This window comes from [Zimmermannella] alba NBRC 15616 (assembly GCF_001570905.1).
GTDB classification, from domain to species: Bacteria; Actinomycetota; Actinomycetes; order Actinomycetales; family Microbacteriaceae; genus Pseudoclavibacter; species Pseudoclavibacter albus.
Map to the genome: position 1 here is coordinate 1 of NZ_BCSO01000002.1, position 57,671 is coordinate 57,671.

General features: G+C 64.9%; 45 protein-coding genes (1 of these 45 running past the window's edge). 29 read left to right on the forward strand and 16 right to left on the reverse strand.

Going from position 1 to position 57,671, the window contains the following annotated elements; translation table 11 throughout:
- From ZAL01S_RS02725 to ZAL01S_RS02750, 6 genes are all read left to right on the forward strand, one after another.
- The coding region (locus ZAL01S_RS02725) for a hypothetical protein (RefSeq protein WP_159421548.1) at positions 1–1,012 on the forward strand (1,012 nt) is incomplete at its 5' end.
- A 115-nt stretch (positions 1,013–1,127) separates the two neighbouring features.
- Positions 1,128–2,885, forward strand: a complete 1,758-nt coding sequence (locus tag ZAL01S_RS02730; protein WP_159421549.1) for a hypothetical protein — start codon at positions 1,128–1,130, stop codon at positions 2,883–2,885.
- A 55-nt stretch (positions 2,886–2,940) separates the two neighbouring features.
- Complete coding sequence (locus tag ZAL01S_RS02735; RefSeq protein WP_159421550.1) at positions 2,941–3,720, forward strand: hypothetical protein; 780 nt, start codon at positions 2,941–2,943, stop codon at positions 3,718–3,720.
- A gap of 79 nt (positions 3,721–3,799) precedes the next feature.
- Positions 3,800–5,686, forward strand: a complete 1,887-nt coding sequence (locus tag ZAL01S_RS02740; protein ID WP_159421551.1) for a WXG100 family type VII secretion target — start codon at positions 3,800–3,802, stop codon at positions 5,684–5,686.
- A 33-nt stretch (positions 5,687–5,719) separates the two neighbouring features.
- A complete protein-coding gene (locus tag ZAL01S_RS02745; RefSeq protein ID WP_066079428.1) occupies positions 5,720–6,610 on the forward strand; it encodes a hypothetical protein in 891 nt (296 codons plus the stop codon).
- A 73-nt stretch (positions 6,611–6,683) separates the two neighbouring features.
- On the forward strand, positions 6,684–7,679 hold the full coding sequence (locus tag ZAL01S_RS02750) for a hypothetical protein (RefSeq protein ID WP_066079431.1): 996 nt from the start codon (positions 6,684–6,686) through the stop codon (positions 7,677–7,679).
- 9 nt (positions 7,680–7,688) lie between these two features.
- Here ZAL01S_RS02750 and ZAL01S_RS10220 read toward each other — a convergent pair whose 3' ends face one another.
- Both ZAL01S_RS10220 and ZAL01S_RS02755 read right to left on the reverse strand, forming a co-directional pair.
- Positions 7,689–7,850: a hypothetical protein gene (locus ZAL01S_RS10220; protein ID WP_159421552.1), complete on the reverse strand. Its 162-nt coding sequence runs from the start codon at positions 7,848–7,850 to the stop codon at positions 7,689–7,691.
- Between the two features lie 29 nt (positions 7,851–7,879).
- Complete coding sequence (locus tag ZAL01S_RS02755) at positions 7,880–9,199, reverse strand: YihY/virulence factor BrkB family protein (protein ID WP_066079434.1); 1,320 nt, start codon at positions 9,197–9,199, stop codon at positions 7,880–7,882.
- 73 nt (positions 9,200–9,272) lie between these two features.
- Between ZAL01S_RS02755 and ZAL01S_RS02760 the strand changes: the two genes are divergently transcribed.
- Entirely contained in the window at positions 9,273–10,910 is a 1,638-nt protein-coding gene (locus tag ZAL01S_RS02760; protein WP_066079437.1) for a putative PEP-binding protein, read from the forward strand.
- A 106-nt stretch (positions 10,911–11,016) separates the two neighbouring features.
- Here ZAL01S_RS02760 and ZAL01S_RS02765 read toward each other — a convergent pair whose 3' ends face one another.
- From ZAL01S_RS02765 to ZAL01S_RS02785, 5 genes are all read right to left on the reverse strand, one after another.
- Positions 11,017–11,760 (reverse strand): succinate dehydrogenase iron-sulfur subunit, encoded by a 744-nt coding sequence (locus tag ZAL01S_RS02765; protein ID WP_174519453.1) that lies wholly within the window; start codon positions 11,758–11,760, stop codon positions 11,017–11,019.
- 21 nt (positions 11,761–11,781) lie between these two features.
- On the reverse strand, positions 11,782–13,590 hold the full coding sequence (gene sdhA / locus ZAL01S_RS02770; protein ID WP_066079444.1) for a succinate dehydrogenase flavoprotein subunit: 1,809 nt from the start codon (positions 13,588–13,590) through the stop codon (positions 11,782–11,784).
- 34 nt (positions 13,591–13,624) lie between these two features.
- Entirely contained in the window at positions 13,625–14,062 is a 438-nt protein-coding gene (gene sdhD / locus ZAL01S_RS02775; protein WP_066079447.1) for a succinate dehydrogenase, hydrophobic membrane anchor protein, read from the reverse strand.
- A gap of 12 nt (positions 14,063–14,074) precedes the next feature.
- Entirely contained in the window at positions 14,075–14,512 is a 438-nt protein-coding gene (sdhC, locus tag ZAL01S_RS02780) for a succinate dehydrogenase, cytochrome b556 subunit (protein ID WP_260103584.1), read from the reverse strand.
- Between the two features lie 120 nt (positions 14,513–14,632).
- Positions 14,633–15,847 (reverse strand): glycosyltransferase family 4 protein, encoded by a 1,215-nt coding sequence (locus ZAL01S_RS02785; RefSeq protein WP_083523002.1) that lies wholly within the window; start codon positions 15,845–15,847, stop codon positions 14,633–14,635.
- A gap of 78 nt (positions 15,848–15,925) precedes the next feature.
- On the opposite strand from ZAL01S_RS02785, the gene ZAL01S_RS02790 reads away from it, so the two are divergent.
- From ZAL01S_RS02790 to ZAL01S_RS02835, 10 genes are all read left to right on the forward strand, one after another.
- Positions 15,926–17,053 carry a mannose-1-phosphate guanylyltransferase gene (locus ZAL01S_RS02790; RefSeq protein ID WP_066079859.1) on the forward strand — a complete coding sequence of 376 codons (1,128 nt, stop codon included), beginning with the start codon at positions 15,926–15,928 and terminating at the stop codon, positions 17,051–17,053.
- Between the two features lie 67 nt (positions 17,054–17,120).
- Positions 17,121–18,200 carry a BMP family lipoprotein gene (locus tag ZAL01S_RS02795; protein WP_066079449.1) on the forward strand — a complete coding sequence of 360 codons (1,080 nt, stop codon included), beginning with the start codon at positions 17,121–17,123 and terminating at the stop codon, positions 18,198–18,200.
- Positions 18,201–18,369: 169 nt separating this feature from the next.
- Positions 18,370–19,452, forward strand: coding sequence for a BMP family lipoprotein (locus ZAL01S_RS02800; protein WP_066079452.1), 1,083 nt, complete (start codon positions 18,370–18,372; stop codon positions 19,450–19,452).
- A gap of 154 nt (positions 19,453–19,606) precedes the next feature.
- The gene (locus tag ZAL01S_RS02805; RefSeq protein ID WP_066079454.1) at positions 19,607–21,103 is read left to right on the forward strand and encodes an ABC transporter ATP-binding protein; all 1,497 of its coding nucleotides are present in this window, start codon (positions 19,607–19,609) and stop codon (positions 21,101–21,103) included.
- A gap of 8 nt (positions 21,104–21,111) precedes the next feature.
- Positions 21,112–22,452, forward strand: a complete 1,341-nt coding sequence (locus ZAL01S_RS02810; RefSeq protein ID WP_110467112.1) for an ABC transporter permease — start codon at positions 21,112–21,114, stop codon at positions 22,450–22,452.
- Complete coding sequence (locus ZAL01S_RS02815; RefSeq protein WP_066079457.1) at positions 22,449–23,732, forward strand: ABC transporter permease; 1,284 nt, start codon at positions 22,449–22,451, stop codon at positions 23,730–23,732. Before ZAL01S_RS02810 ends, ZAL01S_RS02815 begins: the two co-directional genes overlap by 4 nt.
- A gap of 2 nt (positions 23,733–23,734) precedes the next feature.
- Positions 23,735–24,145 carry a cytidine deaminase gene (locus ZAL01S_RS02820; RefSeq protein ID WP_066079460.1) on the forward strand — a complete coding sequence of 137 codons (411 nt, stop codon included), beginning with the start codon at positions 23,735–23,737 and terminating at the stop codon, positions 24,143–24,145.
- A gap of 5 nt (positions 24,146–24,150) precedes the next feature.
- Positions 24,151–25,494, forward strand: coding sequence for a thymidine phosphorylase (locus tag ZAL01S_RS02825; RefSeq protein WP_066079862.1), 1,344 nt, complete (start codon positions 24,151–24,153; stop codon positions 25,492–25,494).
- An 85-nt stretch (positions 25,495–25,579) separates the two neighbouring features.
- On the forward strand, positions 25,580–26,725 hold the full coding sequence (locus ZAL01S_RS02830) for an adenosine deaminase (RefSeq protein ID WP_370664267.1): 1,146 nt from the start codon (positions 25,580–25,582) through the stop codon (positions 26,723–26,725).
- Positions 26,722–27,216, forward strand: coding sequence for a PTS sugar transporter subunit IIA (locus ZAL01S_RS02835; protein WP_066079466.1), 495 nt, complete (start codon positions 26,722–26,724; stop codon positions 27,214–27,216). Before ZAL01S_RS02830 ends, ZAL01S_RS02835 begins: the two co-directional genes overlap by 4 nt.
- A 24-nt stretch (positions 27,217–27,240) precedes the next feature.
- Here the strand turns inward: ZAL01S_RS02835 and ZAL01S_RS02840 are convergent, their stop codons facing one another.
- Together ZAL01S_RS02840 and ZAL01S_RS02845 are read right to left on the reverse strand one after the other, a co-directional pair.
- The gene (locus ZAL01S_RS02840; RefSeq protein ID WP_244875310.1) at positions 27,241–28,977 is read right to left on the reverse strand and encodes a phospho-sugar mutase; all 1,737 of its coding nucleotides are present in this window, start codon (positions 28,975–28,977) and stop codon (positions 27,241–27,243) included.
- Positions 28,974–29,807 (reverse strand): purine-nucleoside phosphorylase, encoded by an 834-nt coding sequence (locus tag ZAL01S_RS02845; protein ID WP_066079865.1) that lies wholly within the window; start codon positions 29,805–29,807, stop codon positions 28,974–28,976. Before ZAL01S_RS02845 ends, ZAL01S_RS02840 begins: the two co-directional genes overlap by 4 nt.
- Positions 29,808–29,913: 106 nt before the next feature.
- Here ZAL01S_RS02845 and ZAL01S_RS02850 point away from each other — a divergent pair, with 106 nt between their 5' ends.
- Positions 29,914–31,347, forward strand: coding sequence for an NAD(P)H-quinone dehydrogenase (locus tag ZAL01S_RS02850; protein ID WP_066079469.1), 1,434 nt, complete (start codon positions 29,914–29,916; stop codon positions 31,345–31,347).
- Positions 31,348–32,424: 1,077 nt separating this feature from the next.
- Here ZAL01S_RS02850 and ZAL01S_RS02855 read toward each other — a convergent pair.
- Positions 32,425–34,206 carry an ATP-binding protein gene (locus tag ZAL01S_RS02855; protein WP_066079472.1) on the reverse strand — a complete coding sequence of 594 codons (1,782 nt, stop codon included), beginning with the start codon at positions 34,204–34,206 and terminating at the stop codon, positions 32,425–32,427.
- Positions 34,207–34,375: 169 nt separating this feature from the next.
- On the opposite strand from ZAL01S_RS02855, the gene ZAL01S_RS02860 reads away from it, so the two are divergent.
- The gene (locus tag ZAL01S_RS02860; protein ID WP_110467113.1) at positions 34,376–37,357 is read left to right on the forward strand and encodes an FAD-binding and (Fe-S)-binding domain-containing protein; all 2,982 of its coding nucleotides are present in this window, start codon (positions 34,376–34,378) and stop codon (positions 37,355–37,357) included.
- The gene (locus ZAL01S_RS09700; protein WP_083523004.1) at positions 37,358–38,329 is read left to right on the forward strand and encodes a ribonuclease H family protein; all 972 of its coding nucleotides are present in this window, start codon (positions 37,358–37,360) and stop codon (positions 38,327–38,329) included. It begins immediately after the preceding gene.
- Positions 38,330–38,365: 36 nt separating this feature from the next.
- On the opposite strand, the gene ZAL01S_RS02870 is transcribed toward ZAL01S_RS09700, so the two are convergent.
- Positions 38,366–39,889: an HNH endonuclease signature motif containing protein gene (locus tag ZAL01S_RS02870; protein ID WP_066079478.1), complete on the reverse strand. Its 1,524-nt coding sequence runs from the start codon at positions 39,887–39,889 to the stop codon at positions 38,366–38,368.
- 160 nt (positions 39,890–40,049) lie between these two features.
- Between ZAL01S_RS02870 and ZAL01S_RS02875 the strand changes: the two genes are divergently transcribed.
- The 3 genes from ZAL01S_RS02875 to ZAL01S_RS02885 all read left to right on the forward strand — a co-directional run bounded on the left by ZAL01S_RS02875 (position 40,050) and on the right by ZAL01S_RS02885 (position 44,637).
- Positions 40,050–40,685 carry a TetR/AcrR family transcriptional regulator gene (locus ZAL01S_RS02875; protein ID WP_066079481.1) on the forward strand — a complete coding sequence of 212 codons (636 nt, stop codon included), beginning with the start codon at positions 40,050–40,052 and terminating at the stop codon, positions 40,683–40,685.
- Positions 40,686–40,822: 137 nt separating this feature from the next.
- Positions 40,823–42,556, forward strand: a complete 1,734-nt coding sequence (locus ZAL01S_RS02880) for an ABC transporter ATP-binding protein (protein ID WP_066079870.1) — start codon at positions 40,823–40,825, stop codon at positions 42,554–42,556.
- Positions 42,553–44,637, forward strand: coding sequence for an ABC transporter ATP-binding protein (locus tag ZAL01S_RS02885; protein WP_066079484.1), 2,085 nt, complete (start codon positions 42,553–42,555; stop codon positions 44,635–44,637). Before ZAL01S_RS02880 ends, ZAL01S_RS02885 begins: the two co-directional genes overlap by 4 nt.
- A gap of 485 nt (positions 44,638–45,122) precedes the next feature.
- On the opposite strand, the gene ZAL01S_RS02890 is transcribed toward ZAL01S_RS02885, so the two are convergent.
- Positions 45,123–45,821, reverse strand: a complete 699-nt coding sequence (locus ZAL01S_RS02890) for a Maf family protein (RefSeq protein WP_066079873.1) — start codon at positions 45,819–45,821, stop codon at positions 45,123–45,125.
- Positions 45,822–45,924: 103 nt separating this feature from the next.
- Between ZAL01S_RS02890 and ZAL01S_RS02895 the strand changes: the two genes are divergently transcribed.
- Entirely contained in the window at positions 45,925–47,235 is a 1,311-nt protein-coding gene (locus tag ZAL01S_RS02895; protein ID WP_066079487.1) for a class I SAM-dependent RNA methyltransferase, read from the forward strand.
- 113 nt (positions 47,236–47,348) lie between these two features.
- Here ZAL01S_RS02895 and ZAL01S_RS02900 read toward each other — a convergent pair whose 3' ends face one another.
- From ZAL01S_RS02900 to ZAL01S_RS02910, 3 genes are all read right to left on the reverse strand, one after another.
- A complete protein-coding gene (locus ZAL01S_RS02900) occupies positions 47,349–49,868 on the reverse strand; it encodes a choice-of-anchor M domain-containing protein (protein WP_159421553.1) in 2,520 nt (839 codons plus the stop codon).
- 160 nt (positions 49,869–50,028) lie between these two features.
- Entirely contained in the window at positions 50,029–50,280 is a 252-nt protein-coding gene (locus tag ZAL01S_RS02905; protein ID WP_066079492.1) for an acyl-CoA carboxylase subunit epsilon, read from the reverse strand.
- Positions 50,280–51,917: an acyl-CoA carboxylase subunit beta gene (locus tag ZAL01S_RS02910; RefSeq protein ID WP_083523006.1), complete on the reverse strand. Its 1,638-nt coding sequence runs from the start codon at positions 51,915–51,917 to the stop codon at positions 50,280–50,282. Before ZAL01S_RS02910 ends, ZAL01S_RS02905 begins: the two co-directional genes overlap by 1 nt.
- 177 nt (positions 51,918–52,094) lie before the next feature.
- Here ZAL01S_RS02910 and ZAL01S_RS02915 point away from each other — a divergent pair, with 177 nt between their 5' ends.
- Positions 52,095–53,006, forward strand: a complete 912-nt coding sequence (locus tag ZAL01S_RS02915; protein WP_066079493.1) for a hypothetical protein — start codon at positions 52,095–52,097, stop codon at positions 53,004–53,006.
- A complete protein-coding gene (locus tag ZAL01S_RS02920) occupies positions 53,006–53,803 on the forward strand; it encodes a biotin--[acetyl-CoA-carboxylase] ligase (RefSeq protein WP_066079495.1) in 798 nt (265 codons plus the stop codon). Before ZAL01S_RS02915 ends, ZAL01S_RS02920 begins: the two co-directional genes overlap by 1 nt.
- On the opposite strand, the gene ZAL01S_RS02925 is transcribed toward ZAL01S_RS02920, so the two are convergent.
- Entirely contained in the window at positions 53,800–54,423 is a 624-nt protein-coding gene (locus ZAL01S_RS02925; protein ID WP_244875311.1) for a GtrA family protein, read from the reverse strand. The genes ZAL01S_RS02920 and ZAL01S_RS02925 overlap by 4 nt on opposite strands.
- Before the next feature lie 143 nt (positions 54,424–54,566).
- On the opposite strand from ZAL01S_RS02925, the gene ZAL01S_RS02930 reads away from it, so the two are divergent.
- The 3 genes in view from ZAL01S_RS02930 to ZAL01S_RS02940 are tightly spaced (at most 58 nt apart) and all read left to right on the forward strand, a layout consistent with a single transcriptional unit that may run on beyond the window.
- Positions 54,567–55,697 (forward strand): 5-(carboxyamino)imidazole ribonucleotide synthase, encoded by a 1,131-nt coding sequence (locus tag ZAL01S_RS02930; protein ID WP_066079499.1) that lies wholly within the window; start codon positions 54,567–54,569, stop codon positions 55,695–55,697.
- A 58-nt stretch (positions 55,698–55,755) separates the two neighbouring features.
- The gene (gene purE / locus ZAL01S_RS02935) at positions 55,756–56,307 is read left to right on the forward strand and encodes a 5-(carboxyamino)imidazole ribonucleotide mutase (RefSeq protein ID WP_066079500.1); all 552 of its coding nucleotides are present in this window, start codon (positions 55,756–55,758) and stop codon (positions 56,305–56,307) included.
- 47 nt (positions 56,308–56,354) lie between these two features.
- Positions 56,355–57,671 carry the 5' portion of an LCP family protein gene (locus ZAL01S_RS02940; RefSeq protein WP_159421554.1) on the forward strand. It continues 60 nt past the right edge of the window, so the window shows 1,317 of its 1,377 coding nt (coding positions 1–1,317); the start codon lies at positions 56,355–56,357; its stop codon lies off the right edge, out of view.

A 57,671-nucleotide genomic window follows, 5' to 3' on the forward strand; every position in this document is an offset into this window, starting at 1 on the left:
CGCGGGTCGCCTTGCTGACACGGCTGGTGACGCTGGCCGGCTTGCTGACGATGCCCCATGGGCGAAGGACACCGTCGGCGCGGGCCGTCACGCTGATGATGCTGCCGACGCTGGTCGCTTGGCTGACGAGAGCGGCGATGCCGCTGCGGATGCGGGCCGTCACGCAGACGTCGACCCGTCGACGCTCGAGCGCGCCAACCGCAACTTCGTGAACCACGGCGACCCGGACTTCGGCCGCATGGAGTGGAACACGAAGGATGGCGTGAGCCCGGATGTCGTCGAGGGGCCCCGACCCGACGGTGGCGACGCGCGCAAGATGGGTTTGCACCAGAGCCACTACGACACAGGCGCGACGATCAACGGTGACGGCAACCTCGTCTCGACCTCGGGCCGCGTCTTCACTGGGGACCAGGTTTCGCACCACTGGACTTCGAGCACGGGCAAGGGGAATGACCTCCTCATGGTCGGCAACGGTCCGGAGGGTGCGCCCTTCAAGCCCGACCACCGCTACGTGCTCGACAGCGGCAAGACGGTCATCGAGACTAATGAGTACGGCGCTCCCGTCTACAACCGCTCGTACGTGGACGAGCTGGCGCCCAAGTCGAAGGCATACCGTGGCCCGGCCACCTACGCTGACAGCTCGGATTGGGGCTCGCTCAACCACGGTCTTGAGACGCCGAACCGCGGGCATGGTTCGGGTGCTGGTTTCCGTGGTCCGTACGAGGACATCAACCAGATCCCGCAGGCCAGCTACACGAATGGAACGCTACAGAACAACATTGAGATGGCAATCCGCGAGGGGATCGGGCGAGGTGATGGCCCGTTGCTGCTCGAGCGGCACACGACCTTCGACACGATGCAACACGCGAGTGACCCGTCTCGCGCGGTGAGTGGCCCGCCGCTCGAGCACCGCTTCACGATCACGCAGGTGGAGACGGGTGAACCCTGGGTCCCGAAGAAGGACGGTCAGCCGCTCCCGCTCACGATCGAGGAGCGCTTCACGAACCGCTAATTCGTTCGTCAAAGACCCTTCGAGAACTCCCCATGGCCGGTCGGCCATGGGGAGTTCTCACCACTGACACCACTGGCCTCGGCCTCTACGGTTGTTACAGACGAAGGGATCCCGCATGGCGACTGGAATGTTTGGTGCAAACCCCGACGAACTACGTGCCGTTGGTGGTGAGTTTGGTGTGGCTGCAGGATTGCTCGAGTCAAGTGGCGCGACGGTGGGCGCCGAGATTGCCGGTGTTCGCTGGCTCGGCGTCGATGCAACGCTCTACCGAGCGAACTGGGGGACGACCATTCCGAGCCATCTGATTGAACTCAGTGGTGTGCTCGAGACGGTCAACACCGACCTCGAGCGTCAGGCGGGCGACCAGGAGGACGCGAGCCAGCCCGGTAACGGCAACGAAGGTTGTGCGAAGTCGGTCGGCGACGGTCTCCGCAGTGCCGGCAATGCGCTCGGTGGATTCCTCAAGGGGGTCTTCGTCGATGGCATCTGGGGCGACCTCAAGGGCCTCGGCGCGCTCATCGGTCTCGATGAGAACGGCTGGTCGTGGGAGACGATGAAGAACACCTGGAAGGGCATGGGTGGTCTCATCGGTTTCGATAAGGACGGCAACTGGTCACTCGACACCCTTGGTAACACGTGGAAGGAAGTCGGCAAGGACTTCCTCGCCTGGGATCAGTGGAAGACCGACCCGGCCGGAGCCCTCGGCAAGGTTGCCTGGAACGTCGGATCGCTGTTCATTGGTGTCGGTGAAGCGAAGATCCTCGCCAAGGCGGGTACGGCGGCGGACGCAGGCAAGGTTGCCGATGCTGCCGCGGACGCAGGACGCGTGGCCGATGCCGCGGGGGATGCCGGTCGGGTCGCGGATGCTGCAGGCGATGCTGGCGACGCAGGTCGTGCTGCCGAGAAGGCCGGTGACGCTGCCGATGCCGGCAAGGCCGCTGATCGTGCCCCCTGGGATGGGGACAACGCGGGTGCCTCGCGATCCGCCGATGAGGCCGGCAAGGTTTCGGATGAAGCCGCCGAGCGCGCATCCAAGTGGAGCAACGAAGACGGTTACAGCCCCGATGTCGCGAACACGGGCGGCCGCGTGGATGGCGCGGATGCCGACAAGATGGCCATGCACAACGGGCCATACGACACGGGTGCGCGCATTAACCCCGAAACTGGCAACATCATCTCGACCTCGGGCCGTGAATTCGCGCCGGAAAACGTGAGCAACCACTACACCACCACCACTGGTAAGGGCGATCCAGACCTCAAGGTCGGCAATGGCCCAGACGGAATGCCGTTCAAGCCGGACCACCGCTACGTCCTGGACGACGGCAAGCACATTGTCGAAACGAACGAACACGGCGTGCCCGTGTACGACCGCCACATCGTTGACAACGTTTCCGGTCAGGACGGTGCTCCATTCAGCAACTCAGAGCCCTTCCGAAAGGGAGGTGGCTCGCCGACTCCGGCAGGCGCTGACCGTTGGGGTGACATGAACGAGGGTCTCGTCGACCCGAGGCGAGGCCACTCTGATGCCGCCTCGCTCCGTGGCGCCAATGAGGACATTGCCGTGCGACCGCAGTCCGATCGGGCGAACAACTACCAGGCCATGATCGAACACGAGCTCCAGCAGGCGCAGAAGGGGAAGTCCGCCGAACTTCCGCGTCAGGACTATTACGTCGTCGAGCGTCACACCACCGTCGGCAATGGCGGTACCGGGCCGGCTACCGAGTACAGCTTCAACATCAAGGGCGCGGACGGCACCCAGTATGACGAGCTCATCGCGACGAAGAACTCCGACAAATTCGGCGTCAAGCCTGGTGACGCCATCGACCTCACCTTCCAGGAGCACTTCCACCCGGGTCAGCAGCCTGCGCCGTAACCGGATACTCGCGGCCGGCGCTTGATAGCGTCCCTGTACGGTCCCCGAGAGGAGCATGATGGACGTCAACGAGGATCCGCACGCCAACGACGCCGTATTCGTTGAGCTCTGGCGTGAAGCGTTGCCCGCCGAGGCGACCTCCGCTCGATGCGTCGTGTCGCTCTGCAACTCGGTGGTGTGGAGCCGCCAATGGTGGACGGGTGCAGACGGTGCCGAACACCAGGAGCGAGTGAAGCCCTCACTCCGGACGGCCGCGAGCAAGGCGCGGTGGCGTGAATCGGGGCCGGGTAAGGGCGCGTGGATTCTGCTGAAGGGCGAATTCGACGGCCACACCATGACCTTCACGCGTGAGCATTCGACGCGCACGTACTGGGGCGATCACCCGGGCGCCCCCTTCGAGCCGCCAGCGCAGGGAGAAGAGATTCGTCCGAGCGACGATACCTGGCGCGATGAGATGACGGGCGGCTGGTATCCGCGCGACGACGAACACTGGCCCGACTGGCTGCCGCGCGAGAGTACGACGGTGCATCCGAAGCTCAATACTGAGGCCCCGCTTACGGGTCGGCTGGCCGAGCTCGCCACGTCGGAGCCGTGGTCGTCGTGGATTCCGGAACTTGATCGACGCCTCGCAGAATGGGTCGCGAAGCGTCCCGAGATCGTCCGGGAACTCATCGAAGAGGGGCCGGACGCCCACGCGCGTCAAGCAATCCTCGAGAACATCCCGATCGAGTTTGCGCACTGGGCACAGCCGGACGGCAACGATGCGCTCGCCGAACAAGCCGATGGCATCCTCAACGAGCTCATCGATCTTCGTCTCACCGGCGTGACGGTCTAGGCCGTCTGCGTCATGGGGAGTTCTCCCCAACGACAGCGCGGGAGCCCGCCTCTACGGTTGTTGCGGAGGAGGGACCCCGATGGCCACTGGAATGTTTGGTGCAAACCCCGACGAGCTACGCGTTGTCGGCGCCGAGTTTGGTACGGCCGCAGGCGTACTCGAAGCGAGCGGTGCCACGGTTGGCTCGGAGATTGCAGGTGTCCGCTGGCTCGGTGTTGACGCGACGCTGTACCGCGCAAATTGGGGCACCGTCATTCCTGCACACCTTGGCGCACTCGGTGGCGTCCTTGAAGGCATCAGCGCTGACCTTGAGCGTCAGGCGGGCGACCAGGAGGATGCGAGCCAGCCCGGCAACGGGCACGAAGGCTGCGCCCAGTCGGTCGGCAACGGTCTGAAGAGTGCCGGCAACGCGATCGGTGGATTCTTCAAGGGCCTTGTCGTGGATGGCATCTGGGGTGACATTAAGGGCCTCGGCGCGCTCATGGGCTTTGACGAAAACGGCTGGTCGTGGGACACGATGAAGAACAGCTGGCGCGGTCTTGGCGCCCTGGCAGGCTTCGACCAGAACGGCAATTGGTCGCTTGGGACGCTCGGCAACACGTGGAAGGAAGTCGGCAAAGACTTCCTCGCCTGGGACACCTGGAAGTCGGACCCGGCAGCCGCGCTCGGCAAGGTCACCTGGAACATCGGCTCGATGTTCATCGGTGTTGGTGAGGCGAAGATGCTCGCCAAGGCTGGTGCCGTCTCGGACGCCGGACACATTGCGAATGTCGCCGCCGACGCTGGCCGTGTGGCGGACGTCGCCGCGGATGCCGGTCGCGTGGCTGATGCCGCTGCTGACGCGGGCCGTGTGGCGGATGCTGCAGGCGATGCGGGCCGCATCGCGGATGCCGCTGGCGACGCCGGCCGTGTTGCCGACGCCGCGGGTGATGCCGGTCATGCTGCGGACGCCGCCACGGATGCCGCGCGTGCCGCCGACAACGCCCCGTGGGCTGCCGACAACGCCGGAGCCGCTGGCCGCGTTGACGATGTCGCCGGTGGCGCCGACGAAGCCGCCGCTGCCAGCCGCATCGACCCCTCGACGCTCGACCGTGCCGACCACGCACCCATCCACAAGGCCGACCCGGACTTTGGCCGCATGGAGTGGAACACGAAGGAGGGCATGAGCCCCGACGTCCTCGACTCGCCCCGCACCCTCGAGCAGGGCGCGGTGGACTGGAAGATGGAGCGCTGGCGCGGCCCCTACGACACAGGTGCCCACATCGACGCCGACGGCAACCTCGTGTCGACCTCCGGCCGCACCTTTACGTCGGACCAGGTCTCGCACCATTGGAGCTCGGCCACCGGCGGCTACAACAAGGACCTCCTTGTTGGTAGTGGTCCCGAGGGTATGCCCTTCAAACCCGACCACCGCTACGTACTGGACGGCGGCAAGACGGTCATCGAGACAAACGAGTTCGGCGTGCCCGACTACAACCGCTTCCACGTCGACACCTTCGCGCCGAGGGAAGGTACTGACGGCATGTTCATGCGCAAGGACTTCGACCACGAGCTTGGCCAGTTTGTGAAGCACACGGATGCTCGCAGCTCCGCGTGGGGTGGCCTCAACCAGGGCGTCGAAGTGCCGAGTGCGGGTCACGCGCACGGCCGCGGCACGATGGGACCCTTCGAGGACGTCAACCAGATTCCGCAGAACCGCTACGCGAACGGTGAACTGCAGCTCGGCATCGAAGAGGCCTTCCGTGCGGAAGCCTCCGTCGACCGCCCCATCATCGTGGAACGCCGCACGGAGTTCAGCCACCTGCAGGCTCCGAACGACCCGAACACGGTCGTGTCGGGCCCGGCCATCCGGCACACCTTTGACGTCACTGACGCGCGCACTGGGGAACCGATCATCCTGCACGGTAGGAACGGTCAGCCGATGGACATGTCCATCCCGGATGGCCCGGGTGTTGTGAAGCCGTAGCATCCACACCCAGTGCAGACAGGAGCCCACACGATGACGGAGATCGAACGCACGCACAACGAAGCAATGGAGGCTGCGTGGCGGGGGGACCTTCCTGCTGAGGCAGTCTGGGCGAGCTTCGAAGCCAGCTTCTGCGGCGCGGAGGGCGACTTCAAGGGTTGGTGGGAAGACGCGAACGGCACCCGCGAGGTGTTCCCGATCCACGCGCCGATCTGGCAGGCCGTCGGTCTCGCGCACGTTCGTGAACGTCGTGCCGAGGAAGGCGTGTGGATCTCGATCCGCGGCGATATCACTCCGGAAGGCTGCACCTTCACCCGCAACTGGGACGAGCGCCGCTACTTCGGCACCCACCAGGGTGCCCCGGTGGTACCGCCGAAGAACCAGAAGAAGATTTACCCGAACGACGAAGCCTGGCTCGAAGAGTTCACGATCGGGCAGCGACGCACGCCGGAGCACCTCCCGTCGTGGATTGCCGGTTCCAAGCTCGAAGACCAGGGTCAGGTGTTTGACCCGAACGGCGCCGTGCCCGAGCAGCTTGCCGCGGTCGCTTCCACGGCTCCCTGGGGCGAGTGGATTCGCGACTTCACGCTCGCGATGGAGCGCTTCGTTGAGGGGCAGCGCGGCATGGTGCGCGGCCTTCGGGAACCCGCTGAGAGCATCGAGTTTGAGTCGATGAGCGAGATCATCGCCGACAACGTCCCCGGCATCTTCTTCGACGAGCTCAAGCAGAAGCCGCTTGCCGAGCTGTTCGCTGCGTGGGCGGCACTGTCCGGCTCAAGCGTGGCATCCTTCGCATCGAGCGGGACGATCGCCGAAGCACTGGACGCACATGACGAGCGTGCCGAGAAAGCCTTCGCCGAGGTCACGAACCACCTCGACGACGCTGTCGAAGCGCTTGTTGAAGCGCGCGTCATCCGTTCATAAACGACATCCCAGGGTTTATCCGGGGGCGGTACCCTGACCCCAACACCGCCACGATCATCATCAGGAGAACAGCATGGCAATGGACACCGAGCGCCTGAACGAGTGCATGAACCGCATCGCGCGAGGTTGGTTCCAAGCCATGCCTGAGGGCCAGTGGACGAGCGCCCAGCTGTTCTGGGCCGAGGCAGGCGGCATCATCTACTCGTCGACGATCGCTGCTGACATTGACGGTCAGCCGCGCACGGTGTCGCAGCCGAAGGACGTCCACGACGCGCTTCGTGAACTCCGCGAGGGGATGGCCGAGCCGGGCCGCGGCACATGGATCTCGGTCTCGATGTCGCTCACCCCGCAGGGTGTGCTCGAGACAAACTACAACTGGGACCGCCGCTTCTACTGGGGCGACCAGGAAGGCTTCCCGTGGGCTCCAGACACGCGCGACGGCGCCGTTGACTCGCCGAGCGACGACCAGTTCCTCGCCGAGCTCGAGCGTTTCCCGCGCGAGCCGATGATGATCCCGGCCTGGTACCCGCGCCGTGGCCTCGCCGAGCAGTCGGCCGGTGCTGCTTCGACGGATGACGCCACGCACGCCGTGAACCCGGACGCCGATGCACGCTTCACCGAGGTGCTTGCTTCGAAGGGTGCACTTCCGGAGGACATCCGCCCGCTCATGGATGCCTGGGGTTGGCCCGGCATTGTGGAATCCGTCCGCAACACGATCGCCCACGCCATCCGCCAGGTGCCGGAGGAGCTCAAGTCGGCGCTCGCCGGTGAGCAGGGCGATGAGGCTCGCGCGAAGGCCCTCGTCGAGTTCCGCGACGGTGTCGCGAAGGGTGCAATGGCGAGCGTCTACCGCTCGGGCTCGATCGTCGCGATCCGCCTCGTGCAGGAGTACCACGCCGTCCACGGCGGCACGCTCCAGGGTGTAGATGCCTTCGCGAACGCTGCCCCGCTGGAGCAGTACCGCGAGGAAGCCGCGATGCGCCCGGTCATCGAGCTCATCTTCAGCCGCATCCTCGCGATCGCCACGACCGACCTCTCGGCTCGCTTCGGCACCGAGATCCCGGCGTAACACAGTGCCCTAATTCATGAGGGTCGCGGCGAGTGTGAGCGCCGCGGTTCCCAGCAGTCCTGCCAAGACGAGCACCTTGACGAGTGTCCGTTTGCGAACGGGCCCGTTTGAAGCAGCATCAGCCACTTTGCGGCTCGCCCCGATAAGCGGTGCCCCGGCGGGATCTTCCATGTAACTCATCACCTTCCGAGCTATCTCAGTTAGCGGTGCTGCGGCTCTTCGCGTCCCTCGGCGGCCGTGGACGGCTCGTTCGGGGCGTCATCGTCGTTGACGCCTTCGGCCTCCGGCTCGCCCGCCGTGTTGAGGCCGAGGCGACGGCGCGTGTCCTCTTCGTGGAGCTTACGCTCCTCTTCGATGACGCGCTCGTATTCGCGGCGAAGCTTGGAGCGGCCAAAGCGCGGCGCGGTCTGGAGCTCTTCGCGCAGGCGGATGCGGTCGGCGGCGAGGCGCTCGCGGCGGGCCTCAATCTCTGCCTCCTCGGCCTCCTGATTCGCCTCTTCCGCGGTGAGCTTGCGGGGTGAGGTGCCGAGGTCATCCATCGTGATCTTGATCCACGAGGAGGTGAGCAGGAGCACCGTGCAAAGCAAGTTGAAGAAGATGAGCACACCGAGGAGCACCGCGAAGGATGCCGCGATCGGGTTGCTCGTTGCACCACCGAGGAGCGCCGAACCGAGCTGCTTGAGGATCTGCACGCCGACCGCGCCAATGAGCGCACCGATCATGAGCGTGCGCTTCGGGATGCGGAGCCCCGTGAGGACGCGCACGAGGAGCGCCATGATGACGGCATCCGCGGCAATGACGATGCAGATCGCGAGCACGCGCAGCACGAAGGTGAGGATGGGGGCGTCTTCGCCGATACCGAGGATGCTCAGCAGCCACTTGAGTGCGGCCGTGCTTGCCACGGTGAGGAAGGTCGAGGCGATCATCATGAGGCCGAAGCCGATGATGACGCCGAGGTCCTTGAGCTTGAGGAGGGCGAAGTTCGTCGGCGGCGAGACTGGCACCTCAAAGATCTTGCGGATCGCGGCGCGGGCACCAGCGAGCCAGCCGAGCGCCGTCCAGAAGGTACCGATGAGGGCGATGATGCCCATGATGCCGAAGGTCTTGCCACCGGCCTGGTCAAGCGTGGACGGCTTGATGACGCCGTCCTCACCGACAAGGCCGGGCACCGCATCGGACATGCCGCCGAGGATCAGATCCTTGAGGCCTTGATCGTCGGCGATGAGGAGCGCCATCGCCGAGAAGATGGCCCAGATGCCGGCGAAAAGGGAGAAGATAGCGCTGTAGGCCATACCGCCCGCGAGCAGCGACCCGTTCTGCTGCCCGAAGTGCTTGAACACGCGCACCGGCCGGGTCGAGGTGACCCATGCGAGGAACAGCTTCAGCTTCTCCATCGCGCTCGCGCCAGCGGGCGCCTCGGGGTATCGCGGGAACATCGTGTGCTTGATCTCGGGCTCTTCGCGCTCGATGAGATCGACATTCGTCGCGCCGCGCGGGGTGCTCTTGCCTCTTTCACTCACGCACCCCACCCTGACATGTAAGTCAGGGATTTCCGTGGGTGAAGCCCGTGCATGCTGCCCGTACAGTGGTCGCGTGGACGAACAGGCACAGTATTTCGGGGCCGGCATCGGCGAGGGCATCGTGACCGGCCCGGCCGTCTGGTTCCGCCGACCGCGCGTGGATGCCCAGACGACGGCAGAGGCGCGAGAGGGTGATGGTCTCGGTGACATCCGCGAGGCGCTCGAGCACGTCTCGACGCAGTTGACGGCCCGGCGCGCAGGAGCCCCGGCCGCGATTGCTGCACTCATCGATGGGCAGCTCGCGCTCGTGAACGACCCGACCTTGCTGGAGGAAGCAGCTGCCCGCATGCGGGAGGGGACGAGCCCAGCGGCGGCCCTCGCAGCAAGCTTCGATGAGTTCATTGACGAATTCGAGGCGCTTGGCGGCATCGTCGCGGAGCGGGCCGTCGAACTTCGCGACCTCAAGCACCGGGCGCTCGCTTCGCTCAACGGCGACCGCGTCATCCCGCTCCCGAACCCAGGCCACCCCCACATTCTGCTCGCACGCGACATTCCGCCGAGTGCTGCGGTGGATCTCGACCCGGAGCAGGTGCTGGGCCTTGTCACGCTCGAAGGCTCGCAAACCTCGCACATTGCGATCATCGCGAACGAACTCGGTATCCCAGCCGTGGTGGGTGCGGCTCGTGCTCGAGAGGTGCGCGATGGTGCGAAGCTGCGCCTGGATGCGAGCGAGGGCGTTGTGGAGCCCGCGCCAGAGGATGCCCGCGTGAGTGCTCCCCGTCCGCGTCCTCGCGAACCAGAACCAGTGGGCGGCCCCACGCCAGCAGTGCTTGCCGACGGCACCGAGATTGAACTGCTCGCGAACGTCGCCTCCATGAGTCACGTCACCCGCGCGCGTGAGCTTGGCGCGCAGGGTATCGGCCTCTTGCGTACGGAGCTCCTCATCCAATCCGAGGGCTTGCTCACGGGGGATGCGGCACCCTCGCGCGAGGTGCAGCGGGTCTGCTACGAGCGCGCCTTCGCCGAGATGCCTGGCGCGAAGTTCCTCGTTCGCCTCTTTGACGCGGGATCCGACAAACCGCTGCCGTTCCTTGGCGTGCGTGGCGAAATGAACCCGGCCCTCGGCGTGCGCGGTGTGCGTGCCCTCCTTGCCCGAGAGCAGATCCTCCGCGACCAGCTCGAAGCGCTCGCGGAAGCCGAACGCAATAGCGGCGCGGAACTGTGGGTGTCCGTGCCCATGCTGAGCACCCCGGTCGAGCTTCACCGGGTGCGAGAGATCGCTGACGAAGCGGGCGTACGACGCCTCGGATCCATGCTCGAAACGCCTGCTGGCGCGCTCACTGCGCAAGATTTCCTCGCCGACTCGGCCTTCATCTCGATCGGCACGAACGACCTCGTGCAGCACACCATCGCCGTCGACCGCACGAACGCCGACCTTCACCCGCTGCAGCTGCACGACCACCCGGCAGTGCTCGCGATGATCCAGCACATCCAGGAAGTCTCGGATGAAGCGGGCGTGCCGGTGAGCGTCTGCGGCGAGAGCGCCCGCAACCCGGAACTTGCGATCCTGCTCGTTGGGCTCGGCATCCGGAGCCTCTCCATGGCACCGAGTGCTCTCGCCAAGGTGCGAGAACAGCTCACGGGCCTTCGCCTTGAGGATGCCGAAGCTGCGGCTCAGCGCGCACTCGGCACCCTCGCCAACTACCCGTAACCGTCAACTACCTCGGGCAGCGAACTGTCTCCAACAGCCAACTACCTCAAACAGCGAAGCGCCGGTCGGGATGAACCCAACCGGCGCTTCGCGTGTGCGGTGTCGCTTAGCGGCGACCGCGAATCATGGCCTGCTTCACTTCGGCAATTGCCTTCGTGACCTCGATGCCACGCGGGCATGCCTCGGTGCAGTTGAAGGTGGTGCGGCAGCGCCACACGCCTTCCTTGTCGTTGAGGATGTCGAGGCGAACCTGCGAGGCCTCGTCGCGCGAGTCGAAGATGAAGCGGTGTGCGTTCACGATCGCGGCCGGGCCGAAGTACTGACCGTCGGTCCAGAACACCGGGCACGAGGTCGTGCACGCGGCGCAGAGGATGCACTTCGTGGTGTCGTCGAAGCGCTCGCGGTCCTTCACCGACTGGAGGCGCTCCTTCTCGGGCTTTGAGGAAGCCTGGAGGAAGGGTTGCACCTCGCGGTACGCGTTGAAGAACGGCTCCATGTCGACGATGAGGTCCTTCTCGAGCGGAAGACCCTTGATCGCCTCCACGTAGATCGGCTTCGTGACGTCGAGGTCCTTCACGAGCGTCTTGCAGGCGAGGCGGTTGCGGCCGTTGATGCGCATGGCATCCGAACCGCAAATACCGTGCGCGCAGGAGCGACGGAAGGCGAGCGAGCCGTCCTGGTCCCATTTGATGCGGTGGAGGGCGTCGAGGACGCGGTCGGTGGAGTACATCTCCACGTCGAAGGACTGCCAGTACGGCTCAGCGTCGAACTCCGGGTTGTACCGGCGGATGTTGAGCGTGACCGTGAAGGGCTTCGGCGCCTCGATGGGCGCAGCGGTGTTGTCTGACATGCTGTGCGGAATCCCTTCGGCCTAGTACTTGCGTTCTTGCGGCTGGTAGCGCGTCATGCGGACGGGCTTCTTGCCGAGCTTGATGTGGTCGGACGGGTTCGGCGAGGTGCGGTCGCCGGTGAGGTACGCCATCGTGTGGTGCATCCAGTTCTCGTCGTCACGCTTCGGGAAGTCGTCACGCATGTGACCACCGCGCGACTCCTCACGGTTGAGGGCGCAGTACACGAGCACCTCGGCGAGGTCGAGGAGGAAGCCCAGCTCGATGCCCTCGAGGAGTTCGGTGTTGAAGCGCTTGCCCTTGTCGTGCACCGAGATGTTGCGGTAGCGCTCGCGGAGCGAGTGGATGACGCGGGTCGCCTCGGTGAGGGTTTCCTTCGTGCGGAACACCTGAGCGTTCGCGTCCATCGTCTCCTGGAGTTCGCGGCGGATGCCGGCGACCGACTCGGTGCCGTTGTTCGCGCGGAGCGCGTTGAGCATGCCCTGGAGGTTCGCAGCCGGGTTCTCGGGGAGCGGAACGAACTCGGCGGTCTTCACGTACTCGACCGCGTTGCGGCCCGAACGCTTACCGAAGACGTTGATGTCGAGGAGCGAGTTCGTGCCGAGACGGTTCGAACCGTGCACCGAGACGCAGGCGCATTCGCCAGCGGCGTAGAGGCCGGGGACGACCGCTTCCTCGTCGTTGCGGAGGACTTCACCGGCGTTGTTCGTCGGGATGCCGCCCATCGCGTAGTGCGCGGTCGGGTAGACCGGAACCGGCTCGACGACCGGGTCGACGCCGAGGTAGGTGCGGGCGAACTCGGTAATGTCCGGGAGCTTCGTCTCGAGGACCTCAGCACCGAGGTGGGTGCAGTCGAGGAGCACGTAGTCCTTGTGCGGGCCAGCACCGCGGCCCTCCTGGACCTCCTGCACCATCGAGCGGGCGACGATGTCACGCGGGGCGAGGTCCTTAATGGTCGGTGCGTAGCGCTCCATGAAGCGCTCACCCGAGGCGTTACGGAGGATGGCACCCTCACCGCGAGCGCCCTCGGTGAGGAGGATGCCGAGGCCTGCGAGACCGGTCGGGTGGAACTGGTAGAACTCCATGTCCTCGAGCGGGAGGCCCTTGCGCCAGATGATGCCCATACCGTCACCGGTGAGGGTGTGCGCGTTCGAGGTGGTCTTGAAGACCTTGCCGAAGCCACCCGTAGCGAAGATGAAGGCCTTGCCCTGGAAGACGTGGATGTCGCCGGTCTTGAGGTCGTAGGCGACAACAGCGGCGGGACGCTCCACACCGTCAACCGTGTTCATGACGAGGTCGAGGGCGTAGTACTCGTTGAAGAACTTGACGTTGTGCTTGACACAGTTCTGGTAGAGCGTCTGGAGAATCATGTGACCGGTGCGGTCAGCGGCGTAGCAGGCGCGGCGGACGGCAGCCTTACCGTGGTCGCGCGTGTGGCCACCGAAGCGGCGCTGGTCGATCTTACCTTCCGGCGTGCGGTTGAAGGGGAGACCCATGTTCTCGAGGTCGATGACGGCTTCGATGGCTTCCTTCGCGAGGATCTCTGCCGAGTCCTGGTCGACGAGGTAGTCGCCACCCTTGATGGTGTCGTAGGTGTGCCACTCCCAGCCGTCTTCTTCAACGTTGGCGAGGGCTGCTGCCATGCCACCCTGCGCGGCACCGGTGTGCGAACGCGTCGGGTAGAGCTTCGTGATGACGGCGGTGTCGGCACCCTGGGCGGCCTCAATTGCCGCGCGCATGCCGGCGCCACCGGCGCCGATGATGATGATTTCGTGCTGGTGGTAGTGCACGCCGTCGATGACCTGCACGTCCTTGATCTGCTGAGCTGCCATGAGAGCTTCTGTTCCTAATTCTTCGTTCGGGCGACTAAGCGGCGCAGAACTTCGGCAGGAGGTCTGCCGGCGAGTTCGCGGGGCACGGGTCGAAGGTGAAGATCACGAGGAGACCGAGCACGATCATGACGATCGTGACGATGCCGAGCGTGAGCTGCAGGCCCTTGTTGAGGCCCTTACCCGAGATGTAGTCGTTGATGATCGTGCGCATGCCGTTCGCGCCGTGAATGAACGCGAGCACGAGCAAGAGCGAGTCCCAGACCTTCCAGAACGGGTCCGACATCTTGCCGCCGACGAAGGCGAAGTCGATCGCCTTGATGCCGTCGCCAACCATGAGGTTCGTGAAGAGGTGGCCGAAGATGAGGATGACCAGCACGACACCGGAGCCGCGCATGAACATCCAGCCGGTCTTCTCCCAGTTTGTCTTCTTCGTCTTGGGAGCGCGCGGGTATTCGATGAAATCGATCGTCATGTGAGTGCCCCCTTAGTGCGAGAAAACGTTGATGAGGTGACGGGGGAGGAAGCCTGCCATCGTGAGAGCCCACAGGCCCATGACGATCCAGAACATGAGGCGCTGGTGACGTGCACCGCCCGGGAGGAAGTCAATGAGGATGACGCGGATACCGTTGATGGCGTGGAAGGCGATCGCGCCGACGAGGACGCACTCACCAAGACCCATGATCGGCGTCTTGTAGGCGGACATGGCCGCGTTGTAGGCCTCCGGACTCACGCGCACGAGTGCCGTGTCAAGCACGTGAACGAGGAGGAAGAAGAAGATCGAGACACCCGTGATGCGGTGCAGCACCCACGACCACATGCCTTCCGTGCCGCGGTAGAGTGTGCCGCCGCGGTGGGTCTTCTTCGTCGAGCTCGGGGCGTTGGCTCCCGAGGAGTTCTTGGCTTCCGTCGTGACTGTGGTCACGCAAATCCCCTCTCAGATGGGTGGGCGACGTCAGGGACGTGGGGGACGCCCCGAACCGAAGCCTGTCGTGGGCGGTAGCGACCGAGGGCGGTGTGACCGACGAACGGCAGGAATCAGCCTCTAGCCTACCCCGTTCTCCAGGACCTGCTCACTTTCGATGAGGGCGTCATCGTCCGCAGTGAGCGAGAGCGCGCGTTCGCGGGCTTCTCCGCCGCGGCGCTTGGTGATGACATCCCCGTAGTGACCGAGCAACTCGTCGCACACGCTCTCCCAGGAGCGGTCGAGGACACGGCGGCGGCCTGCCTCGCCCATGCGGGCGCGGGCGTCGGCGTTCGCGACGAGGTGTTCGACGCAGCGGCGCAGGTGGGCGTCGCATTCGCTGAAGGGGTCAAAGAGGTAGCCGTCTTCGCCGTGGCTGATGAGGTCGATCGGGCCGCCTGCGTAGGGAGCAACAACGGGAAGGCCCGCAGCGTGCGCCTCTTGAATCGTCTGGCCGAAGGTCTCTTCAGTGCCCGTGTGGACGAAGATGTCGAAGCTTGCGTAGGCGTAGGAGAGGTCCTTGCCGGAGAGCTTGCCCGCATAGTGGACGGGCATCCCCTTGAGGGCCTTCTTCACCGAGTCCATCGAGGGGCCGTCGCCGACGATGACGATCTTGATGTTCGGGATGCCGCGGAGGGCGGCGAGGCGCTCGACCTGCTTTTCGGGCGCGACGCGGCCCACGTAGCCGATGACGACCTCATCGGGGGAGTTCGTGATGCGCTGGCGCAGGCGTGCGACCGTGTCGGTCTGGCGGTGGCGCGGGTGGTAGCTCTCGAGGTCGACGCCGCGGCCCCAGAGCTTGAGGTTCCCGACGCGAGCGCGCTGGAGGTCTGCGATCGAGGAGCTCGACGGCGCGAGGTTGAGGTCGGCGCCGTTGTGGATCCAGCGGATGACTTGCCAGGCAACGCCCTCCATGGCGGCGAGGTTGTTGCGGCGCGTGTAGCCCGCGACATCCGTCTGGAAGATGGCGACCGTGCCGATGCCGCGACGCTTCGCGGCGGCGATCGCCTCAGCGCCAAGGAACATGGGGCTGGCGACGTGGACGATGTCAGGGGCGAAGTCGTCGAGAAGCTTCTGTACGCGCGTGTTCGGAACGCCCACCGGGAACTGGCGATAAGTAATGGTCGGCACTTCGTGGACCCGGAACCCCTTGTAGCGCTTCGGTGCGCCAGCGGTCGGACAGATGACGATCGCATCGTGGCCGCGGAGGGCGAGATGGTCGAGGACCTTACACACGGAATTCGTCACACCATTGATCGTCGGCAGGAAGCTCTCGGTGACGATGGCGACGCGCATAGCGTCCAGGGTACGTCTTTCGTCTCAACCCGCGGGTAAACGGCTCTCGAACTCTGGTCCGCACGTACAGTGATGGGCATGAGTCACGCGATGGATCGATTCGTTGCCGTTATCCCGGCCGGTGGTGTCGGCTCGCGGCTGTGGCCTCTTTCTCGTGCCGCATCGCCGAAGTTCCTGCACGACGTCATGGGGAATGGCTCGAGCCTGCTCGCCGACACCTGGGATCGACTCGTCGCGCTGTGCGCACCCGAACGCATCTTGGTCGTCACCGGCGCCGCGCATGGCGAAGCCGTCCGTGAGCAGTTGCCGGAACTCCTCGACAAGAACGTCGTCCTCGAATCCGAGGGCCGCGACTCGACGGCGGCGATCGGTCTTGCCGCAGCGATCCTCGAGCGCCGCATGCCGGGCGCAATTATCGGATCCTTCGCCGCCGACCATCTCATTGGCAACCTCTCCCGCTTCCGATCGGCGGTCCGCGAAGCGGTCCGTGCTGCGGATGCCGGGATGATCGCCACGATCGGCATCCAGCCCATCGAACCCTCGACCGCCTTTGGCTACATCCGTGCCGGTGCCCCGCTCGAAATCAAGGGCGCACCGTCTGCGCGCAGCGTCGAAGCCTTCGTTGAAAAGCCCGCCGCCTCCACCGCCCGCCGCTACCTCGCCTCCGGTGAATACCTCTGGAACGCGGGCATGTTCATCGCCCGCGCGGAGCGCCTGCTCGAAGAGCTCGCCGAGAACCGCCCCGAGCTGGCGGCTGGCATCAACGAGATCGCGGATGCCTGGGACACGGACGCCCGCGAGGAGGTTGTTGCCCGCGTGTGGCCGACCCTCGAAAAGATCGCCATCGATTACACGGTCGCTGAGCCTGCCGCAGCAAAGGGTGCGCTCGCGGTCATTCCGGGCTTCTTCCAGTGGGATGACGTGGGGGACTTCGCCTCCGTGTCGCGTCTTCGTCAGATCGAGCAGGCTGCAGCCGGGGAGAGCCCGCACCTCGTCGTGATGGGTGATGAAGAGCGAGTCATCGGCCACGAGGCCACGGGTCTCGTCCTCTCGAAGACTGACCGCGTCATCGCCGTCGCCGGTATCCAGGACGTCGTCATTGTCGACACGGATGACGCGATCCTTGTGACCACGCGTCAGAAGGCGCAGCAGGTGAAGCAACTCGTCGGCAAGCTGAAGGAGTCCCCACACCCTGAGGTGCTCTAGCGCGGCGTGTTCAGTGGGGAGTCCACAAACGCCTGGGCGAATTCACAGCTTGGAATAGTATCCGGGCATGAACACGCAACGAGTTTTTGCATCTGTCGCGGCTGCGGCGATCGCAGCGCTGACGCTGTCGTCCTGCCAGGCTGCTCCCGCCACTGAAGGCGGTGTGACGGGCGCCAAATCGGACCTCCACGCCTGCATGGTCGCGAACAGCGGCAACATCCAGGACCGTTCCTTCAACCAGGCCGTGCACGAGTCGCTCGAAGCAGCGAAGACCGAGTACGGCATCCAGACGAGCGAGACCGTCTCGCAGTCGCCGGACGATTACACGACGAACCTCGACGCCATGGCGAACGCTGGCTGTGACTACATTGTCACGGTCGGTTGGGAGCTCGCGGATGCCACGAAGGCTGCCGCCGCGGCACACCCCGAGATTGCGTACTCAATCGTTGACGAGATCGTCGAGGGTGACAATGTCCGCTCGATCGTCCACGACACCGCTCAGGCGGCCTTCCTCGCCGGATACCTCTCGGCTGGCCTCACGAAAACCGGCACGATCGGCACCTTCGGTGGCGGCAACCAGCCCCCGGTGACGGTGTTCATGGATGGCTACCAGGCCGGCATGGAGTACTACAACAAGGCCAAGGGCAAGGACATCAAGCTCGTCGGCTGGGACGCGAAGACCCAGAAGGGCTCATTCACCGACGACTTCACAAACTCGAGCACCGCGCGCACGGTCGCCGCTGGTCTCATCTCGCAGGGCGCCGACATCATCATGCCGGTGGCGGCACAGGCTGGCGAGGGTGCTGTCATGGCGGCCAAGGAACATGGCGACGACATTGGCATCGTGTGGGTGGACGCCGACGGCTACAACCTCCTTGCTGATGACATGAAGCCGTACCTCGTGACGACGGTGGAAAAGCATATGAAGCCCGCCATCCTCGAGGTCATGAAGTCGAAGATCGACGGCAACTTCACCGGTGGCAACACGGTCGGCACGCTCGAGAACGAGGGTGTCGGCTTGGCTCCGTACCACGACTGGGACAGCAAGGTTCCGGCGGAACTCAGGGCCGAGATTGACGACCTCAAGGCGAAGATCGCCTCGGGTGAGATCAAGGTCGAGTCGCAGTCCTCGCCGAAGATCGCTTAGTTCACGTCCTGTTCATCTTCTACAAGATCTGCGTAACTTCTACAACACTTCTATCGCGATCCATCGAACGCGCTTCCTGAGTGTGAGCTGAACGATTTACGCTGAAACAAACTCGTGCGCAAACGCGTACCCCGGCACGGCCCAGCCGTGACTCAGAGAGGATTTGCCCGTGGCATTCACGAACTCCAAGCGCATCGGTGCAGTGGCCACCGTTGCCCTCGCTTCCCTCGCGCTCTCGGCCTGTGGTCAGGCACCCGAGGCCACACAGCCCGGTGCCGCCGGTGCGAGCGACTTCACCGCCTGCATGGTCTCGGACCAGGGTGGGTTCGACGACAAGTCGTTCAACCAGCTCTCGCACGACGGTCTCCTCCAGGCGCAGGAGCAGCTCGGCATCAAGACCCTCGAGGCAGAGTCGAAGTCGCCCGACGACTTCGAGCCGAACATGACCGCCATGGTTCAGCAGGGCTGCAACGTCATCATCCCGGTCGGCTTCATGCTCGCTGACTCCACCGAGGCTGCGGCTGCCGCGAACCCGAACATTGACTTCGCCATCGTCGACTACGACGCCATCAAGGCAGACAACGTCCTCGGCCTCAACTACGACGCTGCTCAGGCTGCGTTCCTTGCTGGCTACGCAGCTGCTGGTGCTTCGAAGACCGGTGTTGTTGCCACCTACGGCGGCATGGCGATCCCGACCGTCACGATCTTCATGGACGGCTTCGCCAAGGGTGTTGAGCACTACAACAAGGAAAAGGGCAAGGACGTCAAGGTCCTCGGCTGGGACGTCAAGGCGCAGACCGGCCAGTTCGTTGGTGACTTCGAGAACCAGACGGTTGCTCAGCAGATCACCGAGGGCTTCCTCTCGCAGAAGGCCGACATCATCCTCCCCGTCGGTGGCCCGCTCTACCAGGGTGGTGCTGAGGCGATCAAGGCGTCGGGCCAGGAGGCCTACATCATCGGTGTCGACTCGGACCTCGCTGCTCGCGAGACCCAGTACAAGGACATCATTATGACCTCCATCACGAAGTCGATGGACAAGTCGGTGCTCGAAGCCATCAAGATGTCGGTTGACGGCAGCTTCAAGGGCGGTACCTACACGGGCACGCTCGAGAACGAGGGTGTTGGCCTCGCCAGCTTCGGTGCCTTCGAGTCGAAGCTTCCGGCAGGTATGACCGATGAGCTCGCACAGCTCAAGGCCGACATTATCTCCGGCAAGATCAAGGACATTTCGCCCTCCTCGCCGAAGGCATAAGGACGCGAATCTGAACGGGGAGTCGCACATCGCGGCTCCCTGTTCTCGTGCCGAAATGTTACTTGGACATTAGGCTTTCCCAGGGGCTGTGGGCCCTCATCCCTGCGAACCCCTACGCAAGCAATTCACGGACGTATTGAGTAAGGCGAGTGCAATGAAACTCGAACTCCGCGGCATCACGAAGCGCTTTGGCGCCTTCACCGCGAATGACCACATCGACCTCGTCGTGGAACCGGGCGAAGTGCACGCGCTGCTCGGTGAAAACGGCGCCGGCAAGTCCACGCTCATGAACGTGCTCTACGGCCTCTATCAGGCCGACGAGGGCGAGATCCTGCTCGATGACGAGCCGCAGCACTTCTCCGGCCCCGGCGACGCAATGGCCGCTGGCATCGGCATGGTGCACCAGCACTTCATGCTCGTCCCCGTCTTCACGGTCGCCGAAAACCTCATGCTCGGCCACGAGCCCGCCAAGTTTGGCATCCTCAACCTCGATGCCGCCCGCGCAAAGGTGCGTGAAATCTCCGACCGCTTCGGGTTCGACATTGACCCGGACGCTCTCGTGGAAGACCTCCCCGTGGGTGCACAGCAGCGCGTCGAGATCATCAAGGCGCTCTCGCGGAACGCCGAGATCCTCGTCCTCGACGAGCCGACCGCTGTGCTCACGCCGCAAGAGACCGACGAGCTCATGGCAATCATGGACGAGCTTCGCAAGGCTGGCACCTCGATCGTGTTCATCACCCACAAGCTGCGTGAGGTTCGCGAGGTGGCCGACCGCATTACCGTCATCCGTCGCGGCAAGGTCGTCGGTACGGCGCTCCCGACGGAATCGAACGAAGAGCTCGCCGCCAAGATGGTCGGCCGCGCCGTTGACCTCAGCGTCGACAAGGCTGCACCGAAGATCGGTGAAACGACCTTCGAAGTCGAGCACCTTACGGTCTTTGACGCACAGGGCGCGAAGCAGGTGGATGACCTCTCCTTCACTGTTCGCGAGGGCGAAATCCTCGTCATCGCCGGTGTTCAGGGCAACGGCCAGACCGAGCTCACCGAGGCGATCCTTGGCCTTCAGCCGCGCACGCACGGCTCCATCAAGCTCGACGGCAAGGAACTCATCGGTCGCAGCGTCAAGCAGGTGCTCGACACGGGTGTCGGCTTCGTGCCTGAAGACCGCACCGTGGACGGCATTGTCGGCGAGTTCACGATCGCCGAGAACATGGTCCTCGACCGCGCCGACCGCAAGCCCTTCTCGAAGGGCCTCGCGCTCAACTTCAGCGAGATCACCGAGTTCGCGAACCGTTCGGTGGAAGCCTTCGACGTGCGCACGCCGACGATCGAAACCCCGGCTGGTCGCCTCTCGGGCGGTAACCAGCAGAAGATCGTGCTCGCGCGTGAGCTTGGCCGCGAACTGCGCATGTTCATCGCCTCGCAGCCGACGCGCGGTCTCGACGTCGGCTCGATCGAGTTCGTGCACGAGCAGATCGTGAAGGTCCGCGACTCGGGCATCCCCGTCATCATCGTCTCCACGGAGCTTGATGAGGTGGTTGACCTTGCCGACCGAATCATGGTCATGGTGAAGGGAAAGAGCATGGGCATCGTGGAACCCACGACCTCCCGCGAAAAACTCGGTCAGATGATGGCGGGTATCACGGAATGAGCACGCAAATGACTTCGACAAACAAGGACCTTCCCACCACAGAACAGTCCCCGTGGGCAGGCGTGTGGCGTGACGTGCTGGGCGGCGGCGTCGTCCGCTCGATCCTCGCGATCCTCCTCGCGCTCCTCATCGGCTCGCTCCTCGTGGTGGTCGTGAATGAGGACGTCCAGAAGGCCGCTGGCTACTTCTTCGCACGCCCCAGCGACACCTTCACCGAGGCCTTCAACGTCATCGCCGGTGCCTTCCGCGCCTTGTGGGAGGGCGCGATTTTCTCGCCGCGCACCGGCTTTCAGCCGCTCACCCAGACCCTCATGTGGGCGACGCCGCTCATCTCGGCCGGTCTCGGTATCGCGATCGGCTTCCGCGCGGGCCTGTTCAACATTGGTGGTCGCGGTCAGATGATCCTCGCCGCGCTCTTCACGGGCTTCATCGCCGCGAGTGTGCCGCTGCCGCCGGTCATCCACCTCATCGTCGCCGTCCTCGCCGGTCTCATCGGTGGCGCGATCTGGGCGGGCATCGTCGGCTACCTCAAGGCCAAGACCGGCGCCCACGAGGTCATCGTCACGATCATGCTCAACTATGTGGCGTTCTGGGGCATCACCTTCCTCCTCAAGACCCCGCTCTTCCAGGCGGAGGGCGCTGGCGGTAACCCGAAGGCGAAGCCGGTGCTCGACAGCGCCGAGCTGCCCAAGCTCATTGGCAACCTCGACCTCGGCTTCGTGCTCTCGATCCTCGCCGTGATCGCCTACTGGTGGATCATGGACCGCTCGACGACTGGTTTCCGCATCCGTGCCGTCGGCTTCAACCCGCACGCGGCCCGTACCGCAGGTATCGACGTTGAGCGCACAACGGTCATCACGCTCGCCCTCTCGGGCGCCTTCCTCGGTCTTGCTGGCGCCACGCAGGTGCTCGGCCGCGCAACCGCCGGTTACACGCCGGATGTGGATGCCGGGATCGGTTTCGACGCGATCACGGTGGCGCTCCTGGGCGCGAACCACCCGGTCGGCATCGTCCTCGCGGGTCTCCTCTTCGGTGCGCTCAAGGCGGGCTCGTTCCCGATGCAGGTCGCCGAGAACATTCCGATCGACATCGTCGCGGTCATCCAGGGCCTCATCGTGCTCTTCATTGCGGCACCCCCGCTCATCCGCGCGATCTTCCACCTGCCAGCGCCCTCCGGTGTCTCGCTCCTCGACCGCGTGCGCGTTTCGCGCGGCAAGGCTGACGCCACCGAGGTTGCGGCCGCTGCAGGCATTGACGCTGCTGTTGAAGCGGATAGCACGGCCACGGCCGTCGAAGCCGACAGTGCAGACACCACCACGAACGACATCAACTCGGAGGCCAAGGCATGAGCACGGCAACCACGGTGACCCCGGACGCCACCGAGACCAGCGTCAGCTCGAAGCGCAACTGGAAGGCGCCTATCGCCTTCGCCCTGTTCGCGCTCGTCGCACTCATTGCCTTCGGGCTCATGGTGGATGGCGGCGCCACGAGCCGCATCGACCTCAACTCGCCGAGCGTGCCGATCGAGCTTGCCCCGATCCTCGCCCCGACGATGCTCACGAACGTCATCATTGGCGTCATCCTGCTCGGTATCGCCACCTACTCGGCCATGCGCATTCGTGACCGTAAGGGCACGCCGCTCTGGCTGACGACGGTCTTCGGCATCCTCTGGATCACGGCGCTCATCCTCTTCGTCGGTGCTAACCAGAACGTGCCGCTGACGTGGCTGCTCACCGGTACCCTCGCGCTCTCGACGCCGCTCATCTTCGGTTCGATGGCGGGCCTTGTCTCGGAGCGCGTCGGCGTCGTGAACATCGCGATTGAAGGTCAGCTCCTTGCGGGTGCCTTCACCTCGGCGCTCATCGCCTCGATGACCGGCTCGAGCTTCCTCGGCCTTCTCGGTGCGATCGTTGCGGGTGTGCTCGTCTCGGTCATCCTCGCGGTCTTCTCGATCACGTACATCGTCGAGCAGGTCGTCGTTGGTGTCGTCGTGAACATGCTCGTCTCGGGCCTCACCTCGTTCCTCCACTCGAGTGTCATGGTCCGCAACCCCGAGTTCACGAACTCGCCGCCGAAGTACCCGGTGTGGGAGATCCCGTTCCTCTCGGACATCCCGATCATCGGCCCGCTCCTGTTCGCGAACACGCCGATCATCTACCTCATGCTCGTGCTCGTGCCGCTGCTCACCTTCGCGGTGTTCCGCACCCGCTGGGGTCTGCGCATGCGCGCGGTCGGTGAGCACCCGAAGGCTGCTGACACGGTCGGCATCAACGTGAACCGGACGCGGTTCTGGAACGTGCTCCTCTCGGGTGCGATCGCCGGTGCCGGTGGTTCGTTCTTCACCCTCGGTTCGGTCGGTTCCTTCGGTGCGGACATGTCCGCCGGTCAGGGTTATATCGCCCTTGCCGCGCTCATCTTCGGCCGCTGGCACCCGGTCTACGCGACGCTCGCTGCGCTCCTCTTCGGCTTCGCGACGAACCTCAAGACCCTCGCGAGCCAGGTCGGGTCGCAGATCCCCTCGGAACTCATGGCAATGGTCCCGTACATCGTGACGATCCTTGCCGTGGCAGGCTTCGTGGGCCAGTCGCGCGGCCCCGCCGCAGCTGGCAAGCCCTACCTCAAGGCCTAGCCGTGACTGGCACGCCAGCCATCGACTGGGAGCTCCTGCGCGCCGAGGCACGCGAGGCCATGACGCGCGCCTACGCGCCCTACTCGAAGTACCCGGTGGGTGCGGCTGCCCTCGTGGATGACGGCCGTATCATCTCCGGCTGCAACGTCGAGAACGCGTCCTACGGCCTCACGCTGTGCGCGGAGTGCGCGCTCGTGAGCGCCCTCCACATGAGCGGTGGCGGCAAGCTCGTCGCCTTCGCCTGTGTGAACGGTGATGGGGACCGCCTTATGCCGTGTGGACGTTGCCGTCAGTTGCTTTACGAGCACTCGACCGAGGGGATGCTGCTCGATACGGTGTCTGGCATCAAGACGATTGACGAGGTGCTCCCGGATGCATTCGGGCCGCGCCAACTGGAGGAATACGCACAGTGAGTGAGATGAGTGAGATCGTGATGAACCAGCCCGAGCCCTTCGACGTCGTTGACCTGATCCGCACGAAGCGTGACCGAGGCGAACTCACCACGGATGAGATCCAGTGGCTTGCCTCCCGCTACGCGAGCGGTGTTGTCGCCGACGAGCAGATGTCGGCCATGGCCATGGCGATCTTCCTCAATGGCATGAGCCGCCGTGAGATTAGGGACCTCACCCTCGCCATGATCGAGACGGGCGAGCGGATGGACTTCTCCTCGCTCTTGGCCCCGACCGCTGACAAGCACTCGACCGGTGGCGTCGGCGACAAGATCACGCTCCCGCTCATGCCGCTTGTCGCCTCCTTCGGTGTGGCTGTGCCGCAGCTTTCGGGCCGTGGCCTTGGTCACACAGGTGGGACGCTCGACAAGCTCGAGTCGATCCCCGGCTGGCGCGCAGACCTCTCGAACGAGGAACTCCTGCGCATCATGGATGAGGTTGGTGGCGTTGTGTGCGCCGCCGGTTCGGGCCTTGCTCCCGCTGACAAGAGGCTCTACGCGCTCCGCGACGTGACGGGCACCGTCGAGTGCATCCCGCTCATCGCATCCAGCATCATGTCGAAGAAGATCGCCGAGGGTACGGATGCGCTCGTGCTCGACGTGAAGTTCGGCTCCGGCTCCTTCATGGGCGACATCTCGCGCGCCCGCGAGCTCGCCGAAGTCATGGTGCAGCTCGGTGAAGACGCGGGCGTGAAGACCTCCGCGCTCCTCACGAACATGCACGTGCCGCTCGGTCGTGCGATCGGTAACGCGAACGAGGTGCGCGAATCCGTCGAGGTGCTCGCCGGTGGCGGGCCCGCGGATGTCGTGGAGCTCACCGTCGAGATCGCCCGTGAGATGCTCCGCCTCGCTGGCCAGCCGGATGCTGACGTTGAGTCGCACCTGCAGAACGGCAAGGCCATGGATGTGTGGCGCCGCTGGGTCGCCGCGCAGGACGGTGACCCGGATGGTGCCCTCCCGGAGCCGAAGGAATCGCTCGAGGTGAAGGCCGACCGGGATGGCGTACTCGTTGAGCAGCTCGCGCTGCCCTTCGGTATTGCCGCCTGGCGTCTTGGCGCGGGCCGTGCTCGCAAGGAGGACCCGGTCATCCACGCCGCCGGTATCGACCTCGCGAAGAAGCCCGGTGACGAGGTCAAGGCGGGCGAGGTGCTCTTCACCCTGCACGCTGACGATTCGGCTCGCTTCGACCGTGCACTCGAGGCACTCGAGGGCGCATACCGGATCGGCGACGCGGGTGAGGAGATCAACAATGGCGGCCCACTCATCGCGGACCGCATTGGAGGTCACAGCAGCGTTCACACGGCGAGCAACTAAGGCGCTACAGTAATTGCGGCCTTATGAGGGCCGATAATTATTCAGTGTCCAATGAGCCTAGGTATTCAAGGGAGAAGCCGTGACAGTGGGTGGCGATGGCGCCGAATTCACGCTCCCAGATGGGACGTCGATTCGCGCACTCCCTAAGGTGTCGCTCCACGATCATCTTGATGGCGGCCTCCGACCCGACACGATCCTCGAGCTCGCTGATGCGATTGGCCTTGAGTTGCCCGCAGACAACGCGCCCGCGCTGGCGTCGTGGTTTGCTGGGCAGTCCGACTCGGGCTCGCTCGTCGAATACTTGAAGACGTTTCAGGTGACCACGGCCGTCATGCAGACTCGCAAGGGTCTCACGCGTGCCGCCCGCGACTTCGTACTCGATCTCGCTGACGACGGCGTGCTCTACGGCGAGGTGCGCTGGGCGCCGGAGCAGCACCTCACGCGCGGCCTCACGCTCGATGAGACGGTCGAAGCGGTGCAGGATGGCCTTGAAGCTGGCGTCGATGAGGTGCGTGCGAGCGGCCGCATCATCCGCGTCGGGCAGCTGCTCGCTGCGATGCGTCACGCGGGCGATGGCCGCGAGATCGCCGAGCTTGCCATCCGCCACCGTGGTCGTGGCGTTGTCGGATTCGACATCGCCGGCCCGGAGGACGGCTTCCCGCCGTCGCTGCAGCAGCCGGCCTTTGATCTCCTCCGCGACGCGCTCATGCCGTGCACCGTCCACGCGGGCGAAGCAGCTGGCCTTGACTCCATCCGTGGCGCCCTGGTCGACGCTCGTGCCCTCCGGCTCGGGCACGGTGTTCGCATCGCCGAAGACCTCGAGGTGGAGGCGCTCCCGGACGGTGAACCGGGGGGCTTTGTGACGCTCGGCCCGCTCGCCCAGTGGGTAAAGGACCGCCGCATCCCGCTCGAGCTCTCGCCGTCCTCGAACCTGCAGACGGGCGCGATTGCCCAGTGGGGTGAGACGCTCGACGCGCACCCCTTCGACATCCTGTACCAGCTCGGTTTCACCGTCACGGTGAACACCGACAACCGGCTCCAGTCGAACACCTCGCTGACGCGCGAGCTGTCGCTGCTTGCGGACACCTTCGACTACACGATCGAAGACCTGCAGGACTTCCAGCAGAACGCTGCTGAAGCTGCCTTCCTCCCGGTCGAAGATCGCGAAGAACTCGCGGATCTCATCACGGAGGGCTTTGCCGAGGCCATTGCGCAGGGGGCTGCACGATGAGGCCCGAAACTGCGCCGGTCCCGCTGCATTTTGACGCCTCGTGCGTTGCACTGGGGGTCAAGCTCGAGAGCTGGAAGGACGCCGTCCGCTACGTCGGTGACATGCTCAGCGAGCGTGGCTTTGCGACGCCCGCCTACTCGGACCACATGATCCAGGTCATCGAGCAGTTCGGGCCGTACATCGTCATCGCGCCCGGCATTGCGCTCGTGCACGCGCGCCCGGGCCGCGACACGCTCCAGAACGGCATGGCCGCGATCGTCATCCCTGAGGGTGTTGACTTTGGCCACTCGCGCTTCGACCCGGTGCGCCTCGTGCTTGGTGTGGCCCTCACGCGCTCGGAGGACCACCTCACGGTCGTCGCCTCGATCGCGAATGCGGTCGACCAGGGTGGTGTGCTTGAGCGGGCGCTCGCGACGACCGATCCACAGGAGTTTGTGGACCGGTTCGTCGCTCGTCACCCCACGCTTGACGTGGCGTCTGCCTCGAACTGAGCGTCCGCTACGTGAGCGCGCCCGCTAGCTGAGCTCGGTGAGCAGCTCCGCCATCGCGTTCGCGGCGCGACTTGAGGCAGCACGTGCCGTCGCCGAACGCTCGGCCGCCGTACCTTCGGTGCCGACAGCATCCACGTAGCACTTGATCTTCGGCTCGGTGCCCGAGGGGCGCACCATGACGCGCGTGCCGTCCGCGAGACGGAGGCGGATGATGTCTTTGCCGATCTCTTCCGCGCTGGTCACCGTGATGCCTTCGAGCATGGTCGGGAGCGCGCCGCGCAGCTTCGTCATAACGGCCGGGATGTCGCTCACGCGCTCGAAGCGGACCGACTTCTGTACCGACACGAAGGAGCCAAAACGCTCAGCGAATTCGGCATCAAGGTCGCGAATCGTGCGGCCTTCGGCGGCGAGCTGCATCGCCATTTCGAGGATCGCGACGGAGGCGGAAATACCGTCCTTGTCACGGACCGACTCCGGGTTCACGAGGTAGCCGAGTGCTTCCTCGTAGCCGTAGACGATGCCCTCAGCGCGCGAAATCCACTTGAAACCGGTGAGCGTCTCCGCGTAGCCGAGGCCGTAGGCGGCTGCCACCTCCGAGAGGGCGGGGGAGGAGACGAGCGAGGTCGCGAGCGTTGCACCAGCGGTCTCGCCACGTGCTTCAAGCTGCTTTGCGGCACGCCAGCCGAGGAGCTTGCCGATGTCGTTGCCACCGAGGCGCTCCCAGGCGCCGTCGGAGTTGCGCAGCGCCACTGCGAGGCGGTCGGCATCCGGGTCGTGCGCGATGATGATGTCGGCGCTCGTGCGCTCTGCCGCCGCGAAGGCGAGGTCGAGGGCGCCCGGCTCTTCCGGGTTCGGGAAGTCAACCGTCGGGAAGGAGCCATCAGGCTGAATCTGCTCGTCCACGACGACCGGGTCCGGGATGCCGAGCGTCGCGAGCACCTTCTGGAAGGTCTCCCACCCGACGCCGTGCATGGGCGTGTAGACGACTTTGAGGGGCTGCACCTCGCCCTGGAAGACGCGGGCGGTTGCCGCCACGTAGGCGTCGATGAGCGACTCGGGTGCGATCTGGTAGTCGTTCGAGCGGGGCAGCTCGTTCACGAGCTCCTCGTTCGCGACGCGGTCGATGCACGCGGCAATCTCAGCATCCGCAGGCGAGACAATCTGCGAACCGTCGTCGGTACCGCCGAGGTACACCTTGTAGCCGTTGTCCCACTTCGGGTTGTGGGATGCGGTGACCATGACCCCGGCCGAGGCGCCGAGCTCGCGCACGGCGAAGGCGAGCACCGGGGTTGGGAGCAGGCGCGGCAGGAGCGTCGCTTGGACGCCGGCAGCCTGCATGAGTTCGGCGGTGTCGCGGGCGTACCGCTCCGAGTTGATGCGGGCGTCGTAGCCGATGACGATGCTCGGCCGGCCCGTGCCGTCGCGTTCAGCTCGCGCGAGGAGGTACTCGGCGAAGCCGCGCGCAGCCTGGGCGACAAGCACACGGTTCATGCGGTTCGTGCCAGCACCCTGGCGGCCGCGGAGGCCTGCGGTACCGAATGCGAGGCGCGTGCCGAAGCGGTCTTCGAGGTCGCGCCATGCGGCTGCGGCCTCGCCGGGGGTTTCCGGCGTGATGTCATCCTGCACGCTCGTCGGATCACCCGCGGCAGCAAGGATGGCGGAGAGTTCGACGCGCGTGACCTCGTCGGGGTCCTGCGCGAGCCAGCGCTCAGCGGCGTGCCGAAGCGCGACCTGGCGCTGACGGTTGATCGCGGCGATCACGAGATCTTCACCACCACGTCGGCAATGAAGCGCGCGAGTTCACCCTCCGCCTTCTTGCCCTCTTCGATGACTTCTTCGTGGCTGAGCGGCTGACCGGTGACGCCAGCGGCCGAGTTTGTGATGAGCGAGCAGCCGAGGACTTCCATCCCAGCCCGGCGGGCAGCGATCGCTTCGAGCGCGGTCGACATGCCGACGATGTCGCCGCCCATCGCGCGAGCCATGCGCACCTCAGCGGGCGTCTCGTAGTGGGGGCCACGGAACTGGACGTAGACGCCCTCATCCATGCCGGGACGAACCTCGCGTGCGATCTCGCGGAGGCGCTCCGAGTAGAGGTCGGTGAGGTCGATGAAGGTTGCGCCCTCGAGCGGTGAGTCGGCCGTGAGGTTGATGTGGTCGGAGATGAGGACGGGCGTGCCGGGGCCCCACTCGGGACGGACACCGCCTGCACCGTTCGTGAGGACCATGACCTTGGCGCCCGCGGCTGCTGCTGTGCGGACCGAGTGGACGACGCGGCGGACGCCGTGGCCTTCGTAGTAGTGGGTGCGGGCACCGATCACGAGTGCGTGCTTGCCGTTGGGGAGGCGGATGGAGCGGATCGTGCCGACGTGCCCCTCAAGTGCGGGCTTCGAGAAGCCAGGGACCTCGGTGGCGGGGATGACGGCGACCTCGTCGCCCATGAGCTCAGCGGCCTTGCTCCAGCCGGAACCAAGCGTGAGGGCAATGTCGTGCTGCGCGACTCCGGTGCGGTCTGCGATGACGTCGGCTGCCTGGCGAGCGATCTCGAAGGGATCTGCCTTCGGGTCCTCGAGGGGGTGTGCATACTCGGACATGGTCATCAGCGTAGTAGGCCGTGCTGAGGATGCCCCTTCCAGTTTGAGGTTGGTTCCCGCTGTCCTGAGTTGGCGGCGTTCAGACTGGCCCGGCATGATGGAAGCCATGGCTGAGAAGACTCCCCGTAAGCATCGCATTGCCGTTATTGGTGGCGGCCCCGGTGGCTATGAGGCGGCCCTGCGCGGTGCCGAACTCGGAGCCGAGGTCACCCTCGTCGAACATCACGGAGTTGGTGGCAACGCCGTGCTCACGGATGTCGTCCCCTCGAAGACGCTTATTTCGGCGGCTGAGGTCGCCTCGCACATGGCAACGGCCGGGGAGCTTGGCGTCCAGTTCTTTGCCCGCGACGACAAGGACCGTCCGCTGCGTCCGGACATTGCGGTGAACTTCACGAAGCTCAACCAGCGCATCCGCCGTCTCGCGCAGAAGCAGTCGGATGACATGCTCGCCTCGCTCAAGCGTCACGGTGTCACGGTTGTGCAGGGCCGCGGCCGCCTCGACGGCCCCAACACGGTCATCGTCGACTCGGGCCCGAAGAGCAAGGAATTTGACCACATTGAGGCTGACACGATGATCGTGTCGGTGGGTGCGAGCCCGCGTGAGCTTCCCTCGGCGAAGCCCGACGGTGAGCGCATCCTCACCTGGAAGCAACTCTACAGCCTCACCGAGATGCCGGAGCACCTCATCGTGGTCGGCTCGGGTGTGACCGGTGCCGAGTTTGCTTCTGCCTACCGCCTCCTCGGCAGCGAGGTCACGCTCATCTCGAGCCGCGACCGCGTGCTCCCGGGTGAAGACGCGGACGCTGCGGATGTCATTGAAGAGGTCTTCAAGCGCAACGGCATGAACGTCGTCTCCGGTCAGCGTGCTGAGAAGGTCGTGCGCGACGGCGATGAGGTCGTGGCGACGCTCTCGGACGGCCGTGAGATCCGCGGTTCGCACTGCCTCATGGCGGTCGGTTCCATCCCGAACACGAAGGACATCGGGCTGGAATCGGCGGGCGTTGAACTCACCGAGTCGGGCCACATTGTCGTGAACCGTGTGGCGCGCACCTCGGTGCCGAACATTTACGCTGCCGGTGACTGCACGAGCTTCTTCCCGCTCGCATCGGTCGCATCGGCGCAGGGCCGCGCCGCGGTGTTCCACGCGCTCGGTGACGAGGTCCGTCCGATCAACCTTCGCAATGTTGCCTCGAACGTGTTCACCTACCCGGAGATCGCGACGGTCGGCTGGCAGCAGTCGGCGGTTGAGGATGGCACGCGTCAGGGTCGCGTCGCGAAGTTCTCGCTCGAGCAGAACCCGCGCGCGAAGATGCAGGAGTTCAAGGACGGCTTCGTGAAGATCATCGCCGGCAATGACCTCGGCACGATTATCGGTGCGGTCGTCGTGGCGCCGCGTGCGTCGGAACTCATCCTCCCGCTGTCGCTCGCGATCGAGCAGCGTCTCACGGTGGACCAGTTCGCTCGTGCCTGGGCTGCCTACCCGTCGCTTTCGGGCTCGATCGTGGACCTCGCTCGCTCCATGCACATGCCGCAGGAGTAGACGCTGGGTGTGTCTCCCAGAGTCGGCTTGATACGGTCAATTCAATCTTTCAACGATTCTGTGAGAGAGATTGGAGTTAATCCAGTATGGGCGTGACTTGGGTTATACGAGGATTTCTTGCTGGAGTTCTTATTGCGTTGGCGAGCGTTTCAATGCAAAGGACAGAATGGCCGTGGAACTTTGTGCTTGTAATCGGCTTGATTGCCGTCACGGCTGTTGTGTGGGCCCTCGGTCGGCGCATTTCAGCTGGCGATCGTCAGAGTAAATAAAGCCTCTGCGTGTCAAGGTCTCGCGTGAGGACGCGGTCTCTTCCCAGGGGGATCCGGTGGTGATTCTCAGTTCTGTTCTCGAGTCTGAGGTCGTTCGCTGTTCAATCCCATTGGTGGGGAAGGAATTGAGGTACATGCGTCTCAGAAATCTTGTTGCTCTTGTGGCTGCTTCAATCATCGGCCTCATTGGGCTGACGTGCGGGGGGAGGACAAGCTCAGGCTGATCCGATGCCGTCTCAAAGTCAAAGTCACACTCAAGAAGAAAACAGTCATGGTTTGACCGTCTTGGCGGCAAGTGCAACTGGGGAATTTGCAACGCTCTCAGTTGTGGACGGGGAAGTCTCACGAAGCGGTGAGAGCGTGCGTATCCTTAGGGGCGGTGTAGAACAAAGTTGCCGGATGTTATCACTGTTGATGGCATCCAATATGACGTCACATATGACATCCTTGATGCTCATACCTTCACCCTCTCCGCAGCTGCTGCTGAGCAAGCGACCGTAACGAACGATCTCTCTTTGCGGAGCAATTGGGACGGCAGTTGGGATCAGTGCGTCAGTGGTGCTGCCGTCAAGGGAGGCCTCACAAGCGGTATTGTGACGTTTTTGCTCAGCGGGCCAGCCGCTGCAGTCACAGCGGCGGCTGCGGGCATGATCGGCTCAGGAGTTGTGTCTATGCTCTCCGAGTGTTGGGGCAAGCCGTTCACACAGCCTTAGGGAGGTCGCTCTCCCCGCGCCTTAGGTCGTAGTTGTGCCCCTAGGTATCGCCACCTAGGGGCACAACTGCGACCTAAGCTGATTGGGGCGGCGGGCTACTCCGCGTACTCGATGAGGACGGTGCCGGAGGGGATGGTCTGGCCGGGCTCGCCCGAGATGGCCTTGATGACGCCGTCGCGCTGTGCCTGAATGGGCTGTTCCATCTTCATCGCCTCGAGGACGACGAGGAGGTCGCCCTTGACGACGGACTGGCCTGCTTCGACGGCGAACTTCACGATGGTGGCCTGCATGGGTGCCTTGACCGCCGTGCCGGTTTCGCTCGGCCCGGAGGACTTCTTCTGGCGGCGCTTCGGGGCGTGGCCCTGCATGGTGCGGCCGACTCCGCCGTGGCCAGCGTCGGTGTTCGAGATGATGCGGGCGGGGAGGGAGACTTCGAGACGCTTGTCGTTCACTTCGACGACGACGCTGCGGCGCTCGTCCGGTTCGCTGAGTTCCCCAGCTTCGCCGTCCCACGGCTCACACGGGTTCTCGTAGTCAGTTTCGATCCAGCGCGTGAAGACATCGAAGGAACCGTGTTCGGCGGTGAAGGCGGGCTGGTTCACGACATCCCGGTGGAAGGGGACGACGGTCGGCATGCCCGAGATCTCGAGGTCGTCGAGTGCGCGACGCGAGCGGGCGAGGGCCTCTTCGCGCGTGCGGCCGGTGACGATGAGTTTCAGGAGGAGAGAGTCGAAGGCGCCCGAGACTTCGTCGCCTTCGCGAACGCCCGAGTCAATGCGCACGCCCGGGCCGGTCGGCAGGCGCAGCGCGTGGATCGTGCCGGGGGCGGGGAAGAAGTTGCGGCCGGGGTCTTCACCGTTGATGCGGAACTCGAAGGAGTGACCGTGCGAGGTCGGATCGTCGTAGCCGAGCTCTTCGCCTTCGGCGAGGCGGAACTGCTCGCGCACGAGGTCGATGCCGGTGACTTCTTCGGAGACAGGGTGCTCGACTTGGAGGCGCGTGTTCACTTCGAGGAAGGCGACGGTTCCGTCGGCGGCGAGGAGGAACTCGCAGGTGCCGGCGCCCTGGTAGCCGACCTCCTTGAGGATGGCCTTGGATGCGGTCACCATGGCCTCGTGCTGCTCGGGCGTGATGAAGGGTGCCGGGGCTTCTTCAACGAGCTTCTGGTGGCGGCGCTGGAGCGAGCAGTCGCGGGTCGAGATGACGACGACGTTGCCGTGCGCGTCGGCGAGGCACTGAGTTTCGACGTGGCGTGGGCGGTCGAGGTACTTCTCGACGAAGCATTCGCCTCGCCCGAAGGCGGCGATGGCTTCACGCGTGGCGGATTCGAAGAGCTGGGGGATTTCTTCGCGCTCGCGGGCGACCTTGAGGCCGCGGCCGCCACCACCGTAGGCGGCCTTGATCGCAACGGGGAGGCCGTGCTCGTCGGCGAAGGCGAGCACCTCATCCGGACCAGCGACGGGTTCGAGTGTGCCGGGCGCGAGGGGCGCGCCGACCTTTTCGGCGACGTGGCGGGCAGTCACCTTGTCGCCGAGTGCTTCGATGGCTTCGGGGGAGGGGCCAATCCAGATGAGGTCTGCGTCGATGACGCGGCGCGCAAACTCGGCGTTTTCGGCGAGGAAGCCGTAGCCGGGGTGGATGGCGTCGGCACCGGAGCGGCGGGCGGCGGAGAGGATCTTGTCGATGACGAGGTAGGTCTCGGCGCTCGTCGTGCCGCGAAGGGCATAGGCTTCGTCGGCAAGGCGCGCGTGTGGTGCGTCTCGGTCCTGATCGGCGTAGACGGCGACTGATGCAATACCGGCGTCCCGCGCGGCGCGGATGACTCGGACAGCGATTTCGCCTCGGTTTGCGACGAGGACCTTGGAGATGCGGCGCATAAGCAGTCACTCTACTGCGTCAAAGCGTCTTCTTTTTGGCGCGCTTCAACAAAGTCATGCCGACATCCATTGTGAAAACCTCAAAAGGAGATGTGGTTCCATCTCTGGCACGATGCGGCGGTGCTCGCGCATGGCAGGCGAGGTGGAGGCGACGAATTACCCTTGTTTTATGGGAGCCAGGATCACTGAGGGCCGAGCTGTGCGGGAGATTGACGCGGCAGCGCTGGAGGCGCTGCGTGAGGAGCTCGCTTCGCATGGGCTCAGGCTCGAATCGGATGCTCGCCGTCGTGCTGAGTACGCCTACGACGCGTCGATCTATCGGGTGCCTCCGGTGGGTGTTGTGTTCCCGAAGACAGCTGCCGATCTTGTGGTGATTGCCCGCGCCTGCTCGACCCACGGCGTCCCTATGGCTCCGCGTGGTGGTGGTACCTCGCTTGCCGGTAACTCGATTGGCCCGGGCCTTGTCGTGGACGTCTCGCGCTACATGCGAGGGATTGCGGAGCCGGATGTCGAGGCGCGCACGATTCGTGCGGAGGGTGGCGTCATCCTGTCGGTGCTCCGAAGCAATGTGGAGACGGCCACGGACGGCGCGCTCACCTTCGCGCCGGACCCGTCGAGCCACACGCGTGTGTGCGTGGCTGGCGCGATCGGGAATGATGCCTGCGGTAACCACTCGGTGAAGTACGGCCGCATGTCGGACTCGATCGTCTCGCTTGAGGTGGTGACCGCCGACGGTGCGCATCTGCTCGCGACCGAGGGCGGTATTCGCGCCGTTGATGGCGCGGACTCGCATTCGGTGACGCGCGCGGTGGAGATTGAGCGGGAGCTGCGCGCGCTCGTGGACGAGAACATGGCTCGCTTCCGGACGGGGCTTGAGACGATGCCCCGCCAGGTGTCGGGCTACCACCTCGCGAAGCTGCTCCCGGAGCGCGGTTTCCACGTGGCCCGTGCGCTCGCGGGCTCGGAGGGAAGCTGCGCGATCATCGTGGCGGCGACGATGCAGCTCGTGCCGAAGGCGCCCGTGCGCTCGCTCGCGGTGCTCGGTTATCCGGACCCGGTGACTATGGCCCGCGATGTGCCGGCGATCCTCCGTCTGAGCCCGTCTGCGATTGAGGGCATTGATCTTTCGATTGTGAATGTGATGAAGTCGCGTCGCGGTGGGGCGAGCGTCTCGGAGCTGCCTGAGGGTGACGCGTTCCTTTTCGTTGAGTTTGAAGTGGACGACGAGGCTGCTGCAGCGGATCGTTCGCGTGAACTCATCGACGTGCTCTCGCAGCCGGGGGAGGATGGCACGCCACCGCGCCTGCTGGAGGGGCGCGCGGTGACGGGCCCGAAGGACAAGCAGATCCTGTGGCGCATCCGTGAGGATGGTGCTGGCCTTGTCTCGCGTCCGCTTGGCGAACCGGCTGGTTTTGCGGGCTGGGAGGACTCGGCCGTCCACCCGGACCGTCTCGCGGATTATCTGCACGAGCTGCGTGAACTCATGGCATCCCACGGATATCGCGGCTCGATGTATGGGCACTTCGGTGCTGGCTGCATGCACATCCGCATTGACTTTGATCTGCGCACCGAGGCTGGCCGAGCCCGCTTTCGCGCGTTCATGGAGGATGCTGCGCGCCTGGTGGTGAAGCACGGCGGCTCCCTCTCGGGAGAGCATGGCGATGGGCGTGCGCGTGGTGAGCTGCTTCCGATCATGTATGACGAGGGGATGCTCGCTGCGTTCCGTCGTTTCAAGGAGATCTGGGACCCGAAGGGCATCCTCAACCCGAACATCGGCGTTGAATGGGACCCGATTGACGCAAACCTTGCGCTCGCGGGTGTGCCGGACCGTGAGTGGCGTACGGCGCTTGATGTTCGCCAGCACGGCGGCTCGCTGAAGCCTGAGGGGCTCGATGATTTCGTTCACACTGCGCAGGCGTGTGTGGGGGTCGGCCGTTGCCGCACGGTGGCGGGTACCTTCATGTGTCCGAGCTACCGCGCCACGAATGACGAGAAGGATTCGACGCGTGGCCGTTCGCGTGTGCTGCAGGACATGCTCCGTGGCGCTCGGACGGTGAAGGAGGGGTGGAAGTCGAAGGAAGTCCGCGAGGCCCTGGACCTCTGCCTCTCGTGTAAGGCGTGCGCGAGTGACTGCCCGACCGGTGTCGACATGGCGTCGATGAAGTCGGTCTTCTATAACGAGTACTACAAGGGCCGCGTGCGCCCCCGCTCCCACTACACGGTCGGGAAGCTGCCGATGTTCTTGCCGCTTGCGCAGGCGCTCGCGCCGATCGCGAACCTGGCGATGAAGTCGCCGCTCAAGTACCTCGTGTTTGCGATGTCTGGTGTGACTTCGAAGCGTCCCTTCCCGGTGTTTGCCCGCCGCTCGGCGACTCGCGCAGCGATCCGGGCGGCACGCTTCACGAAGCACGGCACGGCTGCTGGTGCCTCGCAGGACGCGGTGTTCTTCCTGGACTCGTTCACGAAGGCGTTCCGCCCGGAGCTCATCGAGTCGACTTCTCGTGTGCTCTCGGATGCTGGCGTGACGGCGTCCTGCTCGGCCGATGAGTGCTGTGGCCTCACCTGGATTTCGACGGGACAGTTGGACGGTGCGAAGCGTCGCATGCGTTCGCTCGTGGATACGCTGGATGACGGCACGGATCGTCCGATTGTCGTGCTTGAGCCGAGCTGTGCGTCGGCGATCAAGCACGATGCTCCGAAGCTGCTCATGGATGATCCAGCTGCGGCTCGTGTTTCGGCGCGTGTGCGGTCCTTCGCTGATTTCGCGCGCGAACGGATGCTTGCTGGCTGGAAGCCGAGCGCAACCCCGCCGAAGGAACTGGCCCTGCAGCCGCACTGCCACGAGTACTCGGCGTTTGGCCACGCGGTGCAGAAGCAGGTGTACGAACAGTGGGGTGTGTCGAAGATCACGCAATCGACGTCGTGCTGTGGCCTTGCCGGCAACTTCGGCATTGAAGCGGAGCACTACGAAACCTCGATGAAGGTTGCCGAGCACTCGATGGGCAAGATGCTGCACGACGCGTCGCCGTGTGCGTCGGTGGCGACGGATGGTTTCTCGTGTGTGACGCAGCTCGCGCACCTTGAACCGGGACGTAAGGGCTCGCACCTCGTGGAGCTCCTGGACCCGGCACGTGACGGGAAGGACGCCTAGATGACACTGACCGCGGCCGCGGACGGCTCTTCGCTCGGTAACCCCGGCCCCATGGGCTGGTGCTGGTATGTGGACGAGGAGTGTTGGGGCGCTGGCGGTGCCCGAAGTGGCACGAACAACATCGGTGAGCTGCTTGCTGTGGCTGAACTTCTGGATGCCACTGCTCAAAGTGGCCACGCTGGCGAACCGCTGCGGGTGCTGTGTGACTCCCAGTACGTGATCAATTCGGTCACGAAGTGGATGCACGGCTGGAAGCGCAAGGGCTGGAAGAAGGCCGATGGAAAGCCTGTTCTGAACCGTGACATCCTCGAACGCATCGACGCCTCGCTCGAGGGCCGCGAGGTGACCTTTGAGTGGGTGAAGGGCCACGCCGGACACCCGGAGAATGAGGCCGCCGATGAGCGTGCCCGTGCCGCAGCGGAGGCCTACCAGGCCGGCAAGCAGCCGAACACTGGCCCCGGATTCCGCGGTGCGCCCGACACAACCGAGCCTCCACGTAACGATGCGAATGCGTCGGATGTCGAAGAGGCTGAGGTTGTTGCCCGCGAACTGCACGACCCGCACCTTGCGCCTGAGTCGCCTCAGCGCCTGCTCTGCGACCTTGAGGCTGCCCTGTGGGGTCAGGGGCCGACGCCCGCTGTGACTGCGAGCCGCCGTGAGGAACTGCTGCACGACGAAGCCAGCGGTGTGGATGTGCATGGTTCCCTCCTTGCTCGTCACGAACTGATTGAGCACTTTGCTTCGGTGGTCGGCCGGGATGACCTGCTGGCTGGTGTTGCGTCGATGGACGCGGTTCAGGTTGCGGCCATTGCTGCGAACACCTGCCTCGTGACCGGCCGGATTGAGCTCGTCGATGGCACAGTGCAGCGCACGAGTTCTCTGTGGGTTTACGAGCGTCTCGTGCAGAACGAGCGCACCTGGCAACTGCGCCACCACCACGCAACCCTCGTCTCGGATGGGTCGTTCGCGTAAGCAGGAGGCGGCTCTGTCCTCGGCGGCCGCGCCGGTCTAGAACGGCGCTGGTGTCAGATCCCAAGAGACTCTCCTCCTCTCGCGAATTGGGGTTGCTTCGGCATCCCGTTTCGGGGAAAACTGGGGAACCTGCGTGCCTGGAGACGGCCGTGCCGATCGCCGTATTGGCCTGGTGCGGGCGCTGGTGGAGCCTGTGTCCTGACTCGCAGCACCAGCGGCCTCATCCGGGGCGCCACCAATGTGAGGTCGGGCGCCGATGGACTGGCAGGCCTCGCGTGCGGACTGGATTCTCGCGTGGGCATTTGGTGGTCTTGTCGTCTTCTCGATGCCATTTGGTGAGATCCAGTGGAGAGCACCCGCGTTGTTTTGGCTGACCTCCCACCCGTGCCAGTGCTTGAGCGTGTGATGCCACCGGCACAAGTGGGCGAGATTGTGGATCGCCGTTTCGCCACCCTTGGCAGCATCGTGCGTGTGATCGAGATCACAGCGCTCTGCCCGACGACTGCATCCGGGGAAGCGGCAGCATTCGTCGCGGACTGCGAGCATGCGACGCATTGCCTCGCTCGGCCGGTAACGATCGACTGCGAGCGGCTGGCTGGTGATCGGGTCGGTCAGGATCCGTTCGAAGCTTGGCCGCTCGGCCGCAAGCTGCTTCGCGAGTGAGAGAGGGATCGGGCCGACGCCCGAGAGGACGGCAGCTTCCCGTGAGTGGCCGAGCAAGGAGAGAGCTGGAACGGTGACGGACACCCGTGCGTCGTAGCGCAGTGCACCCCCATCCGGGCGAAGCACGTTCGCCGTAGGATCGCTCTGCAGGAGCAGCTCTGCAACCACATCAGCGCGCACCTGATCAAGGGTTCGCGTCGCGCCGCTGTCGCCTCGGCCTGAAACTATGGCTGTGCGTCCTTGCGCCTCCGCACGGAGGTTGTCCTTGGCGATTTCGGTCACCCGTTCGAAGATCGCGTGCGCTTGCCACTCCTGCATCACGATCGAAAGCGCTGCGAGCCCGTCCTTGAGGGGCTCAACAGCAACGGTGCGGAGTGCCTGCGCTTCTTCGAAACGTTCGTCAAGATGCTGTTCTCTGGCCTGCTCTGACAGTCGGCGAACGATTCGCTCGAGCTCACCTGGCGTGCACTCGATGGCCGCTTCGAGTGCGGCACGTTCGTACTGCTGCCGGAGCTCGGTCCGTTCTATCGCCTTGCCGTGCCGTTCGATGAGTTCAGCCCGCACGCCGTCGATCTCGCCCGCCTCCCAACAGCGCTGTGTCGCAGGGAATGACTCGAGGAGGGAGGTGGCACGTTCCATGCGTGCCGTCATGGTGCGGCACGGGCGGTCGACAACGAGGCCGCACTCGGCTGCCAGTGAGCGGAGCGCCAACTCGCGATGCTTGGCATGTGCCGTGGCAGTGGCCGAGATGACGGCGAGGTATGCCTCAGCAAGCACGCGCGACTGCTGCGCTGCGAGTATCCGCTGTTGGCGCTCGAGCTGCCCCAATTGAACAAGCGATGCGTGTGTTTGCGCGTCGTGCTCAGTGAGCGCTCGGTGCGACTGCGTTGATGTCATGACCCCTCCCTTTGCCATCAAGAGTAGAACGGATGTTCGATCTAAGCTGAGAGGTGGCTGGTAGTGGTGAGATCTTGTCGAGTAATATACGAACAGATGTTCGAGTTGCCCATTGGGGGAGGTGTTGTGAGGTGAGTACTCACTCATTTAGGATCGTGTCATGACCCGGTGCCGCTTGTCCGCTGACGATCGGCGAGAGCAGATCCTCTCGTCGATCGGCCCTGTCGTGCTTGAGCACGGGGTCATGGTCACCTCGCGCCAACTTGCTGACGCGGCGGGAGTCGCGGAGGGCACGCTGTTTCGCGCTTTCGGTGACAAGGACTCCCTTCTCGTTGCTTTTGCCGAGCGGGAAGGATGCCGTGCCTTTGACCTGTCATCCGTCGAGCTGCGTCGCAACGAATTCTTGACGGTGAGCGAACTGGTTCGAGCGATGATTGAGGCCATCGTCGACCAGCTTGGTCATTACATGGAGTTGACGATGGCGCTGGGTCCGCTCATCCACGCCGCTCAACGCGGTTGCGGGGAGAAGAACGCGGTTGAGGTTCACAACCAACGATTCGGGGACTTCAACCAGCGCATTGCATCCCTGCTTGAGCCCTTTGCCCATGAGATGAGCGTGTCCACGACAGCGGCTGCTGCGGCCATCGCCACCGTTGCGGTCACCGCGAGTTCGTCTTGGGGTCAAGTCGCTCGGCCGCTCTCACTTGATGACACGCACCGCATCCTTGTGCACGGCCTTATGGCCGAGCAGTCGGGGTCTTCCCCGGCGCCCTCTCCCAAGCTTGACCACCCGTAACAGTCTGGTCAGCCCACCCCACAGCCCCCTCAGATTCGCACCTCGAGCTGACGCTCCCCAAACGCCATCTTGATGCGACACAACCTGACTATCCAATTGATTCACGGGCAGTGCCCGTCACGTCGGAAGAACTACACGTGCTTTCTCAAATCCTTTGGCGATACCTGGCCCCAAAGTGGCCGCTTGTCGTCGGTGTGCTGGTGTTCCAGCTGCTGCAAGCGCTTGCGTCGCTGTACCTGCCCAGCTTGAACGCAGACATCATCAACAACGGCGTCGCGAAGGGTGACACCGGCTACATCTGGGCAACCGGGTCCTGGATGCTCCTCGTGGGCTTTGGGCAGATCCTGACTGCGATCATCGCAACATGGTGTGCTGGTAAGGCCGCCATGGGTGCTGGCCGCGACCTCCGCCGCGACATCTTTGACCGCGTTGCGGCGTTTTCGGAACGCGAGATCTCGCACTTCGGGCCCGGTTCGCTCATCACTCGCACGACGAACGACGTGCAGCAGGTGCAGATGCTCGCCATGATGGGCGCCACGATGCTCGTGTCCGCACCGATGCTCGCGATCGGCGGCATCATCATGGCGCTGCGTCAGGACATTGGGCTCAGCTGGATCATCGCCGTGTCCGTGCCGGTGCTCCTGGCCGCGATGCTTGCGATTGTGTCCCGGATGGTGCCCCTGTTCCGCAGCTACCAGGACAAGGTCGACGCCGTGAACCGGGTGCTGCGTGAGCAGCTCACCGGCATTCGCGTTGTTCGTGCCTTCGTGCGTGAAGACATCGAAACCAAGCGCTTCAAGGAAGCAAACGAAGACATTACCCAGGTCGGCAAGCGCGTCGGAGACCTCTTCGTGCTCCTGTTCCCGCTCGCGATGCTCATCCTCCAGATCACGACCATCGCGGTGATCTGGTTCGGCGGCATCGAAGTGGACCGTGGACAGGTGCAGGTCGGCACGATCTTCGCCTACATGATGTACGTCATGCAGATCCTTATGGGGGTCGTCATGGCGAGCTTCATGGTCGTCATGATCCCGCGCGCAGCGGTCTGTGCTGAGCGAATCGGTGAAGTGCTCGATACCGACACGAGCCTCGTGTGGCCGGAGACCCCGACGCGTGGTCAGCCCACGCCCGGCAGCATTGAGCTCGAACACGTCAGCTTCACCTACCCCGGTGCGGAAGAAGCTGTGCTTGAAGATGTCACCTTCCGCGTGAACCCGGGCGAAACAGTCGCCGTCATTGGCTCAACAGGTGCAGGCAAGTCCACGCTCATCTCGCTTGTGCCGCGCCTCGTGGATGCGACCAGTGGCACGGTCCGCGTCGGTGGCATCGACGTTCGCGACGCTGACTCGGCAGAGCTGTGGAGCGGTATCGGTCTCGTGCCGCAAAAGCCGTTCCTCTTTGCCGGCACCATCGCGTCCAACCTCCGCTTTGGCAAGCCCGACGCGAGCGACGAAGAACTCTGGGCTGCACTCGAAATTGCTCAGGCTGCCGATTTCGTTCGTGAGAAGCCGAAGCAGCTTGACGAACCCATCGCACAGGGCGGCACCAACGTGTCCGGCGGTCAGCGTCAGCGTCTCGCGATCGCTCGCGCCATCGTGCACGACCCGAAGCTGCTCATCTTTGATGACTCCTTCTCAGCCCTCGACCTCACGACCGATGCCCGACTCCGCCAGGCGCTCTGGCAGCAAATGCCGGATGTGACCAAGCTCGTCGTGGCGCAGCGCGTGTCGACGATTACTGACGCCGACCGCATCGTGGTGCTTGAGCGTGGTCGCGTCGTCGGCCTCGGAACCCACGAGGAACTCCTCGAATCGTCCGAGACGTACCGCGAAATCGTTGAATCCCAGCTCGGAGCGGAGGCCCAGGCATGAGCAAGGCAGCAAAGGGAACATCCCGTCGCTCCACGTCCCCGGTTCGAGGCAGCGAACGCGAACTTCACGACGAGATCGAGCGCGAGCTCGAGACCGGTGTCGAAGACGAAGCCACCGCGAAGGCTCGCATCGCCGCTGGCGGTCAAGCGGGCGGCAAGGCCAAGAACTTCTGGCCGTCCTTTAAACGACTGCTCGGATTGCTTGCTCCCTATAAGTGGAGCTTCGCCTTTGTCTCGCTGCTCGGCGCGATCTCCGTGGTTCTCACCGTCATCGCTCCCAAGGTGCTCGGCGAGGCAACGAACATCCTTTTCGAAGGACTGATCTCCAAGCAGCTTCCGGCTGGCATGACCAAGGAAATGCTCGTTGAGCATCTCCGGGCGCAAGGCCAAGACGACTTCGCCAACATGCTCGGCGCGATGAACCTTCGCCCGGGAGAGGGCGTTGACTTTGGGCGCCTCGGCCAGGTCCTCCTCATCGTGCTCGCGCTCTACGTGATCGGTGGCGTGCTTGGCTGGATCCAGGGCTACGTCGTCAACATCATCATGGTGAAGGCGATGTACCGCCTGCGTGAATCGGTCGAGCAAAAGATCCACCGCCTGCCGCTGTCCTACTTCGACAAGATGCAGCGAGGCGACCTCCTGTCACGCGTGACGAACGACATCGACAACATCACGAACACGCTCCAGCAGTCGCTCTCAGGGGCGTTGACCGCACTCCTCACCGTCATCGGTGTCCTCATCATGATGTTCTCGATCTCGTGGGAGCTGGCGCTTGTGGCGCTCATCGCGATCCCGCTCACGGGCGTCGTCATGGGCATCATTGGGCCGAAGTCGCAGAAGCAGTTCCAGATTCAGTGGAAGAAGACCGGACGGCTCAACGCCCGCGTAGAAGAGTCCTTCTCCGGCCACTCGCTCGTCCATGTCTTCGGTCGCGACGAGGCATCCCGCCAGGCCTTTGCAGAGGAGAACGAAGCCGTCTACGAGGCGAGCTTCCGAGCCCAGTTCCTCTCCGGCATCATGATGCCCGCGATGATGTTCATCGGGAACCTCTCCTACGTGGCCATCGCCGTCGTGGGTGGCCTCAAGGTGGCGTCCGGCAGCATCTCACTGGGCGAGGTCCAGGCGTTCATCCAGTACTCGCGTCAGTTCTCACAGCCGCTCGCCCAGCTCGGTGGTATGGCTGCGACAGTCCAGTCCGGAACGGCCTCGGCCGAGCGCGTGTTCGACGTGCTTGACGTTGAGGAAGAGCGCGCCGAAGACGGCAACACGGCCAAGCCCGTGGGCGGTCGCGGCACGATCGAGTTCGAGCACGTGCGCTTCTCCTACCACCCGGAGAAGCCGCTCATCCGTGACCTCTCGTTCCGAGTCGACCCCGGACAGACCGTCGCCATCGTCGGCCCCACAGGCGCCGGCAAGACAACACTCGTCAACCTGCTCATGCGCTTCTATGAGCTCGATGGCGGTCGCATCCTCATCGACGGGCAAGACATCTCCGAGCTCACGCGCCACGACGTCCGAGCCCGAACCGGCATGGTGCTGCAGGACCCGTGGCTGTTCCAAGGCTCAATCCTCGAAAACATCCGATACGGACGCCAAAGCGCCACCGATGAAGAAGTGCTTGCCGCGGCGAGCGCCTGCTACGTCGACCGCTTCGCGCACTCCCTTCCGGACGGCTACGACACCATCCTCGATGAAGACGCGAGCAATGTCTCGGCAGGTGAACGCCAGCTCGTCACCATCGCGCGCGCCTTCGTCGCGAACCCCGCAGTGCTCATCCTTGACGAAGCCACAAGCTCCGTCGACACCCGCACCGAACTGCTGCTCCAGCACGCGATGGCGACGCTTCGCGAAGGTCGCACGAGCTTCGTGATCGCCCACCGACTCTCGACCATTCGTGACGCGGACCTCATCCTCGTCATGGAACACGGCGACATCGTCGAACAGGGCAACCACGAGGAACTCATCGCCAAGAACGGTGCCTACGCGAAGCTTTACGCCTCGCAGTTCGAAGGCGCCCACGAGGTTGAAGAGATCGACATCCCGCACCAGGAAGCGCCAAGCGTCGGACCGATGGGGATGTAGCAAACACCGCGCCCGAGGGGGTGCTTCTCACGGGGCACGGGACTCCGGGCAGGTTGCAACACGAAAGGTGTGGCTGTCGACGCAAACGCGTCGGCAGCCACACTGCGTTCGCGGTGAGGTTCGGCGCCTCAGCCCGGCACGGCGCAGCCTGGCGAACCCCAGCGTGAGATGAACGTCAACGGACGCGGCCCGAAGCGCGACGCGAAGCTCCGGTCGAGCAGACCCGCGAAGCCCAGAACCCCGACGCGCAGTGCTCAGGCCAACTTCGAGGTCGTGCCGCTGCCAGCGGCCTGCCAGAACCCCGACACGCAGTGCTCAGGCCGGAGGCCGCCGGCACGTAACGCCGCGGCGAAGCCTGCTCCCCACTACGCGCGGTGCTCAATCGGTGAGATGATCTGGGTTGGTGGCGACACCGCTGCTCCCCACTACGCGCGGCGCTCAAGCCTCGACTGTCGTCCACACGGACTCCACACGGACCTGAGCCACTACCCGCGATGCTCCCGCGCACGGTTCCAGAGCTCGTGCCACTCGATGCCGAGCTCACGGACCATGCGCCGGAGGGTCGGCAGCGACATGCCGACAACCGTCGAGGGATCGCCATCCACTCGCTCAATGAATGGCGCCGCGAGCGAATCAATCGTGAACGCGCCCGCCACCTGGAGCGGCTCACCCGATGCGATGTACGCCTCCAGCTCGGCCTCACTCAGGTCATCCACAAACGTCACCTGCGCGCTCGCCACACGACCAACAGCAGGCACCACATCGGCCACCTCTGCCACGTCCGAACGGCGCCGACAATCCACCACCCAATGCCCTGACCACAGCGTCCCCGTCTTCCCGAGCTGCGCCAGCCAACGCTCGCGCGCAACCTGAGGGACGTACGGCTTCCCCAGCACACGCCCGTCAATCTCAAACATCGAGTCGCCACCGATGACAAGACCATCCAAATCGCCACCGCTCACCGGATCCACCGCAGAGCCAGCCACCGCTTCCGCCTTCGCGCGAGCGAGCTCGAGGACCACCGTCTCCGGGGAGAGGTCCGCCACCCGTACACCACGATCAGCAGCCACGCGTTCGAGTGCCGCATCCTCGTCTACCTGAGACGGAATCGCGATCGGTTCAATCCCTGAGCTCCGCAGGAGCATGAGGCGGGCAGGCGACGTAGAAGCCAAGTAGACGCGCATGACCACCAGGCTACAGACGCCCACCTCACCCCGCCCGGCCCACTCCAGTCCGGCCGAGCCCAACCCGGCCCACCCCCGCGACCACACCGCCTAGGCTGGCACCATGAGTGACGACCAGCACGCACCGCACGCCACCGACACCAGCCCGCGCCCGCATGCAGGCGAGCTCGCCACCGGTCAGCTCATCGAACTTACCGTCGACAATGTCGCGCACGGCGGCATCTGCGTTGCCCGTCACGACGGTCGCGCCGTGTTCGTCCCCGACACGGCGCCCGGAGAACGCATCCTCGCGCGCGTCACCGAAGTCAAGAAGCGCTTCGCACGCGCCGAAACGCTCCGCGTCATCGAAACCCACGAGGAACGCCGCGACCACATTTGGCCGGAAGCCGCCATCGACCGGGACCCGGCGGACCGTGCAGGCGGTGCCGAATTCGGCCACCTCACGCTCAGCTACCAGCGCGAACTCAAGCGCCGCGTCCTCGCCGACTCCTTTGCCCGCTTCGCCAAACTCGACATCGCCGACGACCTCACCGCCGTCGAAGCCTGCCCTGGCGACGACGACCTCGGCGGCACCCGCTGGCGCACCCGCGTTACCCTCCACGTCGACGAACACGGCAACGTTGGCCCCTACGCCGCACGCTCACGCCGCGTCATCCCCGTCGCCAGCTTGCCCCTCGCAGTGCCCGACATCGAAGAACTTGCCCCGCTCGACGGCGTCGCCCCCGGCGAATCGGGCTGCTACGAACTCGTCCAGCCGAGCGAACTCGACGCACGCATCCGCTTTGTCCCGGCCACCCGTCGAGGCGCGAACCCCGTCCGAAGCGAACGCGTCATCATCGAAACCGTCAACGACCGCAGCTTCCACCTCGCCGAAGACGGCTTCTGGCAGGTCCACCGTCAGGCCGCCACGACCCTCTTCAATGCCGTCCAGGATGCCGCGCGTGACCACTTCGACCCGGAGGCGCAGCACCTCGACCTCTACGGCGGTGTCGGCCTCCTCGCCGCAGCACTCGGCGAACTCGGCGGCAAGCGCAGCCGTGTCGAAAGCGTCGAGGCAGTTGAATCGGCCACCGAACACGCCCAGGAAAACCTCGCCGAGTGGGTCGGTGCTCGCGCCATCACAGCCCGCGTCGATCACTACCTGAACCGACTCCTCAACGACCGCGGCGCACGCGCCCTGCGGTGTGGCACGGTCGTCCTCGACCCTCCGCGCGCCGGCGCCGGACTCGAGGTCATCGAATCCCTCGACGCACTCGACCCGCGCCAACTCATCTACGTCGCCTGCGACCCGGTTGCTCTCGCGCGCGACACGGCCTACCTCGCAGAACGCGGATGGAAGCTCACGAGCCTGCGTGCCTTCGACCTCTTCCCGTCCACGCACCACGTGGAGACGCTCGCCCGTTTCGATCGCTGACCCCCAGCCCGAGCACTGCCCGTGTCTCGAAGGCCGATGCCGTCACCTCGGTGATTCGCGACCGCATGCGAGTGCGGGACGCGACTGAAACAGCCGCGTCCCGCACTCGTACGTCATGCCTCGTCGCGCCGACCTCGGTGCAGCGCCGCACACGTCAAGGCAAGTGCCAGGACGGCAAGCATGCCTGCGATTGGAAGCGTGGCGAACACGTCGACACCGGTGCTGGCGAGCGTGCCATGCCCACGGGCATCTGCCGATTGAACGTTTGCATGTGGCGACGCCGACGTTGAGCCCGCATGTGGCGACGCCGACGCTGCCGCTTGAGCGGAATCCGGTGTCGCTTCGGCAGGCTGAGGTGCACCAGCCGGGGTCTCGTCGGTCGGTGTCGGTGACGTGGTGGCCGTTGCGGCAGGGCTCTCGGGTGTCGCCGTCGCCTCAGATGCGCAGAGCTCTGACTTGCCAGCGCTGCCGACGGCAAAGCGGATGGTCTTCACGCCGCTGTCGAGCGCCGTCCCATCCTTGAGCTTGCCCGTGTACTTCAGATCAAGCTCGTATACACCGGACTTCGTGAACGACCACGCTGCGTGCGCGTGCGTTGACGAGTCGATTGAGATTGTGGTCGGCGCGCCATCTCGTGAGCCAAGAATCTCCTTGGGGCTGCCGCCGAAGGTGTCGGCCTGGAACATGGCGAAGTCGCCGGGTCCACGGACGTTCGTGAGCGAGAGTGTGAGCGGTCCGTTAAGCCGCGAGTGGTCGACGCGTTCTGTCGAGTAGCCCGGCCAAGGTAGATCGTTCACTTGCGTCATGGGCAACAGGTAGTTCTCCTGGCCGATCGGGGCGAGTACGCGGTCCCAGGCGGCTCCTGACTGGCGCGCGTCGCGAGTGAATTTGCTGGCATCACTGGCCACGATGGCGACGTCCGACGCATCCCGGTCGACGCTGCCGCTTGCCGCGATTCGAGTGTCGTCCTTCACGAACATCTTGAGTGTTGAACCGTCAAGGACAGCTGAGGCCATGTCGATGTGGCCGTGATCCAGGAGCACTCGATCGGAACACTGATCCTGGCTTGGTGGTGTTGGTGTGGGCGTCGCGGTGGGGGCCGGACTCGAGCCGTCAGCGCGTGGCTTGATTGTCGCGGTTGTCGTCGTGGTCTCGCCCACCTTGTAAGCGTTGCTCAAGACGGTTTCGGTGACCTCGGTGCCAATGAGTGGATGTGGTCGGAAACGGGCAACGATCTTCCCGCCGGCCATGTATGAGGCGAACTCCACCCGGGCATCCACGTTCGCGCCGCCCGGAATCCAGTACGTGTACGTCGATGAGGGCCGGTCATTACCGGGCTCGTAGTGGATGACGTCGAGGAATCCGAACACCTTGGGATCGTCGATCGCAACGTTGACGCTGAAGGTGTCAGTCCCAACACCTGGCTTGAGGCCCGCGTTCATGGTTGCCGGACGCACAGGCGTGTAGCTGACCGTCGGGAAGTCACCTTCCGTCGTTGCGTCGATCGGGGTCATCAGCTCGGCATCCGACGTGCCAGTGGTCGTCACCTCGGGGCGTCCGGACGCGCAGTCGATCGGGGACGAGGTCCAGGACGGGGCTGCAGAACCGGAGGACGGCGTGAAGCGCAGCTGGAACTTCGCCGCGTCGTCGCCCAGGAAATCAACGAACTCCGCGTGTCCATTGGTGACGGCGAGATCCGTGAAGTGGTGGCCGTCGATGAATACTTCGGCGGTGCCGTTCACTGCCGCGCCAAGCTCGAGGGTTCCCAGGCTGAGCTTCGCCGTGTTCGCGGCATCTCGGGCATCGACCTTGTCAGCAGGTGCGGGGGCGATGGTGAAGCGGTAGTTGGATGCGCTACTTGGAGCCTCCGTGCTCGCAGCGGGTGCTGTGAGCGAGCCGGGGCGTGCTCCACCCACCTGCCATGCGAGCGAGGTGTCCTCTGAGGCAATGATCGTGCCGTCCTTCGCTCGCGCGGTCGCACGGTACGTGATGTTGTAGCGACCGGGCTTCTCGAAGAGCGTGAAGTTGTGGGTGTGGGTTCCCGGCTGCAGCGACTGGCTCTGCGCCTCGGCCCCGCTCGTGCTGAAGAATCGTTCGGGGACGCGCGTCGCGGACGGGGAGGACCCTGGCCAGGCAAACCACTCGACCTGGCCCGGGCCCTCCGCCTCGACAATGTCGAGCGTGAAGAGCGCATCTCGGAATTGGTCGGCGGGCACACCGGCATCTGCCCCGAAGCCCGACCAGATCGGCTGGTTGCCCCAGCCCGGCATCTGGGGTGCCTGGAACCAGGTGCTTCCGGGCTCGCCGAGGAAGTCGAGTGCGGGTTCGTTCTCGGGCACCGTGAACAACCACTTTTGCTCGTCGGCGTTGTACCCCTTGCCGAGGTAGTTCACGGTGTCCTCGAGTGGACGGGGTTGTCCGTGCTCGCTCTTGAGCTCAAAGGTGGTGCCGTTCCAGAACACCTTGGGTGAGTCGACGTGCCCTTCGGTGGCCACGTACTTGCTGTCATCAGGGCCTGCGAAGGCAGGGCTTGCTGCGAGATGCACGGGAGCTGCGATGAGCGTCGCGAGCGCGAAACCGAGCGCGAACACTCGCGCGCGGCCCCGTGTCCCTCGTTGGGAGATGGTTGGCACAGAGCACCTTTCAAATCGATGAAGTCCGAGCGAAAGCTCTGAGCATCCCGAATGGATGCTGAAAGTAATGATAGGCGTTTGCAATTGGGGCGTGGGTGGGGACGAAGCAGAACGCCCGCACAAAGAATGTGGCGGGCGTTCGGTCATAGTGGGTGTGTGGCTAGGCGTACCGGCTGCCGAAGGGGTCGGGCGCGAAGGGATCCTGATTCACGCTGCGCATCGCGCGCTGCGACTTGACCCAACGGCTCTGCTCCGTCGGCAGATCGCGAGGTGTGTCCTGTGCTGCCAGTTCATCGGCGAGCGCGTCAAAGACGGCTGCAATTGCCGCGAACTCCTCCTCGCTCGGATTGCCGTGGATGCTGCCAGTGGGCATCGCGAGGGGTGCGCCCTCATTCTTCGTTGGCTCAACCATTACAGCGGGATGTTTCCGTGCTTCTTTGGCGGCAGCGATGCGCGCTTCGTGCGTAGGGCACGCAGCGCCTTCGTGATGACGAGACGCGTCTGAGCGGGTTCGATGACGGAATCGAGCTCGCCGCGCTCAGCCGCGAGGAACGGCGAGGCCACGTTGTAGGTGTACTCGTCCGCGAGGCGGGTGCGCAGCTCCGCGACATCCTCGCCTGCCTCCTCGGCCTTCTTGATGTCGTTGCGGTAGAGGATGTTCACCGCACCTTGGCCACCCATGACCGCGATCTCGGCGGTCGGCCACGCAAAGTTGAGGTCGGCCCCGAGCTGCTTCGAACCCATGACGATGTACGCGCCACCGTAGGCCTTGCGGAGAATGCAGGTAACGAGCGGCACCGTCGCCTCGGCGTAGGCGTACAGCAGCTTCGCGCCGCGGCGGATGACACCCGACCATTCCTGATCGGTGCCGGGCAGGTAGCCGGGCACATCCACGAGCGTGACGATCGGAATCGAGAACGCATCACAGAAGCGCACGAATCGTGCCGCCTTCTCACCCGCGTTGATGTTGAGCGTGCCGGCCATCTGGCTCGGCTGGTTTGCGATGATGCCGACGGGGCTGCCGTCGACACGGGCAAAGCCGACGACGATGTTCGGTGCGTAGAGCGGCTGCACCTCGAGGAACTCGCCGTCGTCCGCGATCGCCTCGATGACCGCCTGCATGTCGTACGGCTGGTTCGGGGAGTCCGGGATGATCTTGTTGAGCTGGCGGTCCTCGTCGGTCACCTCGAGCTCGACCGTCGCCTCATAAAGCGGCTGCTCGGCGAGGTTGTTGTCCGGGATGTAAGAGAGCAGCGCGCGAGTGTAGTCGAGCGCATCCTCTTCGTCTTCGGCGAGGTAGTGCGAGACGCCTGAGGTCTTGTTGTGGGCGAGCGCACCGCCGAGCTCTTCAAAGCCGACCTCTTCACCGGTGACGGTCTTGATGACGTCCGGGCCGGTGACGAACATGTGGCTCGTCTTGTCGACCATGATGACGAAGTCGGTGAGGGCGGGGGAATAAACCGCGCCACCCGCGGCAGGGCCCATGACGATCGAGATCTGCGGGATGACACCAGACGCTGCAGTGTTCCGACGGAAGATCTCGCCGTACTTACCAAGGGCCACGACGCCCTCCTGGATGCGGGCGCCACCCGAATCGAGGATGCCGATGATGGGGCATCCCACCTTGAGAGCGTGATCCATGATCTTCACGATCTTCTCGCCGGCCACTTCTCCGAGCGAGCCGCCGAAGGTCGTGAAGTCCTGCGAGTAGACGGCGACCTGGCGGCCGTGGATCGTGCCGATGCCGGTGACGACCGCGTCGCCGTACGGACGGCGCTTCTCCATGCCGAAGGCGGTCGTGCGGTGGCGAACGTACTCGTCGAGCTCGACGAAGCTGCCTGGGTCGACGAGCCCCTCGATGCGCTCGCGGGCCGTCATCTTGCCCTTCTTGTGCTGCTTCTCGGCCGAAATGGTCTCGGCGTCGGTCACCGCTTCGCGGTGGCGATCGCGCAGCTGTTCGAGGCGGGCTGCCGTGGTGGTCAGCTCGATCCGCGCGGCGGCGTCGCTGGCGGCGGCTTCGTTGGAGCTGGGGCTGGTCGAGGCGTTCATCGTCGCCATGCTACAAGGAGTCCCGTGCCGAGTGTTTGCGGTGGTCTACAACTGCATGCCGATATTCGCTGCGGGAACCTACAACCTCAAGCTCTGCGCACTACGCTCGCTGCAGAGCCTCTTCACCGCACCGAGCGAAGCTCGACCGCGCGCACCCGCCGACTGATTCGGAGCACCATGAGCGATCACCGCGAGGACGGATTCCGTTCCTGCCCGGCATCGCCCTTCGGAGAACTTCCAATCGAAGACGCGCCGGCCGCAAAGCGTGCCGCGGCGCGTGCCGAGGCCGAGGCATCCCGCACCGCCGACACCGTCGCGGTCCCCGTCATTGGCCGTGGCGACACGGACGCGGACCACGACACGAATCCGCTTGCCCTGCGCGCGATCTTCCGGAGCTCCGCTCCAGGCACGTCTCGTGACAATGCGCCCCAGGATGAGTCGGACGCTGGCCCCTTTGACCGTTTGAACCCCGAAGATGTCCCGGCAACGCGTCGCGCCGAGCGGAAGGCGGCCCGCTGCGCCGAGGCGCTGGCTGAGCGTGGGGCTGAGCGCGCGCAGGCAGCCAACACCACCACGACGGATGCTGCCGAAGCAGGCCACGTCGACGCGTCGAACGAGACCGCCGAAGCAGCACAGCCGGAGACCCCCAAGCGTGGCCGCGTGCGTGGACCCCGACTCCCAGAACTTATGGACGACGGCGACGGCTACACGCTGCCCGGCCTGGCCCGCCACTTCGACGGTGACGGCGCCTTCCGCGAGAGCGCAGCGCCGAGCGAAGTCGGCCTTCGCTTCCACAACGCCGCCTATGCCCGCAGCGAAGACGAGCTTCCGCAGGCACCGCACACGCCTCGGGCGGTGCTGCTCGCCGTCCTCGCCGTCTTCATGATCGGCTTTGGCGCCGTTGCGCCGAGCGTGGCCTTCGTGCAGCTCGTGTGGGCGATGCCCGTGTTCGTCCTCGCCGCGGTCTTCGGACTCATCGGCTTCATCACCGGCGACCAGCCGCGCTGGTTCTCCGGCCTGCTTACCGTCGCTTGCCTTGCCGCGGCGAGCCTGTGCTTCTTTGCCCCGAGCTGGATCCTGAACTCCTAATGCCTGAATTCATTCAACTTCCCGAAACCCCCTCGACCCATGACGAGCTGCGCGCGCGCTGGCGCGATGCGGGCGGCGCGCTCCCGAGCGGCACGGCCATTGTGACCGACACCCAGACGAAGGGGCGTGGACGTCACGGTCGCAGTTGGATTGCGCCCGCAGGCAAGACGATCGCCCTCTCCGTGCTCGTGGCAGCGCCCGACACGGACGCGGCGCGCGAGCGCTTCCCGTGGCTCGCGCTCGCGGCAGGTCTCGCGCTGCGCGAGGTTGTGCGCCCCCTCGTGCCCGAGGATCACTCGGTGACGATCAAGTGGCCGAATGACCTCCTCATCGACGGGCGGAAGTCGGCCGGTATCCTCGCGGAGCTCCTCGACCCGATGCCCGGCAAGCTCGCGGCATCCGTCGGGATCGGCCTCAACGTGCTGCTGGCCGAGGATGAACTTCCCGTGCCCCACGCAACCTCCTTGGCGCTCGCCGGGGCAGAGCTCAGCGACGCGATCATTGAGGAACTCCCCACGCTGATCACCGACGCCCTCATGAACCGCGTCGATCGACTCGTGAACGCGGCCTGGTCGCCGAAGATCGCAGGCCTCCTCGCGGAACTGCAGGAGCACTGCGATACGGTGTCGCAGCAGGTGCGCGCCAGCCTCCCGGGTGGCGAGGTCATCACGGGTGAAGCGATCGCCGTGCTCGAAGACGGACGACTCGAGTTGCGACTCGAGGACGGTTCACGCCGCGCCCTCTCAGCCGCCGATGTCGAGCGCGTTCGCCCGAACCTCGACCCGTCTGCGTCCTAGTTTGCGACGTCGCTCTGCCGGTGACGGTGGGGTGAAAACACCCACCAGCGGTAGCAGACGAAGCGGAAGATCGAGCCGAGTCCGAGACCGACGATATTCGCCAGGTTGAGCGCGATCGGGCCGGTGAGGCCGAGCAGCTGACCGGTCACCCAAATCGGGATGAGACCGACGACAAGGCCGATGAGGCTCACGCCAAAGAACTCGAGCCCCTCGCGGCCGCGGTCACTCCGGCGATCGTGACGGAAGGTCCAGAGCCGGTTGCCGATCCAGTTCGTGACGATCGCGATGAGCGTGGCGATAACCTTGGCCCACAACTCGCCACCCGGCACGACCGTCGGTGCGAGGACCGTGAAGAGCAGTGCGTTGAACACGGCGGTTTCCACAATGAAACCGATGCCGCCAACGAGGCCGAATCGCACAAGCTGCGCCGCGAGTGCCTTCAAGCGATCCATGCGCGAGATGGGGGAGTGCTGCTCGTCGGCCTGCGCTTCTTCGGCTGCGACCAGGCTGACGAAATCCGACACCGGGGCTTCATCGCCGAGGGTGTGCGGCGTGGCATCCGCAGCGTTTCTCTGAGGGATGTCGTGCTCGGCATCCTGGGGGCGGAGAGAAGAAGGCACCGGATCGCTTTCGGTTCTGGGCAAGGCAGAGACACAGTCTAGGTCGGAGCGTCTGCGACAATCGAGGGGCACCCCGGCACGGGGCACACGTCGACGAGGCTGCTGGCGGATGGGCGCGTCCGCGAGCGGGAAAAGGAGCGGACATGGCGCAGACCATCGGAGTCATCGGCGGAGGCCAGCTGGCGCGCATGATGGTGCCACCCGCCATCGAACTCGGCCTCGAGATCAAGGTGCTCGGCGAGGCGGAAGGCTCGAGCGCGCGCCCGGCCGTCACCCAGGTCGGCGACTACCGAGACCGCGAGGCTGTCCTCGAATTCGCGAAGACAGTGGACGTCATCACCTTCGACCACGAGCACGTGCCCCCCGATATCCTCAACAAGCTCATCGCTGCCGGTCACACCGTCCACCCCGGCCCTGGCGCCCTCCGCTTCGCGCAGGACAAGCTCGACATGCGACGCCGCCTCACCGAACTCGGCGCACCCATCCCTGAGTGGACGAGCGCAGCAAGCGTCGAAGACGTCGACGCCTTCATCCGCGAGCACGGCGGTGAAGCCGTGGTGAAGACACCGCGCGGTGGTTACGACGGCAAGGGTGTGCGCGTCGTGCGCGAAGGTGCCGAGGCGGCCGACTGGTTCACCGACTTCCCTGAGCTGCTCGTTGAAGAGAAGGTGCCGTTCACGCGCGAACTTGCCCAGCTCATCGCACGCCGTCCCTCCGGCGCATCCGCTCAGTGGACGCTTGCCGAGACCGTCCAGGTGCGCGGCGTATGCGCCGAGGTCATTGCGCCGGCTCCGGGCGCCAGCGCCGAGACGATTGACCGTGCCGCCGAGATTGCGCGCCTCATCGCTGAGGGACTCGAGGTGACGGGTGTCCTCGCGGTGGAGATGTTCGAGACGGCCGATGGCCGCCTCCTCGTGAATGAGCTCGCCATGCGCCCCCACAACTCCGGTCACTGGACGCAGGAGGGTGCGCTCACGAGCCAGTTCGAGCAGCACCTGCGTGCCGTCCTCGACCTCCCGCTTGGCGACCCGAGCATGGTCGCACCGCACGCCGTCATGGTGAACATCCTCGGTGGTCCGCAGGGGGAAGACGTCACGACGCGTTTCCCGGAAGCGATGCGCGAGCAGCCCGCTGTGAAGATCCACACCTACGGCAAGAGCGCACGCCCGGGTCGGAAGGTGGGCCACGTGAACGCGATCGGCCAGGAGCTCGAGAGCACCGTCGTTGCGGCGCGGGCTGCTGCCGCCATCTTCGAGTCGGAAGCGCTCGCGTAGCATCCTGCCCCGGCAAGTCCCCTTCGTCACGAAGTGTCGTCGCCGTACCCTGTACGGCATGAGCGACACTGCATCGAACATCGTCGACTGCGAATCCGGTGAGGGCCAGGCGCCCCTGGTCGGGATCATCATGGGGTCCGACTCCGACTGGAACGTCATGCAGGCGGCGCACGAGGTGCTCGTTCAGCTTGGCATCCCCTGCGAGGTGGAAGTCGTGTCCGCGCACCGCACGCCGGACAAGATGGTCCGCTACGGCCGCGCAGCCGCCGAGCGTGGCCTCAAAGTCATCATCGCCGGTGCGGGCGGGGCAGCCCACCTCCCGGGCATGACTGCCTCGCTCACCACGCTCCCGGTCATTGGTGTGCCGGTGCCGCTCAAGACCCTCGACGGTATGGACTCGCTCCTCTCGATCGTGCAAATGCCGGGCGGCATCCCGGTCGCGACGGTGTCGATCGGCGGCGCGAAGAACGCGGGCCTTCTTGCCGCACGCATCGTGGGTGCCTTCGACGCGGACGTGCAGGCGCGCCTCGCCAACTACGCGCGCGAGCTCGAAGCACTCGTCGAGACGAAAAACACTGCCCTGAAGGCTCGAGTGTCGGGAGCCGAATGAACCAGGAGCGGCCCCTCCGCTATCCGGACACCAGCTCGCGGGAGTTCATGACCCGACGGGCCTGGTGGCTCCTCGGCGCGAACTTCCTCATCCCCGGCGCCGGATCAACCCTCGCCGGCAACACGCGCTTTGGTCGATTCATGCTGCGCTTCTGGCTCTTCAATCTGAGCCTCGTCATTATCGCGGCGATCATGTGGTTCGTCCTTCGCGGGCCGCTCATGTTCGCCTTCTCGACCGGGCTTGGGCTCACGCTCCTCGCCATCTACCTCTTCATCGTCGGTGGGTTCTGGGCCCTCTCGACCCTCGACACGCTACGGCTCACCCGTCTCATCAAGGTCGACCCCTACGCGCGCGGGCTCGTGGCCATGCTCGCGATCGTGTGCATGATGGTGCCGTTCTTTGCCGCAGCCTGGGCCTCCGCGCTCACGAACCAGGCGAAGGGCCTCGTAACGAGCCTCTTTGGCGGCCCTTCCGCAAGCATCACGATGCCGGCAGACGGGCGCTTCAACATCCTGCTGCTCGGCGGTGACTCGGGCGCCGACCGTGAGGGACGACGCCCTGACTCGATCTCGGTGATGAGCTTCGACGCGTTCACGGGAAGCCTCGTGACGATCGGCGTGCCGCGAAACCTCGAACGCTTCAGCTTCGCTGACGGCCCCATGAAGGACTACTACGGCGGCGGGCTCTACGAGGGTTGCGACGTGGACGTCTGCTACCTCAACTCGGTCTACACCGAGGTGGAGGTGTACCACCAGGACTTCTACCCGGACGCCGAGGCCCGGGGCAGCACGCCCGGTATCGAGGCCACGCGAGAGGCTGTTGAAGGCATTACGGGCCTCGACATTCCGTACTACGCGATGGTCGACATGCAGGGCTTTGCCGATCTCATTGACGCGCTTGGCGGCGTCGACATCGATGTGAAGGAGCGGGTCGGTCTCGGCATCAACGACGACGGCTCGGAGGGCTGGGCGCCGCCGACCACCTACATCGAGCCCGGTATGCAGCACATGGATGGGGAAATCGCGCTCTGGTACGCGCGGTCCCGCTACGAGTCCACGGACTTCGCGCGCATGGAGCGCCAGCGCCAGCTGCAAGAAGCGATCATCCAGAAGTTCACGCCGGGCAACCTCTCGGGCCGTATCGGGCCGGTGAGCCAGGCGATCGCGAAGGTCGTGACGACCGATCTTCCGGAGGGGATGGCGGGTGTCTTCGCTGACCTCGCGCTGAAGTCCCGCTCGGCAGGTTCGCAGCGACTGGACCTCGTGCCGCCGCTCATCGACATTGAGAACCCGGACCTCCAGTTCATCCTCGACTCGGTCCAGGCGACCATCAGGCAGGACCCGAAAGCGACGCCGACGCCGAGC

What these genes read in the sequence shown, in the direction of transcription:
- ZAL01S_RS02825 (WP_066079862.1), top strand. Translation starts at nt 24,151, where the DNA reads ATGAGTGAGATCGTGATGAACCAGCCCGAGCCCTTCGACGTCGTTGAC.
- ZAL01S_RS02815 (WP_066079457.1), top strand. Translation starts at nt 22,449, where the DNA reads ATGAGCACGGCAACCACGGTGACCCCGGACGCCACCGAGACCAGCGTC.
- ZAL01S_RS02745 (WP_066079428.1), top strand. Translation starts at nt 5,720, where the DNA reads ATGACGGAGATCGAACGCACGCACAACGAAGCAATGGAGGCTGCGTGG.
- ZAL01S_RS02740 (WP_159421551.1), top strand. Translation starts at nt 3,800, where the DNA reads ATGGCCACTGGAATGTTTGGTGCAAACCCCGACGAGCTACGCGTTGTC.
- sdhA (WP_066079444.1), bottom strand. Translation starts at nt 13,590, where the DNA reads ATGGCAGCTCAGCAGATCAAGGACGTGCAGGTCATCGACGGCGTGCAC.
- ZAL01S_RS02855 (WP_066079472.1), bottom strand. Translation starts at nt 34,206, where the DNA reads ATGCGCCGCATCTCCAAGGTCCTCGTCGCAAACCGAGGCGAAATCGCT.
- ZAL01S_RS02885 (WP_066079484.1), top strand. Translation starts at nt 42,553, where the DNA reads ATGAGCAAGGCAGCAAAGGGAACATCCCGTCGCTCCACGTCCCCGGTT.
- ZAL01S_RS02850 (WP_066079469.1), top strand. Translation starts at nt 29,914, where the DNA reads ATGGCTGAGAAGACTCCCCGTAAGCATCGCATTGCCGTTATTGGTGGC.
- ZAL01S_RS02805 (WP_066079454.1), top strand. Translation starts at nt 19,607, where the DNA reads ATGAAACTCGAACTCCGCGGCATCACGAAGCGCTTTGGCGCCTTCACC.
- ZAL01S_RS02765 (WP_174519453.1), bottom strand. Translation starts at nt 11,760, where the DNA reads ATGTCAGACAACACCGCTGCGCCCATCGAGGCGCCGAAGCCCTTCACG.
- sdhD (WP_066079447.1), bottom strand. Translation starts at nt 14,062, where the DNA reads ATGACGATCGATTTCATCGAATACCCGCGCGCTCCCAAGACGAAGAAG.
- ZAL01S_RS02895 (WP_066079487.1), top strand. Translation starts at nt 45,925, where the DNA reads ATGAGTGACGACCAGCACGCACCGCACGCCACCGACACCAGCCCGCGC.
- ZAL01S_RS02810 (WP_110467112.1), top strand. Translation starts at nt 21,112, where the DNA reads ATGACTTCGACAAACAAGGACCTTCCCACCACAGAACAGTCCCCGTGG.
- ZAL01S_RS02790 (WP_066079859.1), top strand. Translation starts at nt 15,926, where the DNA reads ATGAGTCACGCGATGGATCGATTCGTTGCCGTTATCCCGGCCGGTGGT.
- ZAL01S_RS02785 (WP_083523002.1), bottom strand. Translation starts at nt 15,847, where the DNA reads ATGCGCGTCGCCATCGTCACCGAGAGCTTCCTGCCGACGATCAATGGT.
- ZAL01S_RS09700 (WP_083523004.1), top strand. Translation starts at nt 37,358, where the DNA reads ATGACACTGACCGCGGCCGCGGACGGCTCTTCGCTCGGTAACCCCGGC.
- ZAL01S_RS02875 (WP_066079481.1), top strand. Translation starts at nt 40,050, where the DNA reads ATGACCCGGTGCCGCTTGTCCGCTGACGATCGGCGAGAGCAGATCCTC.
- ZAL01S_RS02750 (WP_066079431.1), top strand. Translation starts at nt 6,684, where the DNA reads ATGGCAATGGACACCGAGCGCCTGAACGAGTGCATGAACCGCATCGCG.
- ZAL01S_RS10220 (WP_159421552.1), bottom strand. Translation starts at nt 7,850, where the DNA reads ATGGAAGATCCCGCCGGGGCACCGCTTATCGGGGCGAGCCGCAAAGTG.
- ZAL01S_RS02890 (WP_066079873.1), bottom strand. Translation starts at nt 45,821, where the DNA reads ATGCGCGTCTACTTGGCTTCTACGTCGCCTGCCCGCCTCATGCTCCTG.
- ZAL01S_RS02915 (WP_066079493.1), top strand. Translation starts at nt 52,095, where the DNA reads ATGAGCGATCACCGCGAGGACGGATTCCGTTCCTGCCCGGCATCGCCC.
- ZAL01S_RS02735 (WP_159421550.1), top strand. Translation starts at nt 2,941, where the DNA reads ATGATGGACGTCAACGAGGATCCGCACGCCAACGACGCCGTATTCGTT.
- ZAL01S_RS02930 (WP_066079499.1), top strand. Translation starts at nt 54,567, where the DNA reads ATGGCGCAGACCATCGGAGTCATCGGCGGAGGCCAGCTGGCGCGCATG.
- ZAL01S_RS02835 (WP_066079466.1), top strand. Translation starts at nt 26,722, where the DNA reads ATGAGGCCCGAAACTGCGCCGGTCCCGCTGCATTTTGACGCCTCGTGC.
- ZAL01S_RS02795 (WP_066079449.1), top strand. Translation starts at nt 17,121, where the DNA reads ATGAACACGCAACGAGTTTTTGCATCTGTCGCGGCTGCGGCGATCGCA.
- ZAL01S_RS02845 (WP_066079865.1), bottom strand. Translation starts at nt 29,807, where the DNA reads ATGTCCGAGTATGCACACCCCCTCGAGGACCCGAAGGCAGATCCCTTC.
- ZAL01S_RS02905 (WP_066079492.1), bottom strand. Translation starts at nt 50,280, where the DNA reads ATGGTTGAGCCAACGAAGAATGAGGGCGCACCCCTCGCGATGCCCACT.
- ZAL01S_RS02920 (WP_066079495.1), top strand. Translation starts at nt 53,006, where the DNA reads ATGCCTGAATTCATTCAACTTCCCGAAACCCCCTCGACCCATGACGAG.
- ZAL01S_RS02730 (WP_159421549.1), top strand. Translation starts at nt 1,128, where the DNA reads ATGGCGACTGGAATGTTTGGTGCAAACCCCGACGAACTACGTGCCGTT.
- ZAL01S_RS02910 (WP_083523006.1), bottom strand. Translation starts at nt 51,917, where the DNA reads ATGAACGCCTCGACCAGCCCCAGCTCCAACGAAGCCGCCGCCAGCGAC.
- ZAL01S_RS02860 (WP_110467113.1), top strand. Translation starts at nt 34,376, where the DNA reads ATGGGAGCCAGGATCACTGAGGGCCGAGCTGTGCGGGAGATTGACGCG.
- ZAL01S_RS02870 (WP_066079478.1), bottom strand. Translation starts at nt 39,889, where the DNA reads ATGACATCAACGCAGTCGCACCGAGCGCTCACTGAGCACGACGCGCAA.
- purE (WP_066079500.1), top strand. Translation starts at nt 55,756, where the DNA reads ATGAGCGACACTGCATCGAACATCGTCGACTGCGAATCCGGTGAGGGC.